Origin of the sequence: Aquibacillus salsiterrae, assembly GCF_028416595.1 — a bacterium.
In the GTDB taxonomy this organism is placed as follows: domain Bacteria; phylum Bacillota; class Bacilli; order Bacillales; family Amphibacillaceae; genus Aquibacillus_A; species Aquibacillus_A salsiterrae.
Genome location: NZ_JAMQKC010000013.1, coordinates 1 through 57671 on the forward strand (window position 1 = coordinate 1; position 57671 = coordinate 57671).

A 57671-nucleotide genomic window follows, 5' to 3' on the forward strand; every position below is an offset into this window, starting at 1 on the left:
TATGATTGGAAAACCGGGCCCAAGGTCTAACAAAGGATGGGAGAAGAGAAAAGGTTTTATCACAATCAGGACAACGTTTCCTAATAATGGGAATGACATAGGACTTAGTCTTGTGATGGACCGTGCGCTTATACTTACCGTGGTTCCATAGAGGTCTGCCACAGAAGGGGCAGTTACATTCAATATCGATATGATTGATAAATTTGATGTAGTGCTTGATAGAATGAGGATACTCAAGTATAATAGTCATATGTTTTTGGGAGTCAACTGTTCTAGCGGCCAAGCTAAAGAGACAGTTGACTTTTCCTTTTTAGTTGTAACTGATAAGAGCCGACAGTTCAATGTCCATTATACCATGGCCATTGAACTGTCGGCTCTTTTTATTAAACGGATATGACAAGGTCGTTGACCAAAGCTGCCGCCGAACAGGACAATAGAGTTGGCCGCAAACAGTTTTGGAGGGAATAAAGTGATGCTTTACATTTGTACTCTTAAACCAAAGTCGTTCATTTTCCGGTAGGATTGGGGTACATTTTTCAAAACAATTATTTATTCGGTATCTTATTCATCTCAACAACCTTAATTTTAGATTGTGAATACAATTTCTCTTCAAGGTCTGCAAGTCTTTCTTTCAACTTGGTGTTTTCCTTGGTAAGAATCATATTTTGATTCAGGACCTTTTTCTTATCTTCTATAAGATCTTTATTTTTCTCTCTAAGCTGTTTGACACGTTCAGATTGAGTTGTACCCTTTGACTTAGATTTTCCCCCTTCAGAAGGGTCTAAATCACTTTGTAACGAACGTGCTTCCTCAATCATTTCTTTTAGATCAGGTCTATTAGTTGAGATTGTCTTACGTGATATTTTAGCCATCTTAGAAACACTACTAACGTTGATTGGTATTTTACTCTTTTTTAATTTTTCAAGAGCTTTCTTGACCTTTTCAGTAGTTTTAAGTCTGTTTTGATCTGCGAGACTTAACTTTTTATCATTCTTCATATTTAGTACCTGCCACTTGTTCTAATGCTTCTTGGTATTCCCTTTGTGACAATTTTTCCTGTAGTTCGTGGACATACTTTTCTAGCTTATCTCTTTGATAACGAAGTTTACTAGAGAAGATACTTTTATCATTACTTTTCGTTAATTCATTATTAACTCTTTCAAGTCTTTTTTCGTATATCGGAAGGTGGTTAGAGGATGCTATAAAATTTTTGCATCCTAAGCATACTCCATCTTGAGCACAAGGTTCTCCTCGCATTGTGTGGTGTAAGCACATTCCATGAGGTAAGAGCTCTATTTTTAAACTTCTTCGCATTTTATCTACTTGTTCAACAGTTTTTCCTGCAAATGGATTTTCTTCACCTTCTATCCGTTCAAGTGCAGTTTTATTAGTTGAACTAATTGGAATATCACCAGATAGAATTCCTTTGATAACCTCTTGTTTTTCGTGTTTCGCATGGTCATAAGTTTCTGTCATTGTGATAGAAGCATGACCTAATAGCTCAGCTACATCTTGTATTTTCATTCCACCTTTTAATGCATAGGTAGTGAAAATATGTCTAAAATAGTGTTGCGTTAACTTTAAAGGTTGCCCGTATTCATCCTTGAGCCCACGCTTTTCAATAAATGGATTTAACCTATTTTTACCCCAATTTGAATAATCAGCTATTAAATACTTATCTTTTTGATTTCTAGCTTTAACTGTAAAAAGATAAGGTTTTCCAGTTTTCATTCGTAACCCTTCTGAGTGCTTTTCTAAAGCTTTAATCGCTTCTACAACTATTTCGTTAGCTGGCCTTGTTACCCATACGAGCTCTTTCTTTGTTTTCCAAGTTAGAAAGGTAATGTGGGCTTCTCCATTTATAACGCTCAGACGATTCGCTTCCATTAAAACAATTTCACTGATACGATGTCCTAACTGGGTTGAGATAAGAATAGCTGCAGATACAAGTACATCCTCACCTCTTTTTAATTGCTCCCTTGCCAAACTAATTAAGTTACTCACAACTTCTTCCTCAGGTAATACTTTGTTTGTTTTTCCTAACTTCGTACCCTCTTTAACTCTATTGTTCCTAATAATTAGTTCATCGTAAATGCTATTAATTTTAGCTGAATTTTTTGGTACTTCCCAGCCTCTTTGACTTCCTCGGATTAACAACTCTTTCACACATTGTGCTGACTTTTTAATACTTTGTGCACTTAGAGGTTTTCCTCTTTCGCTATCGGCATTAAGCAAAAACTCAAAGTATTCACGTATTGTGCTATCTGTAAAATCCTGAAAGGTTTCAAGGTGTCCATTTTCCTTTAAAAAGTTCCTAAACTGACTAAATGCTGCATACTTCCTCTTTGCTGAATTATACACTACCATCTTCAACTCGGACATGATATACCTTTTCACTGTATCTTTAATAGATGTCCAATTGTTAAATAATGTAAAGTCAATACGAAACTTGGCATCATTCCAATGTGGAGCATGTACAAATCCTTTGAAATCCCATATATCCTCAGTGAATTTACTATTACCACAACGCCATTCTGCATCTGATTTAGATGGATTATCATCTACAATTGGTATATCTTTATTTATCACCATTTAACGTACCTCCTTCTTGAAGTGCTGATAAACGACTTATAATGTCTGCAAGAGCCTTTTCAGTCTCAAATAGGTGGTACTCACTACCCATTAAGTCTTCTGCCAGATAACGCTCCTTATCTTCTTTTATACGTTCTAAATGATTCTTATGAATATCTAAAAATTCAGGTGTAGTAATAAACTTAGGACAAAACAAGCAAGCATTAGGTTTTCTGCAATCAATAACCTTTTTACCAATTGGTTTTGCGCAAACACCATCTGGAAGTTGTGCCATCAAGCGTTTTTCTGAATCAAGTTTGTTTCCATCTTCATCAACAATGTCTTCGGTGCTATTTTCAACAACACCTACAAAGCCAAGCTTCTTGTATTCTTTGGTTAATCTATCATTTCGAACTTTGGCATATAATCGCGTAGAGTGCATGGATTCATGCCCTAAATACTCTTTTACTTCAAAAGGACTCATACCATTGTTCAAAAGTTCTGTTCCGATTTGATGACGAAAATTATTATATGTCAAAAACGCGAGATTACCATTGGAATCCCCTATATTAAACCGTTTAATATATTTTCCCAACCATCTTCTTGCCTCATACTGGGTTAAAGGAGTGTGTTTCTTATTTATTTTTTGAAAGTAATAAAATAATTTGTCGGTTTTCAATTCAGAACGTAGTTCTTCTGTAGCCTTACAAAGATAATCGATTGCTACAGATACATCTCTGTTCACAGGAATAAACCTTTCGGTTTCATTTTTCGGACTTACAATCTCCATCAAATGCTTATTCATTAGGTCCCTATTCATGCAATCTGAATTCAGATTTAGAGCTTCTGTAAGTCGTACTCCAGTGTGTCTAATTACAGTAATCAAAGCCCAAAGTACAACTTCGTTTAAGTCTTCAAGAACTGGGTTAAACGTTGATTTCCAGTTACGAAGCGAAGTATCAATAGAATCCATTACATCATCATCAATAAGCATACTTTTTAGTGTATCCTCTGTTTGAAGAGTGCGCTTTTCCCTGTTTTCAGTTGCCTATCCGGTGGTTCATTCTCTCTTTCAATAAGATAAATGTTTCCCGTTTTTTCTGTTGGATCGGGATAATCAAAATCATCGATTCTGAGATGTAAAAGCTCAGAAACCCTATATCCGGTTTCATATAGTAATTTAAACATCAACCTATTACGAAATTTTAATGACTCATCTTCATTCCATAAATACTCTATTACCTCAAAACACTTATCCACGTCAGCTTCATAAAGCCTCTTCTTATCAATTTTCTTTTTGTGTTTTCTCTTAAAGTAATTCTGAAGATTCTTATCCCATTGTCTGGTTATATGCCTAAAGTATCCTTTTCTTGGGTTCATTTTACTCCCTTCCATTTTCACTATTGGAGTTTCCTCTACATGTCCACCAATAGCTTCAAAATGCCTATAAAAGGAGCTTAGTGTGGCAAGATACCTAGATAATGTAGGAGGTGATACTCTTCCACTTGCACTTCTACTGTCAATAAATTCAATGAAACCTGATATATGTTTTGGTTTTACCTCATAAAACTTTAATCCTTCCTGTTCAAGCCACAAATAGTAATTTTTTAAATCATTCAAGTAGCCCCTAACAGTGTTGGGTGACATCCCTTTTAATTCCAACGTATTCGTATAATTTAAAACCTCTGGAATAATCCTCATATTAGAATCTACTAAAACTAAAGAATTAAGAGTTCTTTCTACTTTCATATACTAACCTCCGCAACAATAAAAGGACTTACTCCCTCAATAACTATTAGATTACGCACATTATAACATAAATGCTTTTTTAAATATTATAAATTAATAGATTACTCACAATAAAACATTTGGTGATAATGATTAATAGCAATTGTTGTCCGAAAAAATTATTTACTTTAAAATTTAAAACTTTGATTCTAAAGATAAAGAGGTCTTAGATTATACTAAGACCTCTATCCTTTACTAATATATCTGCTAAAATAAGCAATACCATTATCTTCTATACACTATCTTTGTTATCCCTTTTTCTTCTAGATTAAAAAAGCACTATAAGGTTAGCCCTTATAGTGCTTTTTCTTTTAATTATTAATCGTTCACGTATGGTAATAAAGCCATTTGACGAGCACGTTTAATTGCTCTAGTCAATTTACGTTGATATTTAGCAGAAGTTCCAGTTACACGACGAGGAAGAATTTTTCCACGCTCAGAAATGAAACGTCTTAGTAAATCAACATCTTTATAATCAATGTGTGTAATGCCGTTTGCTGTGAAGTAACACACTTTACGACGCTTTGCGCGACCGCGACGAGCTGCCATAAGTAGTCCCTCCTTTTAATTAGAATGGTAAATCATCATCAGATATATCTATTGGTTCTCCGTTATCTTTAAACGGATTTTCATCATTAGGTCCATTATAGTCATTATAATTAGGCTGTGGTGGTTGGTTCGGATTTGGGCGTTGCCCAGCAGAACCTTGTCCACCTCCACCTTGGTTTTGGTTACTTCCACCTTTTGACTCAAGGAACTGTACACTATCTGCTACTATCTCAGTAACATATACACGTTTACCGTCCTGACCTTCAAAATTACGTGTTTGAATTCTACCATCGACACCAACCAAGCTTCCTTTACCCATAAAGTTGGCTAGGTTTTCTGCTGGTCGTCTCCACACCACACAATTAATAAAGTCAGCTTCTCGGTCACCTTGTTGATTCGAAAAAGGTCTGTTTACTGCTAAGGTAAAGTTGGCTACTGCCACGCCATTTGGTGTATAGCGTAAGTCTGGATCCCTCGTTAACCTGCCGACAAGTACGACACGATTTAACATCAGAACCCCTCCTTATTGGTCGTCTTCGCGAACAGCAATATGACGAATAATATCGTCAGAGAACTTCGCTTGACGATCAAATTCATTAATTGCATTTTCATCGCCTTTAAATTTAATGATTACATAGTATCCATCACGAAAGTCATTGATTTCATAAGCAAGACGTTTCTTACCTTTTTCTTCAACTTTTCCGATTTCCGCACCATTATCAGTTAGGATAGAGTTAAAACGCTCAATCAAAGCTGTTTGAGCCTCTTCCTCGATATTTGGGCGGACGATGTACATGATTTCATAATTTCTCATCCGTTTTGCACCTCCTTTTGGTCTAAAGCGGCCCCTAGTTAGTACAGGAGCAAGGAGTAATCGTCTTTTAATTACTCACAATGAAGAATTATATCAAACTTCTATGTATTGTGCAACTTTTGTTTGATACATATTGTCTAAGTTGATTATTTGAGTACTTTTTAGTGAGTGCCCCTTTATTATAAAGAGGCGCCCTACTGAACAAATACAGAGAGATTCCAGGCTTACACGTTAAAACGGAAATGAATAACATCGCCGTCTTGCACCAAATAGTCCTTACCTTCTAATCGAACCTTACCTTTTTCTCTTGCAGCTCCCATCGTTCCAGCGTCAACGAGGTCATCATAAGAAACTGTTTCTGCCCGAATAAAACCACGCTCAAAATCACTATGAATAATCCCCGCAGCTTGAGGTGCCTTAATTCCTTTTTTAAATGTCCAAGCGCGCACCTCTTGCTCACCAGCAGTAAAGTAAGTAGCCAGTCCTAATAATGAATACGTAGCCTTGATTAATTGATCTAAACCTGATTCAGGAATACCTAATTCTTCGAGGAACTCGACTTTTTCCTCACCTTCTAATTCAGCGATTTCTGATTCTACTTTTGCACTAATTACAATTACTTCTGCTTCTTCATTCGCTGCAAATTCACGAACCTTTTTCACATTTTCATTGTTATCCGCATCTAGCAGCTCGTCTTCTCCAACATTTGCAACGTAAAGAATAGGTTTACTTGTTAACAAATGTAACCCTTTTACTATTTTCAATTGCTCGTCGCTAAATTCAACAACGCGGGCTGGCTTTTCTGATTCAAAAGCATGTTGTAGCTTAGCGAGAATATCATATTCAATTGCTGCTTCTTTATCTTTTTGTTTTGCTAGTTTTTCTACGCGCCCGATCCGTTTAGTTACCGTCTCAAGATCAGCTAAAATTAGTTCAAGATTAATGGTTTCGATATCTGAAATAGGATCAACTGTGCCAGACACGTGCGTGATGTTTTCGTCCTGAAAGCATCTGACCACATGGCAAATAGCATCTACTTGGCGAATGTGGGAAAGAAATTGATTTCCTAACCCTTCTCCTTTACTAGCTCCTTTAACTATCCCAGCAATATCTGTGAATTCAAATGCAGTTGGTACTGTTTTCTTTGGTTTTACTAATTCCGTTAACTTTCCTAAGCGATAGTCGGGCACTTCAACAATCCCAACATTCGGATCTATCGTACAGAAAGGGTAATTTGCCGATTCTGCACCTGCTTGTGTAATCGCATTAAATAAGGTTGATTTACCTACGTTGGGTAAACCAACAATTCCTGCTGTTAAAGCCATATTTAACTTTCACTCCTTAAGGGTAACGCTCATATGAACGGTTAAGTCATACCCAATTATAGATACAACGATAGAAAATAACAAGTTATCCAAATTAAAAAAACAAGGAGTTTTTTTTCCTTGTTTTTCAAAAACATCTTGTGTATTTTGCCTTTTCTTTATAAAGATTCCATGTAGTTTATCAATTTTACTATATTTGTGAGATTGTTTCACGTGAAACAATTCTTTTCTTACATTATTACGGTTGATTATGAATTAGCTTTTTCTAATATTTTCTTTAGTTTACTTTCAAACTTTTTCCTTGGAATTAAAACACTATGTCCGCAACCTTCACACTTGATTCGAATATCCATTCCTAAGCGAATAATGCGCCATCGGTTTTCGCCACACGGATGAGGTTTTTTCATTTGGACAACATCGTTTAAGTGATATTCTTTTTCCATATCATCACTCACCCCTTCCCATCGAGTGGTTTTTCTAAGTCTTCTCTAGAATACATTACTAAGCGTGGTAATGGAATTTCTACGCCTTCTTCATCAAACTTTCCCTTAATTTCTTTTCTTAAATTACGGGCCATTGCCCAATGCTGCATTGGTTGTACTTCTGCTATTACACGGAGAACAACATGAGATGTTTCAAGCATTTGCACACCTAAACATTCTGGTATCCCTTTTAACTCAGGATATTTTTCAGGCATCTTCGCTAATAGTTCCACTATTATTTTCTCTGCCCTTGGAATATCTGTTTCATACGGAATGTTTACATCAACAACCGAAATACTATTGTGAATTGAGAAATTAGTTACTTGGGTAATATTACCGTTTGGGATAATATTCAACTCCCCTGTCCAACTTTTTACTTTGGTTGTTCTTAACCCAATTTCTTCTACTTCTCCTTCTACTCCGGACGTACGAACATAATCACCTACGGAAAACTGGTCTTCAAAAATAATGAAAAAACCAGTTATAATATCTCGAACTAAATTTTGTGTCCCAAAACCAATTGCAAGACCAGCTACCCCCGCTCCGGCTAACAACGCACCAATCGGAATTGTTAGCGTATCTAGAATCATTAAGAATGCAGTAAAGTAAACAACATAGCTCAACGTATTTTGTACTAATTTTTTTAAGGTGTTCTCTCTTCGCAAAGTGATCTTAAAAGGGCCATGATCTCTTTTTTGAAAGATGCGGCTAACAATTTTTGTGCCAACTTTAACGACAACTCCTGCAAGGACAATGATAAGTAAAATCCGCAAAAAACCTTCCGCTATTAATATCCACAATTCAGGGTTAGTTACTTTTTCCCATATATAATTCCATTGTTCTTCTAACACACTCACACTTTTTCCTCCAACACTTAACTTGTATATGTATTCTATCATTTTTCCCCAGTTTTGTATCGATTTAGAATTGGGTAAAGTATAAGTGCTGATAGTACATATAAATTTAATAGACCATATAAAGGATATAAATATTCAATAAGTGTAGCAAAACCAATCTTCGTGAGTGGGAGCATTATAAGCACTATTGCTCCTGCTAGCACCCATAGTGGTAACTTTAACATTGTTCGTATTCTCGTCACCAATCCCAATGTTCCAGATACTGCCGTTGTAAAGATAGCAAGCCATAGCAATATCGAAATAAATAAAAACATCACATACGGATAATGGTGTAAAATTGCAAACAATGGAATCTCATACAACAATACTTGTTCAGAAATTTGAATTAAACTATTGTTATAAATATAAGAAATCAACCCTAAAATTAAACCACTTCCAACACTAGCAATCCATATCTCGCCTTTACCCTTAACTTCATTCCCAATTGCACCTAAAACAGCTATTAACGGTAGAATATTTAACGCTGTAAATGGAAAAGCAGCCGTCCAGTTACTTTGCTTTGTTAAATTAGGTATAAAAGATAAATCCTGTTGTAGGGCAAATGTTAAAAGAACACTTAATAATCCAACTATTAACAATGGTAATATGAAACTATTAAATGATAATACACCATCAATATCCCAAACAAATACAAGAATCAAAGGAATCGAGATAACTAATATCCCCCACCAATTGGGAAAGTGAAAGGCTTGTAGAGTTGCCCCACTGCCGGCAAGCATAATGACAGTAGTAGTAAATAAATAGATAATAATCATCCAATCATATAAATAAGCTAACTTCTCTCCTACTATTTCACGAAGGACAGGAAGATAATCAGATGACTGACGCTTTTTGCTTATTGTTAAGATTACGTGGCATGAAAGCGCGAATAGAAAGCCAAATAAAATAATGGCTAGTCCACTTTCTGCTCCAAAAAATTGCCATAATTCTCTCCCAGATGCATAACCTGCTCCAATTGTCGTACCAACGATTAAAAACATCCATTTTATACCTGATTTCCACATAAAGTTTCCTCCACATTCTTTTTCTATCGATGTATAGAAAGGTTAATTAATTCGTATACTTATACCAATATGATTACGGAGGAAAAGCTATGAATCTAAAAACAAATTTGTCCCAAAAAAATCAGACTAGACTTTCTGTTGAAGATAACTCGATGCCATTTAAATTAATGCAATCACTTATAAATCAACTTCCGAGCTCCCTTACCGAAATAGTTGTTATTTGTATTGGAACTGACCGGTCGACAGGTGATTCACTTGGCCCTCTCACCGGCACATTGTTATCCGAAAGAAAAACGTCTACTATTCATGTGTATGGAACATTACAAGATCCTATACACGCCGTTAACCTAGTAGAAAAATTAGAAGCAATTGAAAAGGAACATCCCAACACGTTTATTATCGCTGTAGACGCTTGTCTAGGGCGTGTGAAGTCCATTGGTAATGTCATTACAGGAAATGGCCCAATCCAGCCAGGAAAGGCCTTAAACAAAGAATTACCAAGTGTCGGTAATATACATATTTCTGGGGTGGTAAATGTCAGTGGATATATGGAATTTCTCGTTTTGCAAAACACTAGACTTCACGTTGTTATGCAAATGGCAAAGAAAATTGCTCAAGCAATGGCACTTTTAGATCATCACTTATTAAAAAATCGTGATAAAGTTATTCCACTACCAAATACACAAGCTAAAACATAACGAACAAAAGCGGCAAGGTGCCTTGCCCACCCCTGACAAGCTTAAGGATATAGGCGCCCGGATCCTGACAACTCATGGATTCTTTTATATTTTCTTATGTTGTAACAAAAGCTTGTAGAAATTAATCTTTCCTACAAGCTTAAGTAACATCTCACATCAGATAAACAATTGATAAATAAAGATAATAATTCCTACAGTCACTACAGATGGTAATAAATTAGCTATTCTTATTTTTGTTATATTAAGCATATTTAGCCCAATTGCTACAATTAATAGCCCCCCTGTTGCAGTCATCTCTAAAATAAAGCTACTAAGAAATGATTCCGGTAAGAAACGCTCAATTTGAGTGGCTAATAAGGCAATCGTTCCTTGATAAAGGACGACAGGGATTACTGACAACATTACTCCCATTCCTAACGTTGTCGTTAGAACGAGTGCTACAAAACCATCTAATAATCCTTTTGTAAATAAAACCTCATGATCATTTCGTAGCCCTCCATCAAGTGCTCCTATTACAGCCATTGCACCCACACAGAAAACCAACGTAGCTGTTATAAACCCTTGAGCAATATTATTATGTTTATTATGTTGATTAGCATTAACACGTAACTGAATCCATTCCCCTGCGTTAGTTAATTTTTCCTCTAAATTAATTAACTCGCCAATAATTGCACCTGTTAATAAACTTAGCAACACAATTACAATATTTTCTGTTGTTAAAGCCATTTGAATTCCTATTAAAATTATAGCTAACCCTATTCCATTCATCACTGTTTGTTTATATCTTTCCGGAATCTTAGTGAAAAATAATCCAAGCGCAGATCCCAACACTATACACAAACCATTAACTAGCGTACCTAATAATACCATGATGACCTCTCCATTATTTTTTCTCTAGTTTCTCTATTGTTTCACGTGAAACATTTATATTTACTAGTTTTATTCAAACAAAGAACAAGTCTGATAAAAGATTATAACCTAACCTTTTACCAGACTTGAGTTCATTTCAACATATCAAGAATTCGTTCTAAATCATCATCAGAGAAAAACTCTATTTCAATTTTCCCCTTTTTCTTTCCCTTATGAATCGAAACACTCGTACCAAAATAATCTCTAAGTTTACTTTCCCGTTCCACTAAGAAGACATCTTTTTTTTCTTGTTTTTTCGGTTCTTTTGGTGCTTTTTCATTCAATTTAACGATTAACTGTTCTACTTGCCTGACGTTTAACGATTCTTTTCTAATTTTATTAACTAAAGGAATGATTTTATCTTTATCCTTTAGTCCCAACAATGCACGTCCGTGCCCCATTGATAATTCACCGTTATTTATTAAGGCGCTAATTTGTTCTGGTAAGGAAAGAAGTCGAACAATGTTAGCGATATGCGACCTACTTTTCCCTAACCGCTTTGCTAATTCTTCTTGTGTTATTTTTAATTCTTTCATTAAATTCGAATACGCATATGCCTCTTCTATCGGGGTTAAATCTTCTCGTTGCAAATTTTCAAGCAGTGCAAGCTCCATCATCTTTTCATCGCTGAGGTCTCTGACAATAACAGGAACAGTATTAAGTCCAGCTTCTTTCGCCGCACGAAAACGTCTTTCACCTACGACAATTTCAAAACCTTTAATGCTTTTTCGGACAATTAATGGCTGTAGTATACCATACTGTAGAATCGATTCTTTTAATTCTTCAATTGCGTCCGCATGAAAAGTTTTACGAGGTTGGTATGGATTCGGACGACACTCTTTTACAGAAACCTCTTGTACAGAATCATCCGCTTTTGTATCTAACTCAGGAAAAAAAGCATTAATTCCTTTCCCTAACCCTCTCGCCACTTGCGATCACTTCCTTTGCTAAGTCTAAATAAACCTCAGCGCCACGAGATTTCGGATCATAAAGAATAATTGGTTGCCCATGACTCGGCGCTTCTCCAAGTCTAATGTTTCTTGGAATAACAGACTGGTACACTTTATCTTGAAAATACTTTTTCACTTCTTCTATAACTTGAATCCCTAAATTTGTTCTAGCGTCTAACATCGTCAATAAAACACCTTCAATCATCAGGCTCTTGTTTAGGTGTTTTTGCACAAGTCTTATCGTGTTTAATAACTGACTTAACCCTTCTAATGCGTAATACTCACATTGAACTGGTATTAAAACACTATCAGCTGCAGTTAATGAATTTATTGTTAGTAACCCCAAGGAAGGTGGACAGTCAATAATGACGAAATCATAGTTTTCTTTAATTCCGTCAATTGCTTTTTTTAAACGAACTTCCCTTGAAATCGTTGGTACTAATTCTATTTCTGCACCAGCTAGTTGAATTGTTGCAGGAATAATATCTAGATTTTCTACAGAAGTAGCGACACAAACCTTTTCAGCATCGACATCTTCTACTAATACATTATAAATACAGTTATCTGCATCTGCTTTATTTATTCCTACACCACTAGTCGCATTTCCTTGAGGATCGATATCCACAAGCAAAACACGATGACCTAAATATGCGATACAGGCACTTAAATTAACTGCTGATGTAGTTTTTCCTACGCCACCCTTTTGGTTTGCAATGGCGATTACTTTTCCCATGGTGTCACCTACCTACTAAACTCTTTACATTCTATTCTATCATTTTTTTACCGCTTTGAATTCTATTACAATCATTTGGTAATAAAAATTTAATAATTTTGTCGATATTTGTAGTCAAATACTAATAATTTTTTAACCTTTTATAATTTGTGCAAAAAATTCCCATCTTGTTTTCGTGTAAGATGGGAGTTTAATTTGTGTATTATTTTTTCTTAGGGATTTTAATAGTTATTTGATAATAATCATCGTGATCTTGTTCATCTGTTTCAAGATCTATGCCTGTATCACTTACCATATTTAACGATTGCCTTATCGTATTCATTGCGATGCGCATGTCTTTATTTATACCTTTTAATTTAGGTTTTTTCTTTTTTACTTTTTCTTGAAAAAGTTTGGCAATTCTTTCTTCTGTTTGCTTTACATTTAAATCTTTTTCCATTATTTCTGCAAGAATTTTTTCTTGTTTTTCTGGGTCTTTCAAGATAATAAGAGCTCTAGCATGTCTTTCGGTGATTTTCTTCTCCAAGACAGCCTGTTGAACACTTTCAGGCAATTTCAACAACCTCATTTTATTAGCAATAGTCGATTGGCTTTTACCCAGACGTTGTGCCAAAGCCTCTTGAGTTAATCCATGGATTTCAAGTAACCGTTGATATGCCATTGCTTCTTCAATGACTGTTAATTCTTCTCTTTGAAGGTTCTCAATTAAAGCAACAGAAGCAGTTTCAGCCTCATTCATATTTCTAATTATGGCCGGTACGCTCTCCCAACCCAATACTTGGACAGCTCGCCAACGCCTCTCGCCTGCAATCAACTCATAGCCATTACTGCTTTCATTTTCACCCATCATGCGTACAACAATTGGTTGAATCATTCCGTGTGTATGTATCGTCTGGGCCAACTCTTCTATTTTTTGCTCGTTAAAAATAGACCTTGGTTGATACCTATTTGGTTCAATTTGATTCACGGGAATTTGTATGACTTCATCTGGATGGTATTCTTCTTGTTTTTCTTCCTCTGACGACTTTTCACCTAGGCCAAATATACGGCTGAAAGGGTGTAACATAAAACCGACACCACCTTTTTAAACGTTCATAGAATGCCAAATCTATAAAAATGTTTCACGTGAAACATTTAGCATCCTAACGATTAAAATTAATGCGAAAAAAATTTGTAACATTCCATTTACTATTCTATCATATATCTAGTAAATTGCGTAAGATATAAGAAATGCTAATTCTGAAAAATTATAAGAAAAGCGCAGTGTGCTTTGCCCACCCCCAACAAGCTTAAGCAGAAAATCTATGTAGCGCTCTTTTCCACAAAGATTTTCTGCTTAAGTCCTCGAGGTGGTAGGCGCCCGGAGCTAGACAGCTCTTGGATTTTTTTATACTTTTGTATGAAAAAAGGCATCATGAAGAGTATTAACCTGAAACTATGTTAACCTCTATATCGTCTAATTGATAAGGGGGAATAAAATTATGTTTTCAAAGCTCCTACTTTCTCTAAGTATTCTTTTTATTTCACTTTTACTTGCTTGCAATGATGATGGGTACTCTATAAATCCATTTTCTAGTAGTTCATCCATCACTAATCCTACCCCAAAAGATTATTTGCAAAATGATAATGCTGATATTTTTCTATTAGACGGGTATGTATATTCAAATGCACAGGATGTGGAATGGGTAACAGAATTGGAATATGAAGTGGGTGACCAAATTGGAGAAATAACAAAACAAGCAGATAAGGCATCCCAATTTAACAATGAGACTGCCAATAGATTACCTATTGGGACAAAGATATTTGAAACCAATACACCAGCATACATTGCTATTGTTAACGGAGAAGAGATATTATATTTGAAAATGGTAGAAGGTTAAAACGAAGTACGATGATGTGAAAACGCTCAGGAAAAATCTGAGCGTTTTTAACAGCTTAATTCCCGACTGTTCATAATCCTAATACTTTTATGTTAAAGGTGTTTTGTTTGGGACTCCTGGTTTTCTTGGATACTTTTTCGGTGACTTTCTTTTTTTATGGATGATTGCAATATTTCTTTCTCCATTTTCGTCTGGTAATTCAAAGGTGTTGACTTCGTGTAATTCACCACCGAGTAATTTAATTGCTGCTTTAGCATCTTTTAATTCATCTTTCAAATTAGGACCTTTCATTGCAATAAAATTGCCATTTGTGCGGCATAATGGTAAGCATAATTCACTTAACACAGACATTCTAGCTACAGCACGGGCGATTACTACATCATAGCTATCTCTAAATTTTTCATTCTGTCCAAATGTTTCAGCACGGTCATGGTAAAATGCAACACCATCAAGACTTAACTCGTTTGCCAAATGATTTAAAAAGGTAATTCGTTTTTGTAAAGAATCTACGATCGTCACTTTTAAATGTGGAAAACAAATTTTTAATGGTATGCTTGGGAATCCAGCTCCCGCTCCAACATCACAAATGTGAAATGCTTTTTTAGAAAAGTCAAAGTAAAAACTAGCCGTAATCGAATCAAAGAAATGTTTAACATAGACTTCCTCTTTGTCTGTAATAGCTGTTAAATTCATTTTTTCATTCCATTCAACTAATGTTTCGAAATAGGTGTTAAATTGTTCGATTTGTTTCTCATTTAATGTAATACCTTTATCATTTAACATGTCTAGAAAGGTTGTGACATTCATGTAATGAGATCCTTTCTTTATATAATATGTAGGGAGACCACCCCACTCTTAATTGGGAGGTTGCTTCGTATTTCTAGAGAAGCAATTCTTTCCATTAAAAGTGAAGTGGTTCTTTTTTATTGATTAGATACTCGTTTAATTTTCCCTTGTTCAATATATACTAATAAAATGGATACGTCGGCTGGGTTTACTCCGGAAATTCTTGATGCTTGCCCAACAGATAATGGTCGTACTTGTTTTAGTTTTTGACGAGCTTCTGTTGCTATCCCTCCAATATCATCATAATCAATATTTTCTGGGATAAGCTTGTTCTCCATCTTTCTCATCCGGTCTACTTGTTGATTCGACTTATCAATATATCCTTGATACTTAATTTGGATTTCTACTTGTTCCTTTACATCCCAATCCAAATCTTTTTCACTAGGTGTCACTTTTTCAATTAAGTCATAAGTCATCTCTGGACGTTTTAACAAATCACCTGCTTTTATCGCTTCACGTAGAGGGGTTCCTCCCGCTCCTTCAATAATCGCCTGTAACTCATCAGTTGGTTTTAGCATCACATTAGCCAATCGTGCTTTTTCTTCCTCTACTAATTGCTCCTTTTGAAGAAATGCTTCATATCGCTCGTCAGAAATAAGGCCTAACTGGTGACCAATTTCAGTTAAACGTAAATCAGCATTATCATGACGAAGTAACAAACGGTATTCGGCACGAGAAGTTAATAATCGATAAGGTTCATTGGTGCCTTTCGTAACCAAGTCATCAATTAAAACCCCAATATAGGCTTGGGAACGGTCTAAGATAAGTGGTTCTTTATCTAATGCCTTGGATGCTGCATTAATTCCAGCCATAATCCCTTGACCAGCTGCTTCTTCATATCCAGAAGTACCATTAATTTGCCCAGCTGTAAATAAGCCAGGAACTTTCTTTACTTCAAGTGTTGGCCATAATTGCGTTGGAACAACTGCATCATATTCAATTGCATATCCCGCCCGCATGATCTCTGAATTTTCTAAGCCCGGAATACTTCTTAACATTTCACGTTGAACAAATTCAGGCATTGACGTAGACAAACCTTGGACATAAACTTCCTCAGTATTGCGCCCTTCTGGTTCTAAAAAGATTTGATGTCTTGGTTTATCATGAAAGCGAACTACTTTATCTTCAATCGATGGACAATATCTAGGCCCAGTACCTTTTATCATCCCGGAGTACATCGCTGATAATCCTAAGTTTTCATCAATAATTTTATGGGTGAATTCATTCGTATAAGTTAACCAACACGGAATTTGATTGGGAATTGCTTCTTTCGTTTCATATGAAAAATGACGAGGATCTTCATCACCCGGTTGAATTTCAGTTTTAGAATAATCAATTGTATGGCTAATAACACGTGGTGGTGTACCCGTCTTAAATCGAACAAGTTCAAAGCCTAGTTCCTCTAAATGCTCCGATAATTTAACCGAAGCTCGTTGGTTATTTGGACCACTTTCATAAGAAAGGTCACCAATAATTACTCTACCACGCATAAATGTACCAGTCGTAATAACCACAGATTTCGCATAGTAAGCTGCCTTCGTTTCCGTGATGACTCCTCTACATTCCCCGTCTTCGATAATTAACTTCTCAACCATCCCTTGGCGAAGTGTTAAGTTTTGTTCATTTTCTAAAATATGTTTCATTTCTTGGATATATAAAGGCTTGTCTGCTTGGGCACGTAATGCACGTACAGCAGGCCCCTTCCCTGTGTTTAACATGCGCATTTGGATATAGGTCTTGTCAATAACCTTCCCCATTAAACCTCCAAGTGCATCTACTTCTCTTACAACAATCCCTTTAGCCGGACCACCAATCGATGGATTACATGGCATAAAAGCAATCATATCTAAATTTAATGAAAGCATTAGTGTTTTTACACCGCGTTTGGCAGCTGCATATGCAGCCTCAACCCCAGCATGACCAGCACCAACAACGATCACATCAAACTGACCAGCATTATACGTCATGACTTAGTCTCTCCTTTAAATTAAACTTTCTTAATATTGACCATGACTACTTTCCTAAACAAAACTGTGAAAATAGTTGATCAATCAAACTCTCATGGACAGTATCACCAACAATTTCACCTAATAACTCCCATGTTCTTGTTACATCAATCTGAACTAAATCAATTGGAATACCTTGCTCCACCCCATTCATTGCATCGGTTAATGCTTGTTTTGCTTGTTTCAATAACTGGATATGGCGAACATTGGAGACATAAGTTAAATCTCCTGCATCTAATTCCCCTGCAAAGAAAGTATCTGCAATTGCCTGCTCTAATTCATCTATCCCTTTTTCCTCGATTAAAGCTGTTGTTATGACTGGATTGCCCTTGGCCAAATGATGTACTTTATCTAAATCAATCTTTTGGTCTAAATCAGTTTTATTAACAATGACAATTACTTGCAATCCTTCTACTGCTTTAAAAAGGTTGATGTCTTCTGCAAGTAGTTCATCTCCATAGTTTAGCACGAGTAAGATTAAATCGGACTCTTTTAATACTTTTCTTGATCGTTCTACACCAATTTTTTCAACTATGTCCTCTGTTTCTCGAATACCAGCAGTATCCACTAAACGAAGTGGAACGCCTCGTACATTAACATATTCTTCAATAACATCCCGAGTTGTACCAGGAATATCAGTTACAATAGCTTTATTTTCATGTACTAATGCATTTAGTAACGAAGATTTTCCGACGTTTGGTCGTCCAATAATTGCAGTTGATAGCCCTTCTCTTAGTATTTTACCCTGTTTGGCCATTTGTAATAGCCTTTCAATTTCTTTGAGAACTCTTTTCGATTTTTCCATCATCATTTCATGGGACATCTCTTCTACATCATCATACTCTGGATAATCTATATTTACTTCCACATGCGCAACTGTTTCTAACAACTCTTGGCGTAATGTTTGAATCAATTTTGATAAATGTCCATCCATTTGCTTTAATGCAACATTCATCGCTCTATCCGTTTTAGCCCGGATTAAATCCATTACTGCTTCTGCCTGGGATAAATCAATTCTTCCATTTAAAAAAGCTCGTTTTGTAAATTCACCTGGTTCAGCTAGTCGTGCACCCTCGGCTAACGCTAGCTCCAACAGTCTATTAACAGAAGCTAATCCACCGTGGCAATTTATTTCAACTACATCTTCTCTCGTAAAAGTTTTCGGCCCTCTCATCACCGTAACCATTACTTCTTCTGCAACCTCGTTCGTCGCTGGATCAACAATTTTGCCGTAATGGATTGTATGCGATGTTACACCCTCTATATTTATTCCATCGAATAATCGATTCGCAATTGTTATTGCCTCTTCTCCGCTTAGTCTGACAATCGCGATTGCTCCTTCTCCAATCGGCGTCGATATCGCGGCAATTGTATCATTATCCACAGTTTACACCACACTTTCTCCTAAATAACAAATTATCTATATCAATCGTCCTCATTTACTTATCCACATTTTAAAATTATCGTCACTAACTTATTAGAATATCACATTTCTCTTAAAATTGGAAAGATATCCACACAGCTATTACAGTAATATTATTTTAGGTTATCCACATGTGAATAGTTTACATTTTTATTTTGCCATTCATCTACTACCTCACAGGTTTTTATATAATGCGTACTAATTTGCGCTCCAGGTAGTCCCTTATCAGTGATCGGGTGCCTCATCGGCCACCCACGGGAAGCAAGCAAGTGTATTTCCGGAGCGGTTGATTAACACTGGATCTTATGTCAAAGATTGGTGCGCATTACCCATCTACTGTTCATTTGAATTTTTCGCAAAAAAATAAAACGCATGAATCCATGCGTTTTATTTACTAATTTTCATATGCTTTTTTCTTTATTACGGCTTAATGACAACATGTCTATTTGGCTCAGTGCCATGAGAATGCGTCGTTATCTTCTTATTGTTTTGTAATGCAGTATGAATAATTTTACGCTCATACGATGGCATAGGTTCAAGTGAAACTTCTTTTCTAGTTGCAACTGCTTTATCAGCTAAGCGATTTGCCAATTGGACCAGCGTTTGTTTACGTCTTTCTCGATAACCTTCAGCATCTACAATAACAGTATAAAACTTGTCTGAATTTTTATTAATAATTAATTGTAATAGATATTGTAGGGCATTTAACGTTTGACCACGTTTTCCAATTAAAATTGCAATTTTTTCTCCAGATAATTGGAACGTTATTTCATTATCTTTTTCTGACGTCAAAACTTCTGCTTCTACTCCAAGCTGATCGGCAATATTTTTTAAATATTTTTCAGCTTGTTTGACAGGACTATCAACAACAGAAACCTTTACGATTGCTGGTTTTGAACCGAAAACACCTAACAAACCTTTTTTACCTTCATCAATTACTTCAATAGTAGCCTGGTCCCGTGTGGTGTTTAACTGCTTAAGTGCTGATTGGACCGCGTCTTCAACTGTTTGCCCAGTAGCAGTTACTTGTTTCACTTTTTGTTTCCTCCCGTTTCAGCATCTTTCATCATTGGGTTTCGAACTAATAAAGTTTGTCCTACCATAAATATATTACCTACTACCCAATAAAGTGCAAGAGCAGAAGGGAAAAAGACTGCAAACACACCAATCATGATTGGCATTATATAAAGCATCATTGTCATTTGTGGCATCATTTGATTTTGCGTTCCACTCATTCCAGCCATCATTAGCTTTTGTTGAGCGAATGTTGCCACAGCAGCAATGATTGGTAAAATGTAATAGGGATCTGGATCACCTAATTGAACCCATAAAAATTCATGCTCTCCTATTTCACGTGTTCGCATAATCGCATGGTAAAAAGCAATTAAAATTGGCATTTGCACAACAATCGGCAAACATCCTGCTAAAGGATTAACACCATTCTTTTGGAATAATTCCATTGTTTCCTGTTGCAACTTTTGCTGTGTTTTTTGATCTTTAGAGCTATATTTTTTTCTAACTTCTTGCAGTTGTGGTTGAATAGCTTGCATTGCCTTTGAGCTTCTTAATTGTTTAATGTTTAATGGTAATAAAATTAAACGAATTAGAATCGTAACAAGTACAATAGATAAACCATAATTTTCATTAAACACACCTGCAACGTAACTTATTAACCAAGACAATGGATAAACAAAATATTGATTCCAAATCCCAGTACTTTCACTTGTAATCTCTTGGTCTACCTCTGTACACCCAGAAAGTAACACAAGTACTGCGACCAAGGTTAAGAAAAGTAAAACCTTTTTACGCATTTTCTTCCTCCTTACCAGTATCAACGAGATAATAAAGTTGAACATCTCTCTTTATTATGTAAAAATCTGCTTATTATTTTATCATGTAACCATATGTTGTTCTATTATTTTTTCAAAAGATTTGTTTTTGATAGCAAGTGAACTAAACTGTACTTCATTTGATGAAAGTCCATTTTATTGGTTGGATTTCTTGCAATCACGATGAGGTCATATTGATCGATTATTTTTTCATCAAGTTCTAAAAACGCCTGCCTTAGATAACGCTTAATTTGATTTCGTGTAACTGCATTACCTACTTTTTTACTAACAGATAGTCCTACCCGAAAATGTGCTTGATCACTTTTATTTAAGTAATAAAGAACTAATTGGCGGTTTGCAAATGATTTGCCATTCTTAAACACAATTTGAAATTCTTCATTTTTTTTTAGACGATGATCCTTCTTCATGGAAGCAAACCCCCATACAACTAAAACATAGATTTAAGTTTAAAGAAAATGTTAACTCACTTTTACTGACCAACAAACTTGGTCTAGTTAACCTTAATCAAAAGGGACCACTAAAGGCCCCTTCCTTCTTCAACCTTCATTCATAAGGTTTGTCCATATTTAAATCGATTCAAACCATAGTAGCTAGTTAATCCTAAATTTAGTACTTTCTTAGTCTTTTCTAGAAAAAAGACCACTGACTTAAATTCAGTGGCCTATGCAGATAATACTTTTCTACCTTTTTTACGACGGCGCGCTAAAACTTTACGTCCATTTTTCGTGCTCATTCTTGAACGGAAGCCGTGAACCTTTTTACGTTTACGATTATTTGGTTGAAATGTGCGTTTCATTTATCATACACCTCCCTGAGGAATTAAGAAAATTCATCTGTAAAAGACAGTCCCATACATTATACGTAACAGGTAGGTGTATTGTCAACTTACCTTTATATGGAATTATATTTGATACGTTTTGTTTACACTCAACAACATCTTCCCCTTCCACAAGAAGATCCTACCATAATTACCGACACTGTTATAATACAGCAATTATTAGGATTTAACTGAACCCGAACATTTGATAAACAATTGTAAAAAACATTTGCCCCCTGACCAGAAACACTTATCCACATGGCATGTGCGTAACATAATTATCCACATTCGACTTTACCAAACAGTTATCGACAAGAAAATCACAAAATATAGTATTGTGGATAGAAGTTGTCTACAACCTGTAGTTTTTGTGGATAAGTGTCGAAAAACCATTGCGTATACTGGATTTATTTGATATTATATTTGTGTTTTAACGTTCAAAAAATCATCTAACACAACATCGTTATCCACAAACTGTGGATAACGTGTGGACATTTACACACACCCATGTTTGTAATATTATCAACAAGGATGTGGAAAATGGAATAATTATGTATACTCATTAGGTAATCGCGTCTTTTTTATCCACAATCAAAAATTGCCTTTCGATCTTTCTACTACGTCAGTTAACATAAATGAAAGATTGCGAGAGGCTTTTTATTTCCCATGTTCCATAGCAAAAGGGGTGACTATACTTTGGAAAATATCCAGGAATTATGGTCGAATACATTGCAATCGATTCAGACGAAAATAAGTAAACCAAGTTTTGACACCTGGTTAAAAAATACAATGGCTGACAGTTTAGAAGATGACACTTTGATTGTTTCTGCACCGAATGAGTTTGCCCGTGATTGGCTAGAGAGCAGATATACTGATCTCATATCTGATGCACTATTTGAAGTTACTGGTGCTCAATTAAAAACAAAATTTATTATTCCAGAAACAGAAAGCAAAATTGATGAGATTAAACCATCTGTGAAAAAGAAGGAAGATGTTAAGCAAACAGATTCTGGTGAATCACCTAAGTCTATGCTTAACTCAAAATACACTTTTGATACATTTGTTATCGGTTCTGGAAATCGTTTTGCTCATGCTGCATCTTTAGCCGTTGCTGAAGCACCTGCAAAAGCTTATAATCCATTATTTATTTATGGTGGTGTTGGATTAGGAAAAACACACCTAATGCATGCGATCGGGCATTATGTTTTGGATCATAATCCTCAAGCGAAAGTTGTCTATCTTTCTTCTGAAAAATTCACCAATGAATTCATTAATTCAATTCGTGATAATAAGGCGGTAAACTTCCGCAACAAATACAGAAACGTCGATGTGTTACTTATAGATGATATTCAGTTTTTAGCTGGAAAAGAACAAACACAAGAAGAATTTTTCCATACATTCAATACGTTGCATGAGGAAAGTAAACAAATAGTTATCTCAAGTGATCGTCCACCAAAGGAGATACCAACGTTAGAAGATCGTCTTAGATCAAGGTTTGAGTGGGGATTGATTACAGATATTACGCCACCAGATTTAGAAACAAGGATTGCCATTTTGCGCAAAAAAGCAAAAGCAGAAGGGTTAGATATCCCAAATGAAGTGATGCTCTACATTGCTAATCAAATTGACACAAACATTAGAGAACTAGAAGGTGCACTTATTCGAGTTGTTGCTTACTCATCGTTAATTAATAAAGATGTCGATGCATCTTTAGCAGCTGAAGCCTTAAAGGATATCATTCCTAGTACAAGGCCTAGAGTGATAACAATCCACGCAATCCAAGAAGTGATTGGTGAAAAATATAATGTCAAATTAGAAGAATTTGTCGCAAAAAAGAGAACGAAATCAATTGCGTTTCCAAGACAAATTGCAATGTATTTATCAAGAGAATTAACTGACTTTTCTTTGCCTAAAATTGGGGAAGAATTTGGCGGAAGAGACCATACAACTGTTATCCATGCACACGAAAAAATATCTAAGATGATTAGCCAGGACCAATTACTGCAAAAGGAAATTGATCATATAAAAGAACAGCTAAAATCACTGTAATTTGTTTACAAAACAACGAGTATCTCATTTTAATAGGTTTTCCACATGTGAATAACCTGAATAACTTGTCAAAATTACTAACAGTCTATCCACAACTGGATAGGCTTTGTTTACTGGTTATTTTTGAGGTTATCCACATTTCCACAGTGCCTATTACTATTACTACGATATTTTATAAAAAAAATAAATAATATATACTTCCAGTAGGAGGATTTTGTTTTATGAAATTTGTAATACAACGAGATCAATTAATGGAAAGTGTTCAACACGTGATGAAAGCAATTTCTTCACGTACAGCTATTCCAATCTTAACTGGTCTGAAAATTGAAGCAAAAGAAACGGGTATCAAACTAACTGGTAGTGATTCGGATATTTCAATTGAATCGTTTATCCCAACAGAAGACAATGGCATTGTAAATATTGAGCAAATAGAAGCAGGAAGTATTATTGTTCAAGCAAAATATTTCCCTGACATTATTAGAAAACTTCCTCAAAAAACAGTAGAAATTATTACTGATAATCATTTAAACGTAACAATTCGTTCAGGAAATGCAGAATTTCACTTGAATGGACAAGATGCAGATGAATATCCACAGCTACCACAGCTGCATACCGATGAGAGTTTTGAATTACCTACTGATTTATTAAAAGATTTAATTAAACAAACTGTTTTTGCTGTATCAACAGTTGAAACAAGACCAATTCTTACTGGTGTGAATATGAAGGTCGAAGAAGGCTACTTGAATTTTGTTGCAACGGATAGCCATCGATTGGCATCTCGCCGTATTCCTTTAGAAAGTCAGACAGCAAGCATCACTTTTCCTAGTGTGGTCGTGCCTGGGAAAAGTTTGACAGAATTAAACAAAATTCTTGAAGAAGACCAAGAATCTGTTGAAGTTAGTGTGACGGAAAATCAAATTTTATTTAGAACGAAAAATCTATATTTTCTATCCCGTTTATTAGACGGTAAATATCCTGAGACATCTCGACTAATTCCTGAACAAAGCAAAACAATTGTTTACGGGCAAACAAAAGAATTATTGCAATCGATTGACCGTGCATCGTTACTCGCTAAAGAAAGTAAGAATAATGTGGTCAGACTTCAGACAAAGGAAAATACTGTACTAGAAATTAGTAGCAATTCTCCAGAAGTAGGAAAAGTAGTCGATGAAGTGACCGCCGATTCAATTGAAGGTGAAGATTTAAAGATATCTTTTAGTGCAAAATATATGATGGATGCCTTAAAGGCAATAGAAAATGATCATGTGAAAATAGAATTTACTGGTGCAATGCGACCATTTATTATTCGTCCAATTGATAATGATCAAATTCTTCAGCTAATTTTGCCAGTAAGAACGTACTAAAAAATTAATGTGCAGAAAAGCTCTTATTGAATAACCAGTTCGATAAGAGCTTTTTATAATCGAGAAAGACGACTAGCGCTTTTCTTATAAGATCAGAAAGTATAAAAAAACCAAGAACTGTCTAGCTTCTGCACTTTTTTTAACTTTCTTTGCTAATTTTTCTTTCGTTTAGTAGAATAGATGAGTAGGCTTACGTGAAAGTCGGTGAAAAAAATGGATGAAGAAATTAAAATCAAAACAGAATATATTCCATTAGGACAATTTCTAAAATTAGCGAACATTCTTGAAACCGGTGGAATGGTTAAACTGTTTTTAGCTGAAAATATTGTTTATGTGAACGGTGAACCTGAAAATCGACGGGGTAAGAAGCTTTACCCAGGTGATAAAGTCGAAGTAGTAGGAGTCGGTACATTTACCGTTAACCGCTAGTGAACAAAAGCGTAGGGCGCTGAAGCTGGATGTGGTTAATGTTATCCATGCTTGGCTTTTTTTATACTTTCTTAACCTTACTAAGAAAAAAACTATTTAACTGATGTAATGATGCAATCTATGGTAAAATAATATTTTGCATCTATATCAGTTTCTCTTACGTTATAACTATTTAATAAAATAAAAGAACAGACAGTTTTCTCTTAATTTATCGATAATAAACCGGAATTGGGAATTAAAATAGTTAGCAAAGCTTGAGGTCATGTTTGATTTTTTTTCCAGATGAGAAAGTATAAAAAGATCCAAGAGCTGTCTAGCTCCGGGCGTCTAGCCCCTCAGGGTCTAGCAAGGTGCGACTTGCGCTTTTCTTAAAGTTTGAGAGGGAATAATATGCATATACAAAATTTAACCCTTACTAATTATCGAAACTATGATTCTTTACAAATTGGTTTTGATGATAAAATCAACGTGATTATTGGTGAAAATGCACAAGGTAAAACAAATATAATGGAATCTATTTATGTTCTAGCATTTACTAAATCACACCGAACAGCTCGAGATAAAGAATTAATTCAATGGGACAAAGAATATGCTAAAATAGAAGGTAGTATCCAAAAGAGGAAACAAAAGTTCCCGCTGGAAATTCAGTTGACCTCAAAAGGGAAAAAAGCAAAATTAAATCATTTAGAACAGAGACGTCTTAGTGATTATGTAGGTGCATTAAATGTTGTCATGTTTGCACCTGAGGACCTAAACCTTGTAAAAGGTAGCCCACAAATACGAAGACGTTTTATTGACATGGAAATAGGACAAATTCAACCAGTCTACATTTATCACTTAGGTCAGTATCAAAAAATACTCAAGCAGCGGAATCACCTATTAAAACAACTACAAAGAAATCATAGTAAGGACCGAGTGATGCTTAAAGTGCTAACGGAACAATTAATTGAGCACGCTGTAATTTTAGTAGAGCGAAGATTTGGTTTTCTTCAGTTGCTTAGAAAATGGGCTGGTCCCATCCATCAAGGGATTAGTCGGGGGATGGAACAATTGGAAATCATATATCATCCCTCAACAGATGTATCAGAAGGACAAAATAGGGAAAAACTATTAAATATATATTATGAGCAGTTTGAACAAATGGAAGACAAAGAGATAGAGCGAGGTAGTACCCTACTCGGTCCTCATCGGGATGATCTAACTTTTTTTGTAAACGGAAAAGATGTCCAAACATACGGATCACAAGGACAACAGCGAACGACAGCATTGTCACTTAAACTTGCGGAAATTGAATTAATAAATAATGAAGTTGGTGAATATCCTGTTTTGTTATTGGACGATGTGTTAAGTGAGCTGGATGATTTCAGGCAATCTCATCTGTTAAATACTATTCAAGGCAAAGTCCAAACCTTTGTATCGACTACAAGCGTTGAGGGTATTAATCATGAGACAATCAAACAGGCAGAGCTTTTCCGTGTCAGTCATGGTGAAATAGGTTGCTAAAGGGGGAGTAAAGTGTTTATTCATATTGGGGATGACAATGTCATTCGTTCAGAAGATGTCATATCGATTATCGACTATAATCTAGTATCTTCTTCCACGATTAATGAAGAGATGTTAACCAATCAAAAAGCAAATAACATGCTTGTTAATCCTGTCCAGGAAGGAACAAAATCAGTTGTTATTACGAAGGATTTGATCTACTTGTCTCCCCTATCCGTGTTAACACTTAAAAAACGGGCAAGCATGATTTCAACCATAAGTAAACTAGAAGACTATTCGGAAGCTTTTGAGGAATAAACTCTAGGTAAACTTATTGGGCGATTAACGTGACAAACAATCCTCATTAAAAGAAATGTAGGTGAATGAAAGTGGCAATGGAAGAAAAAATTTTAAATGAACAAGTCTATGATGAGAATCAAATACAAGTGCTAGAAGGGTTAGAAGCAGTTCGTAAACGACCTGGAATGTATATTGGTTCAACGAATGAAAAAGGCTTGCACCACTTGGTTTGGGAAATTGTTGATAATAGTATTGACGAGGCGTTAGCTGGATATTGTGACCACATCCAAGTGACCATTGAAAAGGATAATAGTATTACGGTTATCGATAATGGAAGAGGTATACCTGTTGGAACGCATGAAAAAACAGGGAGACCTGCAGTTGAAGTTATTATGACCGTCTTGCACGCTGGTGGTAAGTTTGGCGGCGGGGGTTATAAGGTTTCTGGTGGTTTACACGGTGTCGGTGCCTCAGTAGTGAATGCATTATCTAGCGAATTGAATGTGTATGTTCATCGTGATGGTAAAGTTCACTATCTAGGCTTTCAACGTGGTGTACCACAGGCTGACTTAACAGTTGTTGGTGAAACAGATGTGACAGGAACGAAAACGCATTTTAAACCAGATCCAGAGATATTCGATGAAACAACTGAGTATAATTTCAGCACACTTGCCCATCGGTTAAGAGAACTTGCATTTTTAAATAAAGGATTGACGATAACCATTGAGGATAAACGTTCAGGAAATGAACCTGAAACGTTTTATTACGAAGGTGGTATTCGCTCTTATGTGGAACATTTAAATCGTACAAGAGAAGCACTGCATGAGCCATTCTACGCGGAAAAAGAAGAAGATGACATTAATGTAGAGGTGGCGTTACAATACAACGATGGTTTTGCAAGTAATATTTACTCTTTTGCAAATAATATTCACACCTATGAGGGTGGAACACATGAATCAGGTTTCAAGACCGGATTAACACGGGTTATTAACGATTATGCAAGAAAAAACAATATGTTTAAAGAAGCTGATCCTAACTTAACTGGTGATGATGTTAGGGAAGGTCTAACAGCAATTATTTCCATTAAACACCCAAATCCTCAATTTGAAGGTCAAACGAAAACAAAGCTAGGCAATAGTGAGGCAAGAACAATTACAGATGCATCGTTTAGTGAATTATTTTCTAAATTTTTATTTGAGAATCCTGATACAGCAAAAGTGATTGTTGAAAAGGGCTTAATGGCATCAAGAGCGAGAATTGCTGCTAAAAAGGCTAGAGAATTAACTAGACGTAAAGGTGCGCTAGAGGTATCAAGTTTACCAGGTAAATTGGCTGATTGTTCCTCTCGTGATGCAGCGATAAGTGAATTGTATATTGTTGAGGGTGATTCTGCAGGTGGTTCGGCAAAGCAGGGACGGGACCGACACTTCCAAGCAATTCTGCCGTTACGTGGTAAAATTATTAACGTAGAAAAGGCACGTTTAGATAAAATACTCTCCAATAATGAAATAAGGACAATTATAACCGCACTAGGTACTGGCATTGGCGAGGATTTTGATATTGCAAAAACAAGATATCATAAGGTAGTCATTATGACAGACGCAGATGTGGATGGTGCACATATTCGAACGTTATTATTAACATTTTTCTATCGTTATATGCGCCCATTAATTGATTACGGCTATATTTATATTGCGCAGCCACCACTATTCAAGGTACAACAAGGAAAGGCTGTCCATTATGCCTATAATGATAAAGAGATGGAACGTCTGATGAGTGAACTACCAAAGCAACCTAAACCAGGGATTCAACGGTATAAGGGGTTAGGGGAAATGAACGCCACACAGCTGTGGGAAACAACTATGGACCCAGAATCTAGAACATTACTTCAAGTAAGTTTAGAAGATGCAATGGATGCTGACCAAGTGTTTGATATGTTAATGGGTGATAAAGTAGAACCAAGACGTAACTTCATCCAAGACAATGCCATTTATGTGAAAAATTTGGATATTTAATAAATCTTTAGGTGAGCAAGGCGCTTACGCTTTTCTTATTTTCTAGCTCCGGCGCCTACGCTTTTCCTATTTTCTAGCTCCGGCGCCTAGCCCGCCTGAGGTCATAAGTCAATCCCTTCTGTGGCAAAGACCGCCACGTCAGGTCTTGTCTTATGCCTGTCGGGTCTGACCAAGGCGCCTACGCTTTTCTTACATAGTATTAAGATTGTTTAGAAACATGGTGAGATGCGGTTCGTCAATCATTGATGAATGACTTGGTGAGCTTAGCTAAATCTCTCTTCCTTATTTGATAGGAGGTAATTTATATGGTGGATAATCAACGTCCACAAGTTCAAGAAGTAAATATTGGGCAAGAAATGAGAACATCGTTTTTGGATTATGCCATGAGTGTTATCGTCTCTCGTGCATTACCTGATGTTAGAGACGGATTGAAGCCTGTACACCGAAGAATCCTTTATGCGATGAATGACTTAGGAATGCACTCAGATAAAGCATACAAAAAGTCTGCACGTATTGTTGGGGATGTAATTGGTAAGTATCACCCGCATGGTGACTCTGCTGTGTATGAAGCAATGGTACGGATGGCTCAAGATTTCAGTTATAGGTACATGCTAGTTGATGGCCATGGTAACTTCGGTTCTGTGGACGGTGACCCAGCTGCTGCAATGCGTTATACAGAAGCACGTATGTCAAAGATTTCGATGGAATTATTACGAGACATCAATAAAGATACGATCGACTACATGGATAACTATGACGGTTCAGAAAGAGAACCAAAGGTATTACCTTCTCGTTTTCCAAATTTACTTGTTAATGGTGCTTCTGGTATTGCTGTTGGTATGGCCACAAATATTCCTCCACATCAGCTTGGAGAGGTAATTGACGGTGTCTTAGCACTAAGTAAAAACCCTGATATTACAATTGATGAACTAATGGATGAATATATTTTTGGACCAGACTTCCCTACTGCTGCACAAATATTAGGTAGAAGCGGAATTCGTAAAGCTTACGAAACTGGTAAAGGGTCCATTACAATTCGAGCAAGGGCACATATCGAAGAGCATGCTAATGGAAAATCTACTATCCTAGTTACCGAATTACCTTATCAAGTGAATAAGGCAAAGTTGATTGAAAAAATCGCAGAGCTTGCTAGGGATAAGAAAATAGAAGGTATTACCGATCTACGTGATGAATCTGACCGTAACGGAATGCGGGTAGTGATTGAATTACGTCGCGATGCAAATCCAAATGTTTTATTAAACAATTTGTATAAGCAGACAGCAATGCAAACAACCTTTGGGGTTAATATATTAGCACTTGTTGATGGACAACCTAAAGTTCTTAATCTCAAACAATGTTTAGAAGAATACTTAGAGCATCAAAAGGTTGTAATTAAGCGCCGGACTGCCTATGAGTTAAGAAAAGCAGAAGCACGTGCCCATATTTTAGAAGGACTTCGTATTGCACTTGATCACATTGATGAGATCATTGCTTTAATTCGTTCTTCTGCAACAGCAGATATCGCAAGAGAAGGTTTAATGAGTAAATTTGAGCTTTCTGAAAAGCAAGCACAAGCAATCTTGGACATGCGTTTGCAACGTTTAACTGGTTTAGAAAGAGAAAAAATTGAAGAAGAGTACAAAGAATTAGTTAAACTAATTGCTGAGTTAAAAGCAATTTTAGCTGATGAAGAAAAAGTATTAGAAATTATTCGTGATGAATTAACAGAAATAAAAGAACGCTTTAATGATGAAAGAAGAACAGAAATTGCGCTTGGTGGTACAGACTTTTTCGAGGATGAAGATTTAATTCCTGAAGAAAACATTGTAATTACGTTAACCCACCAAGGTTATGTGAAACGTCTACCATCTTCAACTTACCGTGTCCAGCGAAGAGGTGGTCGTGGTGTACAAGGGATGGGAACGAATGAGGATGACTTTGTCGAACATTTAGTATCTTGTTCTACCCATGATACCGTTCTTTTCTTCACTAATAAAGGGAAGGTCTACAAGGCTAAAGGCTATGAGGTACCAGAATTTAGTCGGACGGCAAAAGGAATTCCTATTATTAATTTATTAGAAATTGAAAAAGAAGAATGGATCAATGCCGTCATTACCGTTAGTGAATTCGTTGATGACTGGTATTTATTCTTTACTACAAGACAAGGGATATCAAAGCGAACAACTTTATCGCAATTTGCCAATATTCGAAAAGGTGGGTTAATTGCGTTAAACCTTCGTGATGAGGATGAGCTTATCTCTGTTCGTTTAACAGATGGATTTAAACACATTATGATTGGAACACAAAATGGCTATTTAATTCGCTTCCCAGAAGATCAAATCCGTTCGATGGGTCGAACAGCTGCAGGGGTAAAAGGAATCTCCTTACGTGACGATGACCGTGTTGTTTCAATGGAAATTATTGAAGACGGCTTACAAGTATTAAACGTAACGGAAAATGGTTATGGAAAACGAACAAATGCCGAAGAGTATCGAATCACTAATCGTGGTGGTAAAGGAATTGTAACGAGTAATGTAACAGATAAGACAGGCAAAATTGTTACAGTAAAGGCTGTAACTGGGGAAGAAGATATTATGATTATCACCGTATCTGGTGTGTTAATTCGGATGCCTGTCAAAGGGATTTCTGTCACTGGTCGGAATACACAAGGTGTTCGACTGATTAAATTGCAGGAAGAAGAAAAGGTTGCAACAGTTGCACGAATAGATACAGAAGATGATGATGAAATAGTTGAAGGTGAACTAGACGAAACAACAGAAGTAACAGAAGTAATAGAAGAAAATACTGATTTAGAACCTGATTTGGATACAGAACCAGATTCAGACAATAGCGAAGAATAGTTAAAGAAAAGAGTCCCGTATACATATCGGGGCTCTATTCATATGCCAATCAAAGGGTGTGAAAAGGATGTTTGTCCATCCAAAGCAATTAATTCCTGGTTGTTTCATTGTTCGTGATGTTATCGGAAAAACGAATTACCCGATTGTATCTAAAAACACGATTGTCCGTGATATCCATATTGAAATTCTAAACAAATTTCTTATCGAGCAAGTAGAAGTTGCTAATCAACTAGAGAATGGGTCTCCCTTTATTCCACATGAACTAAGCAATATCAAGCCAAAGGATTCAAATTTAAATGATTGGAATTACCATCCAATCACATTTGAGGATTATTATTGGAACGCTGTAAATGGGTATAAACAGGTATATGAGGGTATTCAAAGTGGCTCTCCTATTGATATGAATGAGATTCGACACTTTGCTATTCCATTATTTGAACAAATTGACGACCTTGGATTAACTATTTATTTATTACATACTTTTTCATCCAAACAAGACTATTTTTTTCATCATGCAATTGGGATGGGAGTAATAGCTGCCTTTTTAGCAAAAAAACGGGGAATTGAAAAGGAATGGATTCAAATAGGATTAGCAGGACTACTTGCAGATAGTGGTATGGCAAAGCTGACGCGTGGACTCTTTAAAAAAGAGGGCAAGTTATCTGAGACAGAATATAAGGAGATTAAATTACATCCCACTTATTCGTACCGATTAGTTGAGAAAATACCATCGTTAACAATAGGAGCAAAATTAGCCATTTTGCAGCATCACGAACGAATGGATGGGACTGGTTATCCATTAGGTGTGAAAAGAAATAAAATTCACCCATATGCTTACATCGTTGCCATTAGTGACACTTATCACGCAATGACATCGGAAAGATTACATCAAGTGAAACAGTCTCCATTTAAAGTAATAGAGGAGATGCTTCAAGACCATTATCAAAAAATTGATCATGAAGTGTTTATGACATTTGTTCAACAGTTGACTAATTTTTCGACAGGAACAAAAGTGAAGCTGTCAAATGGCCAAACAGCTGAAATTGTATTTGTTTACCAACATTATCCAACAAGACCAATGGTACGACTAACAGAAGACAATACTATTGTTTCGCTAAAAGACCACCGCAATCTATACATAGATGAAATAGTAAAGTAGGTAAGTGACAAGGCTACAAGAGTTGTAGCCTTGTCATTTTTTTTGCAAGGAAAGAAAGTATAATAAAATCCAAGAGCTGTCTAGCTCCGGGCACCTAGCCCGCCTGAGGTCATAAGTCAATCCTTCTGTGGCAAAGACCACCACGGTCCAGTCATGTCTTAGGCCTGCCTTAGTCTAACCAAGGTACAGTGTCGATGCAAGGCCCGACCATCGACAGAAACAGCACATAACAGAGCCAAGTTTCAAAAGGTGTTAAGTACTAATACTTTTACCAACTTTATTTAGTCGTTTTTTTGTTGATATAGAAAGAGCCCTAGTAAAAAAGGGATTTTCGTTGCTGTTACATCTAAAAATTGCTTGATAAACGGATAATCTTCTGTCGGTAACGTGTGAAGTAAATCGCCCCACCATTCTGTTTCATAACGGCAAATCATACTCAAATTATAGAGCAATAAATAATGATTCATCACTTCGTTGCTTGTTGAAAATAAGTGTCTTTTAGCTGGAAAATAAAAGGTTTGTTCCTTTAAATGAAAATAAAAAGGTCCTTTTGATGAAGGCGATAAAGGTTCGTCTAAAAAGAGTTCAAGATGACCATTTTTTTGAACCGTTTGCTTAATGGTTGGTAAACAATTAGAGAGCTTTGCAATAAAGTTATTTTCTGTTAAGTGATAGTCGTCTAATAACTGATAAGGTAAAACAATTTGTTCAGCTTGGTAGTGACTGACAGGCACCAAAACGTCTTTTCCACGATGAAATTGATATAAAGAATTTAATTCTGGGATGGTGGCAAGCAATTGATCCATATTCGTTTTTTCAAAGGAAAGTTGTTCAAAATGATATAGATGTTTACAAATATAGGGGAACAATCCTTTATGTTGAACCTTTACTTCGTCTTGTAGAAAGGAATACTGCTGTTTCTTACGTTTCCTCGTTGATACCCCGTGTGCTAGCATACTTGTATTTTCTGGATATTGTGGTCTGCATGTTAATAGACATGCCTTTAATAAATGAACCATCCCATAAAAATACATAATTGGTTTCACTGTCATCATCGATGCTTGTCCAGCTTGATAAAATTGTAGTCCGTGTTGTAAATAATATAAAAACCGATAGCTATTCTCATAACTATTCAAGTTAACATCATCCATTTCTTGTTTTTGATAACAGGATTCTAAAAACTTTTGTGATGTATGTACAGAAGATAAGTATTGTAGAAAGTCAAAAATTTTTTTTTTAATCATAATAAATCCCTTTCCTTATTTCCGAGATAAATTTATTACCATTAATTACCTGCTTTGCCATCACATTTAAAATGAAAACGCTTAGCTTAATTTTTGCTTGATAAAAGGGTTGAAAAACAGTAAATGTTATCGTATTGTAAATAACAATAACAATTTCGACGTATTCTTACAGGTTTTTTAAGATAGAAAGTAAAAAATCCAAATGCTGTCAGGGGTAAGCAAGGCGCCCTGCGCTTTTCTTAATTGTCTAGCTTCAGCGCCCACCCCATCCGAGTCGTAAGACAATCCTCTGCATGGCAAAGACCGCCATTACGAGGCTTGTCTTACGCTTGTCAGGGGTAAGCAAGGCGCTTACGCTTTTCTTAATTAGTCTGTCCAATTTATTAAATTTTTATTGAAGGAGGCTCCATTGATGAGAGAGGATAAGTTTACTAAGGAAGGTCTTACGTTTGATGATGTGCTTCTTGTTCCAGCAAAATCGGATGTGCTGCCAAGGGATGTTCAAATTAATACGGAGTTATCACCGAAAATAAAGCTAAATATTCCTCTTATTAGCGCGGGAATGGATACTGTTACCGAAGCAGAAATGGCAATCTCAATGGCTCGCCAAGGCGGAATCGGAATTATTCATAAAAATATGTCAATTGAAGAGCAAGCTGAGCATGTTGACCGGGTCAAACGGTCAGAGAGCGGCGTCATTACGAATCCTTTCTTCTTATTACCGGATAATCAAGTATTCGATGCGGAACATTTAATGGGCAAATTTAGAATTTCTGGTGTACCTATCGTTAACAACAAGGAAGACCAAGTGTTGGTTGGTATCCTGACAAATCGTGATTTGCGCTTCGTTGAAGACTATTCGATTCGGATTTCTGAAGTAATGACTAGTGAAAACTTAGTTACTGCTCCTGTTGGAACGACCTTAAAAGAAGCAGGTAATATTTTACAAAAACATAAAATTGAGAAACTGCCTTTAGTGGATGACAATGGTGTATTAAAAGGCCTAATAACAATTAAAGATCTTGAAAAAGTAATCGAGTTTCCACACTCAGCAAAAGATAAACAAGGTCGCCTGTTAGTTGGAGCTGCAGTAACCCCTTCAGCAGATGTGACAATGAGAGTTGCTAAATTAGTAGAAGCGGGTGTTGATGTCATTGTTGTAGATACAGCACATGGACATTCTAAGGGCGTTCTAGAACAAGTACGAGTTATTAGAGATACCTATCCAGACCTTGATATTATTGCTGGAAACGTGGCAACTGCTGAAGCAACGAAGGCATTAATTGATGCAGGTGCCACTATTGTAAAAGTTGGAATTGGGCCAGGGTCGATTTGTACGACGCGTGTTGTTGCGGGTGTTGGTGTCCCACAAATCACTGCTGTATATGATTGTGCAACAGAAGCAGCAAAATATGGTGTTCCAGTTATTGCAGACGGTGGAATTAAATATTCCGGCGATATTGTTAAAGCTCTTGCTGCTGGTGCCCATGCGGTAATGTTAGGAAGTCTTTTTGCAGGGGTAACAGAAAGTCCAGGGGAAACGGAAATTTTCCAAGGAAGACGATATAAAGTTTATCGTGGTATGGGTTCTGTTTCAGCGATGAAGTCTGGTTCAAAAGATCGTTATTTCCAAGAAACAGATGAAGCTAAAAAGTTAGTTCCTGAAGGTATTGAAGGTCGGGTTGCCTATAAAGGACCTTTGGCCGATACGGTTCATCAGTTACTTGGTGGCCTCCGCTCAGGTATGGGATATTGTGGTGCAGCTGATTTAAATGCACTTAGAAATGACGCACAGTTTATCCGGATGACTGGTGCAGGACTTCGTGAGAGTCATCCGCACGATGTTCAAATTACCAAAGAATCACCGAATTATTCTTTATAAGCATGATAAGAGACTGGATTCTTTGGAATTCAGTCTTTTTCTAACAAGATAAGAAAGAAAAAATCCAAACGTGGAACATCAAGCGACAGCCACGTCTAGCGAAAGCGCTTTGTGACAAGATAAGCATTTGAGGATTGGCAATGAGGATAGGAGCGAACTAGATGCTAATACCAGACAAGGTCCATCCGTCCTGGACTTCATTTTTAACTGAGGAGATAAAGTCGGAACTACTAGAGATAGAGACCAAGATTGGGACTAATTTTAATCCTACGAAACCAGAAAACATTTTAAGATTTTTGACGACTAATCTCGATGAAAAACGGGTAATCTGGCTTGGTCAAGATGTTTATCCTGCAGAAGGAGTTGCAACAGGCAGAGCATTTGAAGTTGGTAATCTCACGAGTTGGAATCAACCATTTCGCCAAATTTCTATAAAAAATATTGTTCGGTTAATCCATAAAACGTATAACCATATCGAATCTTATGATGAAATTAAAAGTTTTACAGACATTAAGCACGAAATAGCAGAAAACGTCTTTCCAATTAAGCCGCCTAAAGAGTGGTTTAATTCTCTAGATGAGCAAGGAGTCCTCTTTTTGAATAAATCTTTTACATGCGCGATTGGGAAGGCAAATAGTCACCAGGCAATCTGGCAATTTTTCTCCAAACGAGTGATTCGTTACATTTCGGATAGAAGACCAGATATGATTTGGTTTCTATGGGGAAAAGAAGCCAAGGCATCTGATGTATTTATTAATCATGGGAAAATCTATACTAGTAGACATCCAATGATGTGTAGTAAAACGTATGAGGATGATTTTTTAAAATCAAATGGTTTTAAAGAGACGAGCCATCTCATAAACTGGTTGGGGTAGTGGACACTTGCAAAACCAAAATGAAATGAAGTTTCCCTTTATGAATTGGTGTGATAAAATAGCTGAGGTGTATACTTAAATTGTGGGGGTAGAGCTAAGTTGAAACATAAATTACGAGCATCTTTTCTAAATATACTTGTGTTAGTTACCTTGTTCTCAAGTATCGTTGTGGCGCCTGCTGTTGCAAGTGCGGCTGAAACAGTAGATGTGGAAGCAGAATCTGCTATATTAGTTGATGCACAAACAGGTAAAATTTTATTTGAGAAAAATGCAGATTTAAAGTTACCACCAGCAAGTATGACAAAAATGATGACAGAGTATTTGGTATTGGAAGCCATCAATAATGGTGAAATTAGTTGGGATACGACAACACAAATAAGTGATTATCCGTATAGTATCTCCAGTAATCCTTCTTTTTCAGGAATAGGCTTGATTCAAGACAAAGATTACACAGTTCGTCAATTGTATGAGGCAATGGCAATTATTTCTGATAACGCAACAACAATTGCCTTAGCTGAGCTTGTTGCAGGTTCTGAAGGTGAATTTGTCAAAATGATGAATGCTAAGGCCGAAGAGATCGGCTTACCTGATTATCAATTCGTTAATGCAACAGGACTTTCCAATGAAGACTTAGGTGATAACTATCCTGAAGGAACGGATCCAAGCGCTGATAACTTAATGTCAGCTAAGTCATCTGCTATATTAGCTTATAACTTAGTCAATGATTATCCTGAAGCACTAGATATCTCGAGTACAATGATGTCTGAATTAGACGGTAGACCATTAGAGAACTTAAACTGGATGCTTCCGTGGGATAATAATAACTTTGCTCAATTTGGATTTGAAGGTGTGGATGGGTTAAAAACCGGTTGGACAGAGGAAGCAGGATACTGTTTTACAGGAACTGCAGAACGTGATGGAAGACGTGTTATCACAGTTGTAATGCGAACAGACAGTAAAGGTGCACGCTTTGCAGAGACGAAAAAATTAATGGAATATGGTTTCTCTAAGTTTTCTAAGGAAGAACTATTTCCTGCTGGGTATCAAATTGAAGGTGAATCAGCCTTACCAGTAGCAAAAGGGAAAGAAGATACCGTTGAGATTGCTGCAAAAGACGCGATTACGGAAATGATTAGAAATGGTGAGAAAGAAAATTATTCAGTTAACTATGTCTTAGATGAAAGTGTACTTAACGAAGATGGTGAACTTGTTGCACCGATTGAAAAAGGTACAAAAGTAGGTACGATGGAATTAGTGTACAATGGGGAAACAGATTATGGCTATATTGGTAAAGACCAAGTTACCCAAACGGTAGATGTTGTGACAACAGGTGCCATTGAAAAGGCAAACTGGTTTGTGCTAGCTATTAGCTCGATCGGTGACTTCTTTGGAAACATTTTCTCTAGTATTTCAAATTTGATTAAAGGCATGTTCTAAATTTTATAGACAACAAAGCGGCTTGGTGTTTGAGGAATACCAAGCCGCTTTTTTTACAGGGTAAGAAACCACCATGGCTTTCTGCAGCCACCATCTATGATGAAAAAAGGATAGCATTTATTAATTGTTGAGTGTGCTGTAATTTTTTTGGGTATATTTATTAATTTGTACTCTGCTTACAATGCCTTTTTTCATACAAAAGCATAAAAAAAATCCAGGAGCTGTCTAGCTCTGGGCGCCTACCCCGCTTAAGCTTGTCGGGGGTGCCCAAGACGCCCTGCGCTTTTCTTACAAGTGTTGATGATGCCCAGGATCATCGACAGAATTAAGTTTAGATTAGGCAAAAGTGTAGATGATGGACCCAATCATCGACAGAATAGGGATTGATAAAAGAAAAATGTGTCAATGAAGAAGAAGCTAATCACCACAGTCGTTAATAAAACAGTCATTTTTAAGCAACTTTGGAATAGTTGTCTGGTTTACTTGCTAATTTGTTTGAAATTGTTATACAATGTTGAATAATAATGTATAATATATCAGATATTTCTAAATAGAGATTCGTAATCAATTTGTGCAAAATGGGAGGATAATCAAATATGTCAAATTTAGGTACAGATCGCGTAAAACGTGGAATGGCAGAAATGCAAAAAGGTGGCGTCATCATGGACGTTATCAATGCAGAGCAAGCTAAAATTGCAGAAGAAGCTGGTGCAGTTGCGGTTATGGCACTTGAACGAGTTCCATCAGACATTCGTGCAGCTGGCGGTGTAGCAAGAATGGCAGACCCAACAATCGTTGAAGAAGTAATGAATGCTGTTAGTATTCCAGTCATGGCAAAAGCTCGTATCGGACATATTGTTGAAGCAAGAGTATTAGAAGCAATGGGCGTTGACTACATTGACGAGAGTGAAGTACTTACTCCAGCTGATGAAGTTTACCACCTGTTAAAGAGCGATTATACTGTTCCATTTGTTTGCGGATGTCGTAATATTGGCGAAGCTGCTCGTCGTATTGGTGAAGGCGCATCAATGCTTCGTACCAAAGGTGAGCCAGGAACAGGTAACATTGTTGAAGCGGTTCGTCATATGCGTGAAGTACAAACACAAATTCGTCAATTAATTCATATGTCAAAAGATGAAATCATGACATTTGCTAAAGAACATGGTGCTCCATATGAAGTACTATTAGATATAAAAGAAAGAGGACGTCTACCGGTTGTTAACTTTGCTGCTGGCGGAGTAGCTACACCTGCTGATGCTGCATTAATGATGCAACTTGGTGCAGATGGTGTATTCGTTGGGTCAGGTATTTTTAAATCAGACAACCCAGCAAAGTTTGCTCGTGCTATTGTTGAAGCAACAACACATTATGAAGATTATGAATTAATTGCAAAAGTATCAAAAGGACTTGGTACAGCAATGAAAGGTCTTGAAATTAGTACAATTGCTCCTGAACAACGTATGCAAGACCGCGGATGGTAATTAAAAAGGAGAATGTAACAATGACAAAAGTAGGCGTTTTAGGACTTCAAGGTGCAGTAAGGGAACATGTTCAGTCCATTGAAGCATCCGGTGCAGAAGCGTTGATCATTAAACGAAAAGAACAATTAGATGAAATAGATGGTTTAGTTCTTCCAGGTGGCGAAAGTACAACGATGCGTCGTCTCATTGATAAGTATGATTTTTTCGATGCACTTATAAATTTTGGTAAATCGGGTAAACCTATCTTTGGAACATGTGCAGGTTTAATTTTACTAGCGAAAGAAATCGTTGGACAAGATCATGCCCATTTGCAGCTAATGGATATGAAGGTGGAAAGAAATGCATTTGGCCGACAAAAGGATTCTTTTGAAGCTGCACTAAACATCAAAGGTATTGGTGCAGATTTTGATGCAGTATTTATTCGTGCTCCATATGTTGTTGAGGTTGGCGACGATGTAGAAGTATTAGCAAGCTATAAAGGTAATATCGTTGCTGCAAGACAAGGTCATTACCTATGTAGTGCTTTTCATCCCGAGTTAACTGATGACCTTCGAATGGTACACTATTTTGTCGAAATGGTTGAACAATCAATAAAACAACTTGCATCATCGTAAAATATTAGCTATTCTATACTATAAAATAAGTGAAAACGTTGATAGGAAATAGTAACTGTGTTTCTATCTTAAGAGAGCCGATGGTCGGTGAAAATCGGTGTTAGGGGCCTGTGAATCCATCCTTTGAGTGGTGTGCTGAAAGAAGTAGGCAAACCCGGTTGTTTCTGATAATGACAACCGTTATCCAAAAAATGAGCCGGAAGAGCAATCTTCAATCAGGGTGGTATCGCGGGTTAACTCTCGTCCCTATATTTATTTAGGGATGGGAGTTTTTTATTTCAAAAAAACAGCTCCAGCATTGGTGTTAAGTTACGAAAAAATCATGTAGAAGGAGGATATTTACATATGTTAGATATGAAATATTTACGGGATAATTTTGATGTGGTAAAAGCAAAATTAAACAATCGTGGCGAGGACTTATCTGACCTTGATAAGTTTGGTGCCCTTGATGTCCGCAGAAGAGAGTTAATTGCAGAGACAGAGGAATTAAAGGCAAAACGTAACGAGGTGTCAAAGCAAATATCTGTTTTGAAAAAAGAAAAAAAAGATGCAGATGATTTGATTTTGGAAATGCGTCAAGTTGGGGATAAGGTAAAAACAATCGATACAGAGCTAAAGCAAGTAGAGGAGCAGTTAGAACAATTGCTATTATCTATTCCGAATATTCCACACGAAAGTACTCCCGTTGGGGAAAGTGAAGATGATAATGTTGAGGCTAGGAAGTGGGGAGATGCACGGAATTTTAGCTTTGAACCTAAAGCACATTGGGACATTGCAACGGATTTAGACATTTTAGACTTTGAACGTGCAGCTAAGGTTACAGGCAGCCGCTTTGTCTTTTACAAAGGGCTTGGTGCACGATTAGAGCGGGCATTAATTAACTTTATGATGGACCTTCATGCAGATGAGCATGGTTACCAAGAGATGCTACCTCCGTATATGGTAAATCGAACAAGTATGACTGGAACAGGTCAATTACCGAAGTTTGAAGAAGATGCATTTAAAATTCAAGATTGGGATTACTTCTTAGTTCCAACTGCTGAAGTACCGGTGACAAATTATCATCGTGAGGAAATTTTAACTGTGGATGACTTACCAAGAAAATATGTAGCATTTAGTGCTTCTTTCCGTTCTGAGGCAGGATCTGCTGGTAGAGATACACGAGGACTCATTCGTCAGCATCAATTTAACAAGGTTGAGTTGGTTCAATTTGTGAAGCCGGAAGAGTCTTATCAAGTATTAGAAGAGCTGACTGGTCATGCGGAAAAGGTCTTGCAATTACTCGAATTACCTTATCGCGTTATGAGCATGTGTACGGGAGATTTAGGTTTTACTGCAGCTAAAAAATATGATATAGAAGTATGGATCCCAAGTTATCGAACATATCGTGAAATTTCATCTTGTTCTAATTTTGAAGATTTTCAAGCAAGACGTGCAGGAATACGTTTTAGAAGGGATGAAAAAGGGAAACCTGAATTTGTACACACATTAAATGGCTCTGGTTTAGCACTTGGAAGAACTGTCGCGGCAATCATTGAAAACTATCAACAAGAGGATGGTTCTGTGCAGATACCTGAAGCATTACGCCCATACATGGGTGGTGTGCAAGTAATAAAATAAAAGGATTGTAACTTTGGGGCAGTTTTGACATTTTCCCCCTATGTTAATGAAAATGATAATGGCCAAGCCTAAGGTTCAATTATGACTGTCCCAACAATCTTTTTTAAAAAAATATTGACAAGCCTTACGCAAAATGATATATTTATTTTTGTCGTCACGGAGGAATACCCAAGTCCGGCTGAAGGGATCGGTCTTGAAAACCGACAGGGGCTTCACGGCTCGCGGGGGTTCGAATCCCTCTTCCTCCGCCATTTCTTATGCGCTTAAAAATTGGAGATTATACGATACAAGTAAAACCACTACAATGATTGTAGTGGTTTTTTATCTTTAAAGGATAAAAAAGCAAGAGATGTCTAACTCCGGGCGCGCCTTGTGCTTTTCAGGGGTGGGCAAGGCGCCCTTCGCTTTTTTTTCTTAATGTATTTAGACTCCCGCCTCTAAGCGAAGCATTGGAGGGTAACATCTCTTTAAAAAGATGTTATGATGGAGAGAAGAACTATTCTATAAGTAAAGTAGATACATAAAGGGGTTTTGTTATGGTTAATAAAATTGCTTTTATTGGTGCGGGATCAATGGCAGAAGCAATCCTCGCAGGAATTGTGGCAAAAGAGGTATTACCTGCGAAACAGATAAGTGTCACGAATAGACAAAATCAAGATCGTTTAAACGTGCTTGTAAACCAGTATGGTGTTTTTGCTTCAACGAATAAAGAAGAAGTGGTAAGCGGTGCAGATGTAGTTATTTTATCGATGAAACCAAAGGATGTAGAAGCGGCGATTGCTACGGTTAAACCTTATATAAAAGAAGACCAATTGGTTATATCAGTATTAGCAGGTGTTTCAACTGACTTTTTATCTGAACAATTAAGTAGCAGCGTACCTGTGATTCGAACGATGCCTAACACTTCAGCAACGATAGGTCAATCAGCGACAGCAATTGCAGCTGGTAAGTTCGCAACAGATGACCATGTTGCAAAAGCAGCAGAGTTGCTAACGGCAATTGGAACAACAACTGTGGTTGAAGAAAAGGATTTACATACGATAACAGGATTATCTGGCAGTGGACCGGCTTATTTTTATTATATGGTGGAAGCGATGGAAACAGCTGCAGTTAATGCAGGAATAGATGAGAAAATTGCAAAAGAGTTAGCCCTACAAACAATTTCAGGAGCAGCACAAATGCTGAAACAAACAGGAGAAAACCCTAGCGAATTAAGAAAAAAAATAACAAGCCCAGGTGGGACAACCCAGGCTGCAATTGAAACGTTAGATCAATTTAAATTCCAAGAGGCAATTGAGGCTTGTATTACAAATGCTGCTAAGCGCTCAGAAGAAATGGGTGCAGCTTTTAAAATTTCAAAGTAAATTAGACATCAAAATTTAATAACTTTTTTTGATAAGAAAGAATCCAAGCGTGGATAACATTCAGCAACAGTCACATCTAGTTTCTGCGCTTTTCTTATTAGCATGTCTCTTGGAATTTTAATTAATGTCTTGTATAATAAATAAATGTTATGGCTCCATAGCTCAGGGGATAGAGCGTAGGTTTCCTAAACCTTGCGTCGCAGGTTCGAATCCTGCTGGGGCCATCAGAAAAACCTTGCTACGGCAAGTTTTTTTGTTCTTGCAATTTTTTATTCTCATAAAACATATTGTAACAAGGTCAACAAAAAAGCATTATGGGAAGTGCCCATAGTGCTTATTTTCTCTGTTTGAATTTAGCTATGTTTTATACATTTTTGTTTTTAATACTCTAACCGATTTTTTTATAATCTCTTTAAAATCAATTTGTCCTTTTACAAGCTCATAGTCTGCTTCAAATTGGTCCCTTTCACAAAGGTATTGTTCTCCATCTTTATCGGTAATTAGATAATCACCCGGGAGCCCTTTTGTTGTACCATCGGTTGTTTCGATCGTAATAGACCTTGTCAGCTTGACTGCTTCCACAACAATTGGCTTTTTTCTATACTTAGGCATAGGTATCAACCTCCTTATACGTACAATAATAGACTATGCAAACCGGGTGAATGTGTATAGGCTATTGTGTTGCATACTTGAATTTTCTAAATTGTATGAATTAATTTAGGAGGGAGTTTAACCTATTTCCTATTCAAGGGTTCACAGTAAAAAACAATCCCTTAATTAAGGCAATAGTAAAGATTACAACTAAGCCAGCGAGAGTAAGCAATCCGTATAAAAATCCATCTTCATTCATGATACATTTCTCCTTTTGTTAACTAACGAATATATAGGAAGGCAAAGGGGGATGCAAAAGATAAGATAGCTAGCACCGTAATGGCTACCCCACCTAGTTTATTGCCATCCCTGAAGTTAATCCGGGCTTGGTATAACGTATAGATTCCAATTAGTATGCCTAATAAAAAACTAAGGATAAAGTACATCTCTAATCCCTCACCTCGTTAAGCTGCGAATCATTGACCATTTTACCGAATTCTAACCGACTCATTTGAAAGTCAACGTTAACTTCTGCATTCGGCCATATTTTTTTATTCCAATCAGCCTTTTCGTAATCGGGTATCGATGCAAATTCATTTCTAATATAAAGTGACCAATAAAATGGATCACTACCATATTCTTTTTGTGCTTTTTCTATTAATTTATTTGCTTTTTTTTCTAAGCTTTTTTCGATAGATGCTTTTAATTTTTCTCGTAATTTTTCATCCTGTGAATAAGGGACAAGGCTTGGGATTGCTAAAACTTCAAATGAAAACGGCACGGTAACATCAATTGTAGTTTTAACGTCTTTTCGATAGTCAATTTTTACTTTGGTTGGGCTCTTCTTTGAGAAGTCACCAGCAATTTTATAATCTTCTTTTACCGGGTCTTGATAAGTGGATAATAAATCATCTATTTCAAGTGTATTATCCATTATTAATGCAAGCCTTGTATTTTGACCATCTAATACATCAATCATCTTCCCTTCCTTAAACACCGCCGATCCCATAAACTCAGCTGGATTTCCGCCTTTTTTTGGAATTTCCCCGGCTTTGTATTCATCCTCAGTACCATTGTTCTTGGTTTTCTCAACTGTAGCTGTTGTATACATCGCTAAAAATAAATCTGCATCTCCTTCTGTCAATTGAAAGAAGCGATGAATATCAGATTCTGGCACAATCCCTGTTTCGGTAGACCGTTCTAGCATAAGTTGGTAATATTTGTGTGGCCTTGTTTCTAATTGTGGTTTATTGTCTTTAATAAAATCTCTTGCATTCTCTTTTGATACAATAATTTGAACTTGTCGTCTAATTTGTGTTGTTCTAGATGCAGTCTGCATTAAACCAAGAAAATTATCGGACCGAGCTACTTCCTCAGAAACGACTAGAACCTTTGTATGATCAAGTGTCATTTTTTTAGATACGGATGCGTTTGCGGTAGTTGTTGCAGTGAGAAAATCATTACCTTCAACTGTAATAATTTCTGAAGCTGGTTCATTTGAGCTACCTCCCCCAATTGCAGTCCCAGTCTCGGGATTTGCAATCTGGTAAGTAAATTTAAACGTATTGTCACCCTCCCCTTTATCCACCCCAAGCGCAACAACATAGGCTTGATATTCTAATTCCGTTTTATCATAACAACCAGTAAGGAAAAGATAGAAGGGCACCATTAAAATAAATAGTTTAATGAGATTCATTATTTTAAATCCCTCCTCAATCGCTTAATTATCCAGAGTAGGTAGGGTAGTAACACATATAATGGTGTCGAATACATAAGTAATTTTTCACGATAGACGAGCTCATTAATAACCGTGTTTTCGACTAATAGACCAGAGCTAACAGTAAGTAGCCCTAATGGTAATAGGAGCGATTCATGTTCCTTTATATTAAAAACAGCCCCAAAAACCATGGCAACCAAATATAAATAAATAATAAATCGTAGAAAAGCCGCTGATAGCCAAAAAACCATGAAGAACGTTTCGACATTCGTGAAAAAATTTCCAAGATTTACGTACTGGGTTACTTCATGATAGGGATAAGCAACTTTTTCAATTGAGTTGTAATCAAAAACTAATGCATATAGTAAAAAGAAAAAAACAAGCTCAAGACTAACGACGCTTGATCCTATGTAACTCCCCCTTCGAAAAAACTTTGTATCTCGAAACGATGTATAAGCAATCGTTAATAAGATAAATTCAGAGAAAATGGATGCTTTATTTATTCCTTCAGTCAATACAACATCAAGTCCATTTCCGAATATTGGGAAAATCCGCAACCAAACGATCTCTTTAAGGATTAAAAAGGCTAGTAAGAACATCGATATTTTAATAAAAGGTAAGACAATCCATGACGTGGAACCAATCGACTCTAATCCCCTTTTTGCCGTTAAAATACAAACAATGATAAAGATAAAATAAAGACTGGTTGTCGGTGACTCTGGAAAATAGAGCAATTTAACTTCTTCAACATAGTTTCGGCTGTCAAGAACTAACAAGCCAAACGACGTAAGGAAAATAGTAAAACCGACTACTTTACCAATGAATTTTCCTAGCAATATCTCTAGCAGCTCGACTAAATTTTTATCTTTAAATAGTTTTAACAAGTGCAAAAGGATAAAAAAAGATGGAAGTGCGATAATTAGAGAAACAACGACAGACAACCAAAAGCCATTTTGAACCTTTTGAGAATAGAGTGTTGCCGTCGTATCGGAAAGCTTAACACCAATAAATAGTGCGACAATCGCGAACATTTCTCTCGTTTTTAATGTTTTATCTGGTTTCATGTAAAATCACCTGTTCATTCAGTCTGTTTCTTCTTAATATCTTTCGGTTTAATGTTTCCCGGACGCCATATTTCATTTTTAAGTGCTTTTCTAAATAAATTATTGCCTGGTGATTTATACGTTGGTGTAACTGGAGAGAAAAATGGTACACCAAATGACTTCAATGAACTTAAATAACTGATCCATACAATAAACGCTCCCGTCAGACTAAACATACCAAACCATGCCGAAGCAGTAATAAAGATGTATTTGGACAGCCTGACGGAGTAGTTCATGCTAACATCTGACACAGCAAATGATGTAAGACCAGATAAGGCAACGATGATGACGACAATCGGACTAATGATATTGGCATCAACAGCCGCCTGGCCCAAGATGAGTGCGCCAACAATACCAATGGTAGGTCCGAGTGGATTGGGAATTCGAATTCCTGCTTCTCGAATTAATTCAAAGGCTATTTCCATTAACAACACTTCGAATACTAGTGGAAACGGGACACGTTCTCTTGCAGCTGTAATAGCAAGTAGCAAGTCTGGTGGAATCATTTCACTATGATAATTGGTGACACCAATATAGATTGCCGAAATAAAAACGGTAATGAAAAAAGCAATAAATCGAATTAATCGAGTGAAATTACCATACAAAAACCGTAAATAACGGTCCTCAGGTGATTGGAAAAAAGCCCAAAAGTTTATCGGTACAATTAAACATGCTGATGAATTATCCATTAAAATAACAATATAGCCATCTTCAATATAGGTAGCTGCTTTATCTGGGCGTTCCGTATACAAAATGCTTGGCACAATCGAATATGGCCTCTCTTCTAAGAACTGCTCTAACATTTCAACATTTCGGACATTATCACTTTTGATGTCATTAATTCGCTTTTTTACATCTTTTAACACATCATTATTGACTAAATCTTCTACATATAAAAGGTTTACTTCTAACTTTGACCGCTCTCCAACCTTTAAAGATTCATTAATTAATTGTTTGTCATGAAACCTTTTTCTTAGTAACGAAACATTAACGCCTAAAGCTTCGGTAAATGCCTCTTTAGGACCTTTTATTACACTTTCATTTTGTGACTTTTCGATGCCTCGATGTTGAAATTGAGCTACATCTATTGCAAAAGCCTTATCTAAGGTATCTTCAAAGATAATTACATACCCACTGTTAATGTGTTCAATGACGTCTTCATACGTGCTAAGTTCCTCAATAGCCTCTAAGGTGACGACATTTTTTAGTGTCTCACCGACATTTTCTAATAGTGGTTGGATGATGCCAGTATATAATTTGTCACCATTTACAATCGTTGAATAGTAAAAGATGTTTATTTTATTGTTAGAATACTGAGCAACAAACTCCCTACTTGCAAAGTCACTATTTTTATCAGACGAAAACATCTTGTTCAATTGTTTAACATTTTTATCTAAATTTTTTGCGATAGAAGGGTATTTTTCATTATCTTCTTTACTAGAGTTTTTCAAATTATTTTTTAAAAAGCGAAGCACCAACTGCACCTCTCTCGTAAAATGTATGTATGATAACTCATAGTCTTTGTAATTAGAGGGGAAATTATGAGAAAGTATTTTTATCAATAATCAGTGGGAAAATAAAAAACGTTTGGATTAGGAAAAATCCAAACGTTTTGAACAAAAATATTCTGACAGCACGATTAAGCTTCAATCATTGCTTCTAATTCAATATTAATTTTAATTTCATCGCCGATTAACACGCCACCAGTTTCAAGGGCAGCATTGTAAGTAATTCCGTAATTGCTTCGATTAATTTTTCCTTCTGCGTTGAAACCAAACACTTCGTTCCCCCATGGGTCTTTTCCAGAACCTTCGAAATTAACAGTAAATGTTTCCGTGCGTGATTTTCCGGCAATAGTTAACTCACCAGTAATTTCATAAGTTTCATCTGATACTTTAGATACATTCGTTGATTTAAAAGTTATGTTAGGATGATTTTCGATATCAAAGAAATCAGCAGAACGTAAGTGATCATCCCGTTGTTGATTACGAGTATCGATGCTCTTAATGTCAATGGTAAATTGAACTTCAGCTGTCGTTAAGTCAGCAGGGTCTGCAGTTAACTCGACATCAAACTCATGAAACGTACCTTTTACTTTAGATACCATCATATGTTTCACTGAAAAATCAATGCTAGAGTGAGCCGAATCTACCTTAAATGTTTGTTTTGTCATGTTAATACCCCCATAAAATTTGTTATCATTTATTATTTAGTTACTTTATGTAAGTGAGTATATAATAGTAACTTATATTCGTCAAGAACAATATCTCAAATTAAAGATAATTTTAAATTCAGCTACATTCGTTTCCTAGATGGACATCTAGTACGCAATCATCTAAAAACATATTTCTGCTTAAGCTTGCCTAAGGCTGGGCAAGGCACGACTTGCGCTGTTGTTAAAACATATCTCTTTAATTTTTTTATCAAATAGTCTAAAATTGAATTATGAAAAATTTATAAATTTTAAAATACTATCCAAGAATCCTTCATAAGCATGAACCATGAAGTTTTTTATTCAATTAGAATGCAACCGTTTACAAAAAATAGTCTGAGGTGATTAGATGGATATGCAATCAATTCCAGCGAGAAAAGGAAACTATAATTTAACAAACTACGAAGCAGCTCGAAAAGATTTTAGTTGGGAAGAAGTTAAGAAGAATTTCAGTTGGTCAACGACTGGAAAAGTGAATGCAGCTTATGAGGCAATTGATCGCCATGCAGAGAACCCTGCTAAAAAAGATAAAGTTGCACTTATTTATTCTGCCCCTGACCGGGAAGAGAAATTAACGTTTGAAGATTTAAAGAAAGCAAGTAATAAATTTGCAAATATATTAAAGGACCATGGTGTTGAAAAAGGTGATCGGATCTTTATGTTTATGCCAAGAAGTCCTGAATTTTATGCGAGCTTCTTTGGCGTGTTAAAGGTCGGCGCTATTGCTGGTCCTCTATTTGAAGCATTTATGGAGCAAGCAGTTCGTGATCGTTTAGAAGATAGTGAAGCTAGTATGTTAATAACTACACCGGAACTGTTAGGAAGAGTACCTCAAGATGAGTTGCCGAATTTAAAGAAGATTGTCTTGGTTGGAGACCACAATGAGGATGCAGCTCATTACATTGATTTTTACACGGAAATGGCGAAAGCATCAGAACAATTTGACATTGAATGGGTTGACCTTGAAGATGGAATGCTACTGCATTATACATCTGGTTCGACGGGGAAACCAAAAGGTGTCTATCATGTGCACAATGCGATGGTTCAGCATTATGCAACAGGGGATTGGGTGATTGACCTTAAGGAAGATGATATTTATTGGTGTACCGCAGACCCGGGCTGGGTAACTGGCACGAGCTACGGCATTTTTGCACCATGGTTACACGGGGTGACGAACGTCATACGTGGTGGTCGCTTTACTCCTGAATCTTGGTATGAAACAATTGATAAAAATAATGTAACGGTTTGGTACTCTGCACCGACAGCGTTTCGTAAACTAGTTAGTGCTGGTGAGGATGTCGCCAATCAATACGATTTATCATCACTTCGTCATATTATGAGTGTTGGTGAGCCGCTTAACCCTGAAGTTATTACTTGGGGTGTGAAAGCTTTTGATCTTCGCATCCATGATACGTGGTGGATGACAGAGACAGGCGGCATGTTAATTGTGAACTATCCGTGTATGGATATTCGTCCTGGGTCAATGGGGAAACCTATTCCAGGTGTGGAAGCAGCTATTGTTGATAATGAGGGTAATGAACTTCCGCCAAATCAAATGGGTAACCTTGCGATTAAGAAAGGTTGGCCATCGATGATGCGAGCAATTTGGAAGAATCCTGGTAAATTTGAAAGCTATTTCATAAAAGATTGGTATGTGTCTGGTGATAGTGCCTATATGGATGAAGATGGGTATTTCTGGTTCCAAGGGCGCTTAGATGACGTAATTAATACGTCAGGTGAGCGTGTTGGTCCGTTTGAGGTCGAAAGTAAATTAATCGAGCATCCTGCAGTAGCAGAAGCAGGGGTAATTGGTAAGCCAGACCCAGAACGTGGTGAGATAATCAAAGCCTTTATTACGCTTAATCCAGGCTACAGTGAGTCCGATGAATTACTAGAAGATATTCGTGTCTTCGTTAAAACTGGACTTAGTGCCCATGCTGCACCACGTGAAATCGAAGTAAAAGACACGATTCCAAAAACGCGTAGTGGTAAGATTATGCGTAGACTCCTTAAATCCTGGGAATTAGGCCTGCCTACAGGTGATACGTCTACCTTAGAAGAATAATAAAAACAAAAGTGCATGCGCATAATGGAAGCTCCTGATTTTAGGTTATTCACCTACAAAATAAAAAAGATACCAAGAGCTAAGCCTCTTGGTATCTAAGTATAAAAAATCCAAGCACAATCTAGCAGGGCGCTTACGCTTTCTTATAACTACTGCAAATAATCTTTATGGTCAGTTTTATGGTTATATTTTATTTCATCAAAGAGTTGGTCCTGGTTTTGCTGGGCTTGTTGGTCATTGGTTTGGGAGACTGGGACATATGACGGATTTAACATACTTGGATTAATCATTTGTTTAAATTCACCTATTGTTAAGGGACGAGCATCTTCTTTAAGCTCATAACCAAGTTTTCCGTTCGGCTCAATCGTTGCTGTTTTTAAATCAGAAATTTTTTGGATACCTTGTTGTCTAATAAACATTTCTAATTGATCAACGGTTAGACGATGTTTTTTTAATTGATCTATTTGAATTTGCCCATTTTCGATTAATATTTTTGATTTACCGGTAATTAATTTTTCCATAAAATTAGACTTTACTTGAAGCCATTCCACTAAAATAAGTGAAATTATAAAGATGGAGGTGGCAATCAGCGTTCGTGCAACACTTGTCTCGACAATTGGTTGGATAATGATTGAACCAATCGAGATCATGATGACTGTTTGGGCTAGTGTCATTTGTGAAATAGACTTTCTACCAGCAATTCGTAAGAGAAAAATACCCGCAAATACTAACAAAAAGGAATTTAAAATAAATTTCAAATCTATCTCCATGTGATTACCCCGTTTCTTAATTATTTGCTTTATAAATGGTTGGCATTGTTTTATTCGTTTTTAATTGTAATTGTTGTTTCAATTGTTCAGAAATGGTTGCTAAACCAGTTTCATTTGGAACAAAGTAGATCAAGCCATTAACTCGTTCATTTGTTCCTTCAATGTTGAGTGTTTCCACTTGGTTTGAGCTAGCGGATGCATACGTTCTTTCGAGTCCATAAATTTCTTTCGGTTTAAAGTTCGTTTCAATATTTTCTCCAAGAATATCCGATATTTTATCCACCTTTAAAATTGTTCCAGCAGAAATGGTCTCGTCCATAACCGCACGAATAAATTGGCGTTGTCTTTCTTCTCTAGGGTATGTTACGTTAACGTCTCGTTTTCTCATTCGTACAAAAGCGAGGGCCTCTTCCCCATTTAAATGCATTGGTCCTTGTTCAAAATAAATGCGCTCATTGTTTTGGTAAATGTTTTTCTCCCAAAACCCTTCTTTAACATCAATGGTCACGCCACCTAGTGCATCAACAATATCCTTAAATCCTTCAAAGTCGACAGCAATATACTTATCAATGGGGATATCTAATAAATTTTCCACTGTTTCCACTGTCAGTTTGCTTCCTCCATAACCAGATATCGAACCAAACGTGTAAGCAGCATTAATTTTGTGCGTACCTGCATATTCTTCTACTTGATTAATCTCAACCATAGTGTCACGTGGAATCGTCGTCATCGTCATACTGTCGGTTTCAGGATTAAGTGTAACAACAATTAGCGTATCTGCTCGCCCATTTTGTCCACCAGTCGAATAGTTTTCAACTCCGACTAAAAGAATTGACAGAGGATCATCACCAATCGTGACTTCTTGTTTTCGTAAGGACGATTTGTTTCCCGCACGCTCTAGGTCTGTAAAGGATTTGTTTGCAGCAGTGTACATTTCATAAAAAAAGTATCCACCGACGCCCAGGGAAGAAAGGAATAAGATTAGTAGGAAATAAAGTAACTTCCTTTTCCAATTTGGGTGATTATGTTTATTAGCTCTTTTTTCTTCCATTGTTTCACTCCCAACGCACCTGTATTACACCTCTAGTCATCATAATTAGCATAATTAAACAAAACATACCTGTTAAATTGGGGAAATCATGCAACAATTTGCTTACTTCCTTGGAGTTGTCGGTATAACTCAAAATTAGCAAAAATTGTTTACATTAATAAATGCATTCTTTTATAATGTAGGAAGAATAATTGAAAGTGGTGTGGAAATGGATGCAGGTTTATTATCAGTTTTAGTTGTAGGATTTATATTGGGTATTAAAGGAGGCATGGAACCTGACCATGTTGTTGCTGTCTCCACCATTGCAAGTCAAAGTAAAAAGTTGTCGAAAGCTTCATTAGCTGGTGTTTTCTGGGGGATTGGCCATACGACTACATTATTTATTGTCGGTTTTGTATTGATAATGATGAAGGGGCAAATAACAGATACATGGGCGTTATCTCTAGAGTTTGTAGTTGGAATTATGATGGTCTATCTCGGTTTAACAAATATTACATCAATTAGGAAAGAAAAGGTCCATGCCCATACCCATTACCATGATGGTAAAGTGCATTCACATTTTTATTCAGATAAAAACAAGGAATCGCATGATTATAAACATGTTTCCTACCGAAAGTCATTAATTATAGGTCTTATTCATGGCCTTGCAGGAAGTGCTGCGATGGTTCTTTTAACGATTGCTTCGGTAGATACTTTATGGCAGGGGGCCATATATCTTATTATTTATGGCGTGGGAACTATGTTTGGAATGTTTTTAGTTACATCATTTATTAGTATTCCTTTCGTTCTTTCAGTCAAAAAGGTTAAGATTAATCATTTCATTATCAGACTCGCAGGTGTGGCAAGTTTAGCTTATGGGCTAGTAATCATGTACAATATTGGGATTACAGAAGAGTTAATAAAGAACTGGATAAAATAGCTCTAAAGGTATATGTGCCGAACCAAAATATGCTACTGCGATGATAATAACAACAACTTTACCGAAAACACCTATAAAAAACCGAGAACAATTATTTTTGTCCTCGGTCAGTTAATAGCTATCCTCTTTTACGGATTTCAAAATTATCTTCAAGTAAAACCCAATTTTGTGGGAAAGCAAGCCCTAGCTTCCAATAACTTATACCGCGTAAGTTTAATTCCCTAATTAAATCAAATTTTGCTTGAATTGACCTAGCATCTTCAAACCAAACTTCATGTCGTTTTCCATTTGCATCGGTATAAAAGAAAAAAGGTGCCTCAGCGTCATTGTCATATTCAATCGCAACATTTTGTTCTCTTGCAAGCGTAATCGCGCGTTGTGGACTTAATGCTTTTGCATAATCTCCACCAGGTTCATATGGGAGTGTCCAGTCATATCCGTATAAATTTTGACCAAGCATAATTTTATTAGCTGGCATTTCCGTTAAGGCATATTCGACAACATCACGGACCGGTTTTATTGGAGATACGGCCATTGCTGGACCACCACTATAGCCCCATTCATACGTCATTAACACAACAAAGTCAGCAATTTCCCCGTGGGCTTTATAGTCATGTGCTTCATACCATTCCCCCTCCTGGGTGGCACTAGTTTTCGGTGCGAGTGCTGTCGACATGAGTAAGCCTGCATTCGATAGACGTTGTTTTGCTTTACGTAAAAATTGATTATAATCATCTCTGTTAGCAGGCGGTAGGTATTCAAAATCAAAGTGGACATCACGGTAGCCTACTTCCTTTGCCGTAGCAATAATATTATCAAGTAACGTATTTTGAACAGTATTATTTGTAACAATAAGCTTCCCTAACTCCGCACTAAAGGCCCCTTCTTCTAAATTTGTTACAACTAGCATCAATGTTGCATTGTTATTAGCAGCAATAGTAGCAAAATTATCTAATGGTGGGGCAACCAACTCTCCTGTTCTTGTGACCCGGTAATTAAACGGTGCTAAGTAAGTGAGGTATGGTGTATTTTTTTGTGCTGAATTCTTAAGTGTCTCTGAAACGGTTCCACCCAATGGTTCGACATAAGCATTTACTTCAATCGTCGGTTCTGGTGTTTCCGGAATATAGAGGCGAGTACCGACAGAAAGTGGTTGGCTAACAGCAATATTATTAATTCTAGCTAATTCATTAACAGTTAAGCCAAAGCGTTGGGCTATGCGGTATAAACTATCCCCTGACTGAACAACGTAAAACTGTCCAACAATAGGGATGACTAATGATTGCCCTACAACTAGTTCTGACGGTGCATCTAATTCATTGGCAGCTTCAATCGCGGTAGCTGTTGTTCCGTATCTGTTTGCAATAGAAGAAAGGGATTGTCCCCGTTCAACGATGTGGATTTGCAAAGCGCATTCCTCCTCTTCAAATTTTTACTCGTTGTTAGCCTATGATTAGAGATAAAAAGGGTGTCTAACAATTGCTATTTTTTAAAAATAAATTTGGTATGATGGATAGGAAAGCTCTTCAAGGAATCAACGTTGTCGAAATTAAAGGAGGTGAAACCTACTACTTGAATAGAAAATGATGCATCATTGGAAAGAGATTTTAGTATGCAACTAGATATTCAGTAGTAGCAATGTGTCTGAGATTACCAATCAAGATCAATACTACATGCATTTAGCTATAGATGAAGCAAAAAAGGCAGCACAGCTTGGAGAAGTACCGATTGGGGCGGTGATTGTTCATCAAGATCAAGTAATCGCTTCTGCTTTTAATTTAAGGGAATCCCTACAGACTACTGCTTCACATGCCGAATTAATTGCGATTGATAAAGCAAATGAAACGATAGGAAGTTGGCGATTGGAAGAATGTACCCTTTATGTCACATTAGAGCCATGTCCAATGTGTGCGGGGGCAATTCTTCAATCTCGAATACCACGTGTTGTGTTTGGGGCTTATGACCCCAAAGCTGGATGTGTTGGTTCCTTACTGAATTTGCTTCAAGATGATCGCTTTAATCATAGAGCGATTGTACAGGGGGGAGTACTAGAAAAAGAGTGTGGCAAACTGTTATCGGATTTCTTTCAAGCGTTAAGGGCACAAAGAACGCAACAGAAATAATGTGGTAAACATTTACAGCTGATTATCATTGCAATTTTATATAAAACTCGCTATACTTGTAATTGCGCTACAAACAGCGCATCTAATAATTGATAGCAAATTTGCCGTGCTAAGCGGGGAGGTAGCGGTGCCCTGTACTCGCAATCCGCTGTAGCGAGGCTGAATTCCCATCCGAGGTGGAGTGGCTGCATGGTCTGCCTTAAGGGATTGGTGTTGACACTCGGGTCCTGCGCAATGGGAACCCGTGAACCCTGTCAGATCCGGAAGGAAGCAGCAGTAAGCGGTTATTCTCGTGTGCCGCGGGGAAGCCTGGGTCGAGCCATGAACTTAAGTAACGCATGGGGTTGTTTCATCGAAGATGGGTGCACGGTATATAACTATATAAATTAAAAACCTCTTGTCAAACGGCAAGAGGTTTTTTAATGTTTGGCTCAAAATACTTCCATCATACTAGTTCACACCATCGTTTCATTTCATGTATAATAAAGAGGAATTCAAAGAGGGGATCGTGAAAAATGAGCTACCAAGCCCTATACCGCGTATGGCGCCCGAAAAGCTTTGCAGACGTAGTCGGACAAACCCATATAACTCGTACCCTACAAAATGCGATTATGCAGGAGAAGTTCACACACGCATACCTTTTTTCTGGTCCTCGTGGAACCGGAAAAACAAGTGCAGCCAAGATTTTTGCAAAAGCGGTTAACTGTGAAAAGTTTCCTGTGATCGAACCTTGTAATGAGTGTTCTGCTTGTTTAGGAATTCAAGATGGGTCGATTTCTGATGTCATTGAAATTGATGCAGCCTCAAACAATGGGGTTGAACAAATAAGAGATATTAGAGATAAAGTAAAATATGCACCTAGTTCAGTACCCTACAAAGTCTATATTATAGATGAAGTGCATATGTTGTCGATTGGGGCGTTTAATGCGCTGTTAAAAACATTGGAAGAACCACCAAAACATGTGGTTTTTATTTTGGCAACTACTGAACCTCATAAAATTCCGCTGACCATTATCTCAAGATGTCAACGGTTTGATTTTAAACGAATTTCGCAGCAAGCAATGGTTGAAAGAATGCAAACAATTGTTGACGCAGAGGAGATAAAAGTGTCGATGGAGGCACTAGAAATTGTTGCTTTGTCTGCTGAAGGTGGAATGCGTGATGCATTAAGCCTACTGGACCAAGCAATATCATACAGTGAAGACCAAGTCGAACTAAATGACGTATTAGCGGTAACCGGAGCTGTTTCCCAAGGTAAATTGTCTGAAATTGTTGATGCCATGTCTGAACGTAATGTTCAATACGCTTTATCTACAATAGATGAAATCATTCAAGCAGGGAAAGACCCAGGCCGTTTTGTATTTGACCTAATCTATTATTTA

53 protein-coding genes, 2 tRNA genes, 1 other RNA gene and 1 other annotated feature (1 of these 57 running past the window's edge) are annotated in these 57671 nt (G+C 36.7%); of the genes, 24 read left to right on the plus strand and 32 right to left on the minus strand.

Annotated features, from left to right (window positions below):
* The 12 genes from NC799_RS18440 to NC799_RS12515 all read right to left on the minus strand — a co-directional run.
* Window positions 1-250, minus strand: a 250-nt coding sequence (locus tag NC799_RS18440; RefSeq protein ID WP_417006685.1) for a DUF6431 domain-containing protein, incomplete at its 3' end; no start/stop codon positions are given.
* Window positions 251-545: 295 nt separating this feature from the next.
* Window positions 546-998, minus strand: coding sequence for a hypothetical protein (locus NC799_RS12465; protein ID WP_272446779.1), 453 nt, complete (start codon window positions 996-998; stop codon window positions 546-548).
* The gene (locus tag NC799_RS12470; protein ID WP_272446780.1) at window positions 988-2592 is read right to left on the minus strand and encodes a site-specific integrase; all 1605 of its coding nucleotides are present in this window, start codon (window positions 2590-2592) and stop codon (window positions 988-990) included. Before NC799_RS12470 ends, NC799_RS12465 begins: the two co-directional genes overlap by 11 nt.
* Window positions 2579-3565, minus strand: coding sequence for a tyrosine-type recombinase/integrase (locus tag NC799_RS12475; RefSeq protein ID WP_272446781.1), 987 nt, complete (start codon window positions 3563-3565; stop codon window positions 2579-2581). Before NC799_RS12475 ends, NC799_RS12470 begins: the two co-directional genes overlap by 14 nt.
* Before the next feature lie 5 nt (window positions 3566-3570).
* Window positions 3571-4320, minus strand: coding sequence for a site-specific integrase (locus NC799_RS12480; RefSeq protein WP_272446782.1), 750 nt, complete (start codon window positions 4318-4320; stop codon window positions 3571-3573).
* A gap of 357 nt (window positions 4321-4677) precedes the next feature.
* Window positions 4678-4908 carry a 30S ribosomal protein S18 gene (gene rpsR, locus NC799_RS12485; RefSeq protein ID WP_272446783.1) on the minus strand — a complete coding sequence of 77 codons (231 nt, stop codon included), beginning with the start codon at window positions 4906-4908 and terminating at the stop codon, window positions 4678-4680.
* A gap of 19 nt (window positions 4909-4927) precedes the next feature.
* The gene (ssb, locus tag NC799_RS12490) at window positions 4928-5419 is read right to left on the minus strand and encodes a single-stranded DNA-binding protein (protein ID WP_272446784.1); all 492 of its coding nucleotides are present in this window, start codon (window positions 5417-5419) and stop codon (window positions 4928-4930) included.
* A 12-nt stretch (window positions 5420-5431) separates the two neighbouring features.
* On the minus strand, window positions 5432-5722 hold the full coding sequence (gene rpsF / locus NC799_RS12495; protein ID WP_272446785.1) for a 30S ribosomal protein S6: 291 nt from the start codon (window positions 5720-5722) through the stop codon (window positions 5432-5434).
* Window positions 5723-5946: 224 nt separating this feature from the next.
* On the minus strand, window positions 5947-7047 hold the full coding sequence (gene ychF, locus NC799_RS12500) for a redox-regulated ATPase YchF (RefSeq protein ID WP_272446786.1): 1101 nt from the start codon (window positions 7045-7047) through the stop codon (window positions 5947-5949).
* A gap of 248 nt (window positions 7048-7295) precedes the next feature.
* Entirely contained in the window at window positions 7296-7490 is a 195-nt protein-coding gene (locus tag NC799_RS12505; protein WP_272446787.1) for a DUF951 domain-containing protein, read from the minus strand.
* A gap of 8 nt (window positions 7491-7498) precedes the next feature.
* On the minus strand, window positions 7499-8386 hold the full coding sequence (locus NC799_RS12510; protein WP_272446788.1) for a mechanosensitive ion channel family protein: 888 nt from the start codon (window positions 8384-8386) through the stop codon (window positions 7499-7501).
* 38 nt (window positions 8387-8424) lie between these two features.
* The gene (locus NC799_RS12515) at window positions 8425-9450 is read right to left on the minus strand and encodes a YkvI family membrane protein (protein ID WP_272446789.1); all 1026 of its coding nucleotides are present in this window, start codon (window positions 9448-9450) and stop codon (window positions 8425-8427) included.
* 89 nt (window positions 9451-9539) lie between these two features.
* On the opposite strand from NC799_RS12515, the gene yyaC reads away from it, so the two are divergent.
* Window positions 9540-10148 carry a spore protease YyaC gene (yyaC, locus tag NC799_RS12520; protein WP_272446790.1) on the plus strand — a complete coding sequence of 203 codons (609 nt, stop codon included), beginning with the start codon at window positions 9540-9542 and terminating at the stop codon, window positions 10146-10148.
* 156 nt (window positions 10149-10304) lie between these two features.
* On the opposite strand, the gene NC799_RS12525 is transcribed toward yyaC, so the two are convergent.
* The 4 genes from NC799_RS12525 to noc all read right to left on the minus strand — a co-directional run bounded on the left by NC799_RS12525 (window position 10305) and on the right by noc (window position 13806).
* The gene (locus tag NC799_RS12525) at window positions 10305-11018 is read right to left on the minus strand and encodes a DUF554 domain-containing protein (protein ID WP_272446791.1); all 714 of its coding nucleotides are present in this window, start codon (window positions 11016-11018) and stop codon (window positions 10305-10307) included.
* A 131-nt stretch (window positions 11019-11149) separates the two neighbouring features.
* A complete protein-coding gene (locus NC799_RS12530) occupies window positions 11150-11986 on the minus strand; it encodes a ParB/RepB/Spo0J family partition protein (protein ID WP_272446792.1) in 837 nt (278 codons plus the stop codon).
* Entirely contained in the window at window positions 11958-12740 is a 783-nt protein-coding gene (locus NC799_RS12535; protein ID WP_272446793.1) for a ParA family protein, read from the minus strand. The genes NC799_RS12530 and NC799_RS12535 overlap by 29 nt, the downstream gene beginning before the upstream one ends.
* 202 nt (window positions 12741-12942) lie before the next feature.
* Entirely contained in the window at window positions 12943-13806 is an 864-nt protein-coding gene (gene noc / locus NC799_RS12540; RefSeq protein WP_272446794.1) for a nucleoid occlusion protein, read from the minus strand.
* 415 nt (window positions 13807-14221) lie between these two features.
* Here noc and NC799_RS12545 point away from each other — a divergent pair, with 415 nt between their 5' ends.
* Complete coding sequence (locus NC799_RS12545; protein ID WP_272446795.1) at window positions 14222-14620, plus strand: hypothetical protein; 399 nt, start codon at window positions 14222-14224, stop codon at window positions 14618-14620.
* Window positions 14621-14707: 87 nt separating this feature from the next.
* Here the strand turns inward: NC799_RS12545 and rsmG are convergent, their stop codons facing one another.
* From rsmG to rpmH, 7 genes are all read right to left on the minus strand, one after another.
* A complete protein-coding gene (gene rsmG / locus NC799_RS12550) occupies window positions 14708-15427 on the minus strand; it encodes a 16S rRNA (guanine(527)-N(7))-methyltransferase RsmG (RefSeq protein WP_272446796.1) in 720 nt (239 codons plus the stop codon).
* Window positions 15428-15543: 116 nt separating this feature from the next.
* The gene (gene mnmG, locus NC799_RS12555) at window positions 15544-17433 is read right to left on the minus strand and encodes a tRNA uridine-5-carboxymethylaminomethyl(34) synthesis enzyme MnmG (protein WP_272446797.1); all 1890 of its coding nucleotides are present in this window, start codon (window positions 17431-17433) and stop codon (window positions 15544-15546) included.
* Between the two features lie 46 nt (window positions 17434-17479).
* Complete coding sequence (gene mnmE / locus NC799_RS12560) at window positions 17480-18856, minus strand: tRNA uridine-5-carboxymethylaminomethyl(34) synthesis GTPase MnmE (protein WP_272446798.1); 1377 nt, start codon at window positions 18854-18856, stop codon at window positions 17480-17482.
* Between the two features lie 459 nt (window positions 18857-19315).
* Window positions 19316-19930 (minus strand): RNA-binding cell elongation regulator Jag/EloR, encoded by a 615-nt coding sequence (gene jag, locus NC799_RS12565; protein ID WP_272446799.1) that lies wholly within the window; start codon window positions 19928-19930, stop codon window positions 19316-19318.
* A complete protein-coding gene (spoIIIJ, locus tag NC799_RS12570) occupies window positions 19927-20706 on the minus strand; it encodes a YidC family membrane integrase SpoIIIJ (RefSeq protein ID WP_272446800.1) in 780 nt (259 codons plus the stop codon). The genes jag and spoIIIJ overlap by 4 nt, the downstream gene beginning before the upstream one ends.
* A gap of 104 nt (window positions 20707-20810) precedes the next feature.
* On the minus strand, window positions 20811-21152 hold the full coding sequence (gene rnpA, locus NC799_RS12575; protein ID WP_272446801.1) for a ribonuclease P protein component: 342 nt from the start codon (window positions 21150-21152) through the stop codon (window positions 20811-20813).
* Between the two features lie 254 nt (window positions 21153-21406).
* Window positions 21407-21541: a 50S ribosomal protein L34 gene (gene rpmH / locus NC799_RS12580; RefSeq protein WP_138419175.1), complete on the minus strand. Its 135-nt coding sequence runs from the start codon at window positions 21539-21541 to the stop codon at window positions 21407-21409.
* A 717-nt stretch (window positions 21542-22258) separates the two neighbouring features.
* On the opposite strand from rpmH, the gene dnaA reads away from it, so the two are divergent.
* The 8 genes from dnaA to NC799_RS12620 all read left to right on the plus strand — a co-directional run bounded on the left by dnaA (window position 22259) and on the right by NC799_RS12620 (window position 33221).
* Entirely contained in the window at window positions 22259-23611 is a 1353-nt protein-coding gene (dnaA, locus tag NC799_RS12585; RefSeq protein ID WP_272446802.1) for a chromosomal replication initiator protein DnaA, read from the plus strand.
* A 221-nt stretch (window positions 23612-23832) separates the two neighbouring features.
* Window positions 23833-24975, plus strand: coding sequence for a DNA polymerase III subunit beta (dnaN, locus tag NC799_RS12590; protein ID WP_272446803.1), 1143 nt, complete (start codon window positions 23833-23835; stop codon window positions 24973-24975).
* Window positions 24976-25188: 213 nt separating this feature from the next.
* Window positions 25189-25404, plus strand: coding sequence for a S4 domain-containing protein YaaA (gene yaaA / locus NC799_RS12595; RefSeq protein WP_272446831.1), 216 nt, complete (start codon window positions 25189-25191; stop codon window positions 25402-25404).
* Window positions 25405-25794: 390 nt separating this feature from the next.
* A complete protein-coding gene (gene recF / locus NC799_RS12600) occupies window positions 25795-26907 on the plus strand; it encodes a DNA replication/repair protein RecF (RefSeq protein WP_272446804.1) in 1113 nt (370 codons plus the stop codon).
* Window positions 26908-26919: 12 nt separating this feature from the next.
* On the plus strand, window positions 26920-27204 hold the full coding sequence (remB, locus tag NC799_RS12605) for an extracellular matrix regulator RemB (RefSeq protein WP_272446805.1): 285 nt from the start codon (window positions 26920-26922) through the stop codon (window positions 27202-27204).
* Between the two features lie 77 nt (window positions 27205-27281).
* Window positions 27282-29201 carry a DNA topoisomerase (ATP-hydrolyzing) subunit B gene (gyrB, locus tag NC799_RS12610; protein WP_272446832.1) on the plus strand — a complete coding sequence of 640 codons (1920 nt, stop codon included), beginning with the start codon at window positions 27282-27284 and terminating at the stop codon, window positions 29199-29201.
* A 305-nt stretch (window positions 29202-29506) separates the two neighbouring features.
* Entirely contained in the window at window positions 29507-32062 is a 2556-nt protein-coding gene (gene gyrA, locus NC799_RS12615; RefSeq protein WP_272446806.1) for a DNA gyrase subunit A, read from the plus strand.
* Between the two features lie 67 nt (window positions 32063-32129).
* Window positions 32130-33221 (plus strand): HD-GYP domain-containing protein, encoded by a 1092-nt coding sequence (locus NC799_RS12620; protein WP_272446807.1) that lies wholly within the window; start codon window positions 32130-32132, stop codon window positions 33219-33221.
* Window positions 33222-33502: 281 nt separating this feature from the next.
* Here the strand turns inward: NC799_RS12620 and NC799_RS12625 are convergent, their stop codons facing one another.
* Window positions 33503-34465 carry a YaaC family protein gene (locus tag NC799_RS12625; protein WP_272446808.1) on the minus strand — a complete coding sequence of 321 codons (963 nt, stop codon included), beginning with the start codon at window positions 34463-34465 and terminating at the stop codon, window positions 33503-33505.
* A gap of 412 nt (window positions 34466-34877) precedes the next feature.
* On the opposite strand from NC799_RS12625, the gene guaB reads away from it, so the two are divergent.
* From guaB to NC799_RS12670, 9 genes are all read left to right on the plus strand, one after another.
* Entirely contained in the window at window positions 34878-36347 is a 1470-nt protein-coding gene (gene guaB / locus NC799_RS12630; protein ID WP_272446809.1) for an IMP dehydrogenase, read from the plus strand.
* A 161-nt stretch (window positions 36348-36508) separates the two neighbouring features.
* Window positions 36509-37222: a uracil-DNA glycosylase gene (locus tag NC799_RS12635; RefSeq protein ID WP_272446810.1), complete on the plus strand. Its 714-nt coding sequence runs from the start codon at window positions 36509-36511 to the stop codon at window positions 37220-37222.
* Between the two features lie 99 nt (window positions 37223-37321).
* Complete coding sequence (locus NC799_RS12640; protein ID WP_272446811.1) at window positions 37322-38659, plus strand: serine hydrolase; 1338 nt, start codon at window positions 37322-37324, stop codon at window positions 38657-38659.
* A gap of 596 nt (window positions 38660-39255) precedes the next feature.
* On the plus strand, window positions 39256-40140 hold the full coding sequence (gene pdxS / locus NC799_RS12645) for a pyridoxal 5'-phosphate synthase lyase subunit PdxS (RefSeq protein WP_272446812.1): 885 nt from the start codon (window positions 39256-39258) through the stop codon (window positions 40138-40140).
* Between the two features lie 20 nt (window positions 40141-40160).
* Entirely contained in the window at window positions 40161-40754 is a 594-nt protein-coding gene (gene pdxT / locus NC799_RS12650) for a pyridoxal 5'-phosphate synthase glutaminase subunit PdxT (RefSeq protein ID WP_272446813.1), read from the plus strand.
* Between the two features lie 29 nt (window positions 40755-40783).
* Window positions 40784-41005 (plus strand) — a binding site (T-box leader).
* Between the two features lie 94 nt (window positions 41006-41099).
* Window positions 41100-42374, plus strand: a complete 1275-nt coding sequence (gene serS / locus NC799_RS12655; RefSeq protein WP_272446814.1) for a serine--tRNA ligase — start codon at window positions 41100-41102, stop codon at window positions 42372-42374.
* 158 nt (window positions 42375-42532) lie between these two features.
* Window positions 42533-42625 (plus strand) — tRNA-Ser (locus tag NC799_RS12660).
* 285 nt (window positions 42626-42910) lie between these two features.
* Window positions 42911-43738, plus strand: coding sequence for a pyrroline-5-carboxylate reductase (gene proC / locus NC799_RS12665; RefSeq protein ID WP_272446815.1), 828 nt, complete (start codon window positions 42911-42913; stop codon window positions 43736-43738).
* A 151-nt stretch (window positions 43739-43889) separates the two neighbouring features.
* Window positions 43890-43962 (plus strand) — tRNA-Arg (locus NC799_RS12670).
* A 133-nt stretch (window positions 43963-44095) separates the two neighbouring features.
* Here the strand turns inward: NC799_RS12670 and NC799_RS12675 are convergent.
* The 5 genes from NC799_RS12675 to NC799_RS12695 all read right to left on the minus strand — a co-directional run bounded on the left by NC799_RS12675 (window position 44096) and on the right by NC799_RS12695 (window position 49322).
* On the minus strand, window positions 44096-44350 hold the full coding sequence (locus NC799_RS12675; protein ID WP_272446816.1) for a hypothetical protein: 255 nt from the start codon (window positions 44348-44350) through the stop codon (window positions 44096-44098).
* Window positions 44351-44777: 427 nt separating this feature from the next.
* Window positions 44778-46025 carry a Ger(x)C family spore germination protein gene (locus NC799_RS12680; protein ID WP_272446817.1) on the minus strand — a complete coding sequence of 416 codons (1248 nt, stop codon included), beginning with the start codon at window positions 46023-46025 and terminating at the stop codon, window positions 44778-44780.
* Window positions 46025-47110, minus strand: coding sequence for a GerAB/ArcD/ProY family transporter (locus NC799_RS12685; protein WP_272446818.1), 1086 nt, complete (start codon window positions 47108-47110; stop codon window positions 46025-46027). The genes NC799_RS12680 and NC799_RS12685 overlap by 1 nt, the downstream gene beginning before the upstream one ends.
* 14 nt (window positions 47111-47124) lie before the next feature.
* A complete protein-coding gene (locus tag NC799_RS12690; protein ID WP_272446819.1) occupies window positions 47125-48624 on the minus strand; it encodes a spore germination protein in 1500 nt (499 codons plus the stop codon).
* Between the two features lie 164 nt (window positions 48625-48788).
* Window positions 48789-49322 carry a YceI family protein gene (locus NC799_RS12695; protein ID WP_272446820.1) on the minus strand — a complete coding sequence of 178 codons (534 nt, stop codon included), beginning with the start codon at window positions 49320-49322 and terminating at the stop codon, window positions 48789-48791.
* Window positions 49323-49710: 388 nt separating this feature from the next.
* Between NC799_RS12695 and acsA the strand changes: the two genes are divergently transcribed.
* Complete coding sequence (gene acsA / locus NC799_RS12700; protein ID WP_272446821.1) at window positions 49711-51426, plus strand: acetate--CoA ligase; 1716 nt, start codon at window positions 49711-49713, stop codon at window positions 51424-51426.
* A gap of 149 nt (window positions 51427-51575) precedes the next feature.
* Here the strand turns inward: acsA and NC799_RS12705 are convergent, their stop codons facing one another.
* On the minus strand, window positions 51576-52196 hold the full coding sequence (locus NC799_RS12705; RefSeq protein ID WP_272446822.1) for a DUF421 domain-containing protein: 621 nt from the start codon (window positions 52194-52196) through the stop codon (window positions 51576-51578).
* A gap of 16 nt (window positions 52197-52212) precedes the next feature.
* Window positions 52213-53247 carry an LCP family protein gene (locus tag NC799_RS12710; RefSeq protein WP_272446823.1) on the minus strand — a complete coding sequence of 345 codons (1035 nt, stop codon included), beginning with the start codon at window positions 53245-53247 and terminating at the stop codon, window positions 52213-52215.
* A 208-nt stretch (window positions 53248-53455) separates the two neighbouring features.
* On the opposite strand from NC799_RS12710, the gene NC799_RS12715 reads away from it, so the two are divergent.
* Window positions 53456-54166, plus strand: coding sequence for an urease accessory protein UreH domain-containing protein (locus tag NC799_RS12715; protein ID WP_272446824.1), 711 nt, complete (start codon window positions 53456-53458; stop codon window positions 54164-54166).
* A gap of 118 nt (window positions 54167-54284) precedes the next feature.
* Here NC799_RS12715 and NC799_RS12720 read toward each other — a convergent pair whose 3' ends face one another.
* Window positions 54285-55574, minus strand: a complete 1290-nt coding sequence (locus tag NC799_RS12720; protein ID WP_272446825.1) for a glycoside hydrolase family 18 protein — start codon at window positions 55572-55574, stop codon at window positions 54285-54287.
* Between the two features lie 241 nt (window positions 55575-55815).
* Between NC799_RS12720 and tadA the strand changes: the two genes are divergently transcribed.
* The 3 genes from tadA to dnaX form a co-directional block, all read left to right on the plus strand.
* Window positions 55816-56289, plus strand: a complete 474-nt coding sequence (gene tadA, locus NC799_RS12725) for a tRNA adenosine(34) deaminase TadA (protein ID WP_272446833.1) — start codon at window positions 55816-55818, stop codon at window positions 56287-56289.
* Window positions 56290-56393: 104 nt separating this feature from the next.
* An RNA gene (ffs, locus tag NC799_RS12730) (signal recognition particle sRNA large type) lies at window positions 56394-56659 on the plus strand.
* 145 nt (window positions 56660-56804) lie between these two features.
* Window positions 56805-57671: the 5' portion of a DNA polymerase III subunit gamma/tau gene (dnaX, locus tag NC799_RS12735; RefSeq protein WP_272446826.1), read on the plus strand. The gene runs 822 nt beyond the window's last position; the window shows 867 of its 1689 coding nt (coding positions 1-867); the start codon lies at window positions 56805-56807; its stop codon lies beyond the right edge, outside the window.

What these genes read in the sequence shown, in the direction of transcription:
- NC799_RS12465 (WP_272446779.1), bottom strand. Translation starts at nt 998, where the DNA reads ATGAAGAATGATAAAAAGTTAAGTCTCGCAGATCAAAACAGACTTAAA.
- NC799_RS12470 (WP_272446780.1), bottom strand. Translation starts at nt 2,592, where the DNA reads ATGGTGATAAATAAAGATATACCAATTGTAGATGATAATCCATCTAAA.
- NC799_RS12475 (WP_272446781.1), bottom strand. Translation starts at nt 3,565, where the DNA reads ATGCTTATTGATGATGATGTAATGGATTCTATTGATACTTCGCTTCGT.
- NC799_RS12480 (WP_272446782.1), bottom strand. Translation starts at nt 4,320, where the DNA reads ATGAAAGTAGAAAGAACTCTTAATTCTTTAGTTTTAGTAGATTCTAAT.
- rpsR (WP_272446783.1), bottom strand. Translation starts at nt 4,908, where the DNA reads ATGGCAGCTCGTCGCGGTCGCGCAAAGCGTCGTAAAGTGTGTTACTTC.
- ssb (WP_272446784.1), bottom strand. Translation starts at nt 5,419, where the DNA reads ATGTTAAATCGTGTCGTACTTGTCGGCAGGTTAACGAGGGATCCAGAC.
- rpsF (WP_272446785.1), bottom strand. Translation starts at nt 5,722, where the DNA reads ATGAGAAATTATGAAATCATGTACATCGTCCGCCCAAATATCGAGGAA.
- ychF (WP_272446786.1), bottom strand. Translation starts at nt 7,047, where the DNA reads ATGGCTTTAACAGCAGGAATTGTTGGTTTACCCAACGTAGGTAAATCA.
- NC799_RS12505 (WP_272446787.1), bottom strand. Translation starts at nt 7,490, where the DNA reads ATGGAAAAAGAATATCACTTAAACGATGTTGTCCAAATGAAAAAACCT.
- NC799_RS12515 (WP_272446789.1), bottom strand. Translation starts at nt 9,450, where the DNA reads ATGTGGAAATCAGGTATAAAATGGATGTTTTTAATCGTTGGTACGACA.
- yyaC (WP_272446790.1), top strand. Translation starts at nt 9,540, where the DNA reads ATGAATCTAAAAACAAATTTGTCCCAAAAAAATCAGACTAGACTTTCT.
- NC799_RS12525 (WP_272446791.1), bottom strand. Translation starts at nt 11,018, where the DNA reads ATGGTATTATTAGGTACGCTAGTTAATGGTTTGTGTATAGTGTTGGGA.
- NC799_RS12535 (WP_272446793.1), bottom strand. Translation starts at nt 12,740, where the DNA reads ATGGGAAAAGTAATCGCCATTGCAAACCAAAAGGGTGGCGTAGGAAAA.
- noc (WP_272446794.1), bottom strand. Translation starts at nt 13,806, where the DNA reads ATGTTACACCCTTTCAGCCGTATATTTGGCCTAGGTGAAAAGTCGTCA.
- NC799_RS12545 (WP_272446795.1), top strand. Translation starts at nt 14,222, where the DNA reads ATGTTTTCAAAGCTCCTACTTTCTCTAAGTATTCTTTTTATTTCACTT.
- rsmG (WP_272446796.1), bottom strand. Translation starts at nt 15,427, where the DNA reads ATGAATGTCACAACCTTTCTAGACATGTTAAATGATAAAGGTATTACA.
- mnmG (WP_272446797.1), bottom strand. Translation starts at nt 17,433, where the DNA reads ATGACGTATAATGCTGGTCAGTTTGATGTGATCGTTGTTGGTGCTGGT.
- spoIIIJ (WP_272446800.1), bottom strand. Translation starts at nt 20,706, where the DNA reads ATGCGTAAAAAGGTTTTACTTTTCTTAACCTTGGTCGCAGTACTTGTG.
- rnpA (WP_272446801.1), bottom strand. Translation starts at nt 21,152, where the DNA reads ATGAAGAAGGATCATCGTCTAAAAAAAAATGAAGAATTTCAAATTGTG.
- rpmH (WP_138419175.1), bottom strand. Translation starts at nt 21,541, where the DNA reads ATGAAACGCACATTTCAACCAAATAATCGTAAACGTAAAAAGGTTCAC.
- dnaN (WP_272446803.1), top strand. Translation starts at nt 23,833, where the DNA reads ATGAAATTTGTAATACAACGAGATCAATTAATGGAAAGTGTTCAACAC.
- yaaA (WP_272446831.1), top strand. Translation starts at nt 25,189, where the DNA reads ATGGATGAAGAAATTAAAATCAAAACAGAATATATTCCATTAGGACAA.
- recF (WP_272446804.1), top strand. Translation starts at nt 25,795, where the DNA reads ATGCATATACAAAATTTAACCCTTACTAATTATCGAAACTATGATTCT.
- gyrB (WP_272446832.1), top strand. Translation starts at nt 27,282, where the DNA reads ATGGAAGAAAAAATTTTAAATGAACAAGTCTATGATGAGAATCAAATA.
- gyrA (WP_272446806.1), top strand. Translation starts at nt 29,507, where the DNA reads ATGGTGGATAATCAACGTCCACAAGTTCAAGAAGTAAATATTGGGCAA.
- NC799_RS12620 (WP_272446807.1), top strand. Translation starts at nt 32,130, where the DNA reads ATGTTTGTCCATCCAAAGCAATTAATTCCTGGTTGTTTCATTGTTCGT.
- NC799_RS12625 (WP_272446808.1), bottom strand. Translation starts at nt 34,465, where the DNA reads ATGATTAAAAAAAAAATTTTTGACTTTCTACAATACTTATCTTCTGTA.
- guaB (WP_272446809.1), top strand. Translation starts at nt 34,878, where the DNA reads ATGAGAGAGGATAAGTTTACTAAGGAAGGTCTTACGTTTGATGATGTG.
- NC799_RS12635 (WP_272446810.1), top strand. Translation starts at nt 36,509, where the DNA reads ATGCTAATACCAGACAAGGTCCATCCGTCCTGGACTTCATTTTTAACT.
- pdxS (WP_272446812.1), top strand. Translation starts at nt 39,256, where the DNA reads ATGTCAAATTTAGGTACAGATCGCGTAAAACGTGGAATGGCAGAAATG.
- pdxT (WP_272446813.1), top strand. Translation starts at nt 40,161, where the DNA reads ATGACAAAAGTAGGCGTTTTAGGACTTCAAGGTGCAGTAAGGGAACAT.
- serS (WP_272446814.1), top strand. Translation starts at nt 41,100, where the DNA reads ATGTTAGATATGAAATATTTACGGGATAATTTTGATGTGGTAAAAGCA.
- proC (WP_272446815.1), top strand. Translation starts at nt 42,911, where the DNA reads ATGGTTAATAAAATTGCTTTTATTGGTGCGGGATCAATGGCAGAAGCA.
- NC799_RS12675 (WP_272446816.1), bottom strand. Translation starts at nt 44,350, where the DNA reads ATGCCTAAGTATAGAAAAAAGCCAATTGTTGTGGAAGCAGTCAAGCTG.
- NC799_RS12680 (WP_272446817.1), bottom strand. Translation starts at nt 46,025, where the DNA reads ATGAATCTCATTAAACTATTTATTTTAATGGTGCCCTTCTATCTTTTC.
- NC799_RS12685 (WP_272446818.1), bottom strand. Translation starts at nt 47,110, where the DNA reads ATGAAACCAGATAAAACATTAAAAACGAGAGAAATGTTCGCGATTGTC.
- NC799_RS12695 (WP_272446820.1), bottom strand. Translation starts at nt 49,322, where the DNA reads ATGACAAAACAAACATTTAAGGTAGATTCGGCTCACTCTAGCATTGAT.
- acsA (WP_272446821.1), top strand. Translation starts at nt 49,711, where the DNA reads ATGGATATGCAATCAATTCCAGCGAGAAAAGGAAACTATAATTTAACA.
- NC799_RS12705 (WP_272446822.1), bottom strand. Translation starts at nt 52,196, where the DNA reads ATGGAGATAGATTTGAAATTTATTTTAAATTCCTTTTTGTTAGTATTT.
- NC799_RS12710 (WP_272446823.1), bottom strand. Translation starts at nt 53,247, where the DNA reads ATGGAAGAAAAAAGAGCTAATAAACATAATCACCCAAATTGGAAAAGG.
- NC799_RS12715 (WP_272446824.1), top strand. Translation starts at nt 53,456, where the DNA reads ATGGATGCAGGTTTATTATCAGTTTTAGTTGTAGGATTTATATTGGGT.